We start from the raw sequence: 57671 nt of genomic DNA, 5'->3' as shown, positions 1-57671 counted from the left end.
GACGCCCCGGCGACCGAGCTCGCCGACGCCCTGGCGGCCGACGACGCCCGCCCGGTCGTGCACCTGGCTGCCCGGCCCGGCCAGATGTCCGGTGAGGAACTCGCCCTGGTCACCGGTGGTGACGAGGGCCGCTGGTCGCCCTATGCGGTCTACTTGCCCGAGGGTGATCCCGGAGACCTCGACCCGGTACGGGACGGCCTGGCCGGTGTGCAGGACGAGGGCTCCCAGCTCATCGCGCTGGCCATGCTGCGCGCCGAGGTCGCCGACGACCACGGCCGCTGGCTGGACCTGTGCTCCGGTCCCGGCGGTAAGACCGCCTTCCTCGCCTCCTGGGCGATGGGGGACCGGGCCACGGTCGATGCCGTGGAGCCCGCCGCCCACCGTGCGAAGCTGGTCCGCACCGCGACTTCGGGGCTGCCCGCCCGGGTCCATGAGGGTGACGGTCGCCGTCTCGCGGAGATCCGTGGCCTGGACATGCCGGTGAGCCCTGAGGGTGACGGCTTCGACCGTGTCCTGGTGGACGCCCCCTGCACCGGACTCGGTGCACTGCGTCGTCGCCCGGAGGCCCGCTGGCGCAAGACTCCGGCGGATGTCGCCGAACTCGTGCCGCTGCAGAAGGATCTGCTGCGCTCGGCGCTCAAGGCCACCCGCCCCGGCGGCATCGTCGTCTACTCGACCTGTTCGCCGCATCCCGCGGAGACCCGCGACGTCGTCCGGACCGTCGCCGACCAGACCGGTGCGGTGATCGAGGACGCCACCGCGCTGTTCCCGGACCTGGTGGGGTCCGGCACCCTGGATTCCGCCCCGTTCGTGCAGCTCTGGCCGCACCGGCACGGCACCGACGCGATGTTCTTCGCGGTGCTGCGGGTGACTGCCTGAGGCAGAGTCCGGTGTTCCGTGGCTACCCTTGTGACCATGGACACATCCGTAACCGGACACCCTGCTCTCCTCGACGCATTCCTCGGCGTCGCCGCTGAACTCCTGGACGGTGTCGACGCCGCCCTGGACACGCTCGATGATTCGACGGTGAACGGCTCCCCGGTACCGGGCACCGTCAACAGTCCCTTCGCCCTGGTCGCCCACATCCACGGGATGGCGCAGTTCTGGGGCGGGGCCTTCGTCGCCGGCGAGGATCTGCCGCCCCGTGACCGTGATGCCGAGTTCGAGGCCACCGGAACAGTCGACGAGGCGCACCACCTCACAGCGGAGCTGCGTGACCGGCTGCCCGGATGGGCCACCGTGGCAGTGACCGACGGCATCCGGAACCGCTCGGCGAAAGGGACCTCCCGGAAGGACGCCGCCTTCGTCACCCCGGAGTGGGTACTCGACCACATGCTCCGGGAGATGTCGCAGCACCTCGGTCACCTCGAGGTCTGCCGCGACATCCTGCTCGCCGGACGTCAGTAGCCGTCAGTAGACATCCCTGACGTACCGCTTCTCCTTCTTCAGCGTCGCAAGGTACTCCAGCGCCGCGTTCTCGGAGCCGCCCGACTGCTCGGCGATGACGTCGAGCAGCGCGGTCTCGACATCCTTGGCCATCCGGGAAGCGTCGCCGCAGACGTAGAAGTAGGCGCCGTCCTCCAGCCAGCGGTAGAGCTCCTCGGCCTCCTCACGCATCCGGGTCTGGACGTAGACCTTCTCCGCCTGGTCACGGGAGAACGCCAGCGACAGCTTCGTCAGCACACCCTTCTCCTCGAGGTCAGTGAGTTCGTCCTCGTAGATGTAGTCGGTGGCCCGGTGCTGGTCACCGAAGAAGAGCCAGTTGCCGCCGGTCGCCCCGGCCTCGGCCCGCTCGTGGAGGAAACCGCGGAACGGGGCGATACCGGTACCGGGTCCGACCATGATGACCGGCCTGTCGGCGTCCTCCGGGACGCTGAAGGCGTTATTCGGCTGCAGCCAGATACCGGTGAGGTCACCGTCGGCGATGCGGTCGGAGAGGTAGGTCGAGCACACACCGCCGTGGCTGCGGGCGCCTGGCTCCGGACTGTGACGCACCGAGGCCACCGTGAGGTGGATCCGGTCCGGGCTGGCCAGCGGGGACGAGGAGATCGAGTACTGGCGGGACTGCAGCGGGCGCAGCAGGCCGAGCAGTTCGTCGGCGGTGAACCGGGCCGACGGGTTCTCCTCGAGCAGGTCGAGGATGTCCCGGCCCCAGAGAAACGAGTCCAGGGCATCACGGTCGTCACGGCGGACGATATCGGCGAGACCACCGTCCGGGGAGGCCTCGGCGACCGCGGCGATGAGGTCCTTTCCGGGGGTGCGGATCTCGCGGGTCTTCAGGACCGTCTCGAACAGGGTCGATTCCTCGGCCGCCAGGGCACCGTCGAGGTCCAGGCAGGCGAGGATCGCACTGACCAGTTCCGGATCGTTGACCGGGAGGACGGCCAGAGCATCGCCGGCGGCGTAGGTGATGCCGGAGTCCGCCAGATCGAACTCGTAGTGGTGGATCTCCTTCGCGCTGCCCTCGGCGGAGAGCCGACGGGTCGCGGCGAGCGGGGAGGGGAAGGGGTTCTTCCGGTTCCATTTCGACTTCGCCGGCTTGTCGGCGGCAGCGGCGGTCGCACCGGCGGCGCCGGGGGCCACGCCACCGGCTGCGCCGGCGGGAGCGTCGGCGACGACCGCGGCGACTGCGGCGCTGATCCATTCGGCGGCCTCGTCCTCGAAATCGACGTCGCAGTCGACCCTGGCGGTGAGCCGTTTGGCCCCGAGCTGTTCCAGTCGGATGTCGAGGTCCTTACCGGCCTGGCAGAAATCGTCGTAGCCGGAGTCACCGAGACCGAGCACGGCGAAGGAGAGGTCCTCCAGGCGCGGCATCTCGGCGGCGTTGAGCTCCTCCCAGAACATCTCGGCGTTGTCGGGCATCTCGCCCTCACCGTAGGTGGAGGTGACGATGAGGACGTGGCTCGACCCGGAGGTCAGGGCGCCGACACCGGCGGCGTCGAGTTCGGTGACGTTGGCGCCGAGGCCGGCCGCCCGCAGCCCGGCGGCGAGCTGGTCGGCGAGTTCGGAGGAGTTGCCGGTCTGCGAGCCGAAGAGCACGTCGACGGTCAGTGTGGCGGCCGGGCCCTGGTAGCGCTCGCGGCCGAGGTCGAGGCCGGCGAAGAAGCCGTCGAGCCAGGTCTGCTGTTCGACGGAGAACGGGGCCCCGGTGGGCAGGTGGAGGGTCATGCGGAGATTCCCTTCATCTCGCGCCACCCGGCGACGAGGTCGTCGAGGGACGAGTTGGCGATGGCTTCGTCGACACGCGCGGCGTCCATCCGGGCGGAGTTCTTGAGGTCCTGGTGCAGGATCCAGCCGTAGGTCGCCGGGGCGTCGATGCCGCGGACGTTCCGACGCTCCAGGGACGCCTTGTAGTCGCCGAGCCGTTTGGTGGCGATGAGGACGGCCAGCTGCGCGTCATCGAGGGAATCCATCGAGTCGCGGAGGTAGCGGACCACCTTCTGCATGACGAAGAAGTCCTCGGTGAGGATCAGCTTTCGCGCAGCGTCGTCGATCCGCGGGTCGGTGGCGTCGAGGGCGTCCTTGACGCGGTCACGGGCGAACTCACGGGCGACGTTGAGGATCGTGTAGCTGGCGATGAGGTCGAACATCGCCGCCGGGCCGTCAGGGGCGGCCGCACCGGTGCCGGGTACCCGGCCGCCGGCGACGATCCGCTGGTCACGGTAGTCGACCTTGAAGGCGTGGAGGCGGTCGGTGGCGACCGAGGTCGCCAGCTCGTCGAGGAGTTCCTTGCGGGACGCCGCGCCGAGGATCGCGTCGGCGTCCTGGTAGAGCAGCAGCGCCCGGGGCATACCGCAGACCATGTGCCGACGGGTGTTCTCCCAGTCCGCCACGAGCCGGGTGGCGAGCTCGGAGCCGGTGGCCTCGATGTGCCAGTCCAGCAGGGTACGCACGGTGACCTCGTGGAAGGGCTCGGCATCGAGCAGCGGGAAGGTGACCAGGGAGTCGTGGCTGGCGATCTCGGAGACGAGTCCTGAGGGATCGTACTGGTAGAGGAATCCGCCGGACATGCCGTTGCCCAGGCCCTTGCCCACCGCGCCGAGGTTGAGCACGGTGCCGTTGGTCATGTACTCGGCACCGAACTCGCCGATGCCCTCGACCACGGCGGTGGCGCCGGAGTTGCGCACCGCGAAGCGGTCACCGGCCTCGCCCTCGATGAACAGGCGTCCGCCCGTGGCACCGAACAGGGCGAAGTTGCCGATGAGGACGTTGCCGCCGGTGGCGGAGGAACCGCCGCCGGGGGAGCGGACGATGACCGTACCGCCGCCCTGGGATTTACCGACACCGTCGTTGGCGGTGCCGGTGTGCTCCAGGGTCACACCGTCGTTGCAGAAGACGCCGAACGACTGGCCGGCGGAGCCGGTGGTGTGGACGGTGACGGTGCCGTCATCGAGGAAGGCACGACCACGGTCGTCACGGATCACGGAGGGCAACGCGGACACAGCGTCCACCCCGGTGTCCCGGTGGTTGAGCAGGCGCTCGATGTCCACCGAGAGCTGGCCGCCGACGGACTTGTCCCAGTTGTGCAGGACGATGCCGTCGATGTCGACGGTCTTCTCACGGCGGTCGACGAGTGCCTCGCGCACGGTGGTGAGCAGGGCGTCGTCGGTGGTGAAGTTCTTCTCCAGGTACACCGGGTCGGTGACCTTCTTCTCCGGGACGAGGGCGAGCATCTTGCGCAGATCCAGGTGGCCGACCGAGGAGGGGTGCTCCAGCAGCTGCAGCAGGTCGGAGCGGCCACGGGCCTCGCGCAGGGAATGCAGGCCGAGGCGGGAGAGGATGCCGCGGACGTCGTGGGCGATGTTGAGGAGGTACTGCGCCAGGGCTCGCGGGTCGCCGTCAAAGGCCTCGGCATTGGTCGTCAGGCCGGCGGGGCACTTGATGTTGCAGTTCTTCGCCATGACGCAGCGCAGCATCATCAGGGCGGTGGTGCCGAATTCGAAGGAGTCGCCACCGAGCAGTGCGGAGACGACGACGTCGCGGCCGGTCTGGTGCGCGCCGGAACAGCGCAGCACGACCTTGTCGCGCAGGCCGTTGACCAGGAGGGCCTGGTGGACTTCGGCGACACCGATCTCGGCGGACCGTCCGGCGTACTTCAGACTGGTCACCGCGGCGGCACCGGTACCACCGGTGTTCCCGGCGACGTTGATGACATCGGCGCCGGCCTTGGCCACACCCACCGCGATCGTGCCGATGCCCTCGGAGGACACCAGCTTGACGATGACGCGGACGCGGGCCGCCTTGCAGTCGTGGATCAGCTGGGCGAGATCCTCGATGGAGTAGGTGTCGTGGTGCGGCGGCGGGGAGACGAGCTCGATACCCGGGGTACCGCCCCGGGCGGCGGCGATATCCACGGTGACCTTCGGCGCGGGCAGCTGACCACCCTCGCCGGGCTTCGCACCCTGGCCGATCTTGATCTCCAGCTCCTCGAGCTGCGGATCAGCGAGGTAACCGGCCCAGATGCCGAAGCGACCGGAGGCGAACTGCTTGATCCGGGAGCCTCGGATCGTGCCGGCGCGCGAGAAGTGCTCGCCGCCCTCACCGCAGTTGGACATGCCGCCGGCCATGTTCGTGCCGTGGGCGACGGCCTCGTGGGCGGTGGCGACCAGGGCACCGTGGCTCATGGCGCCGGAGGCGAGGGTGCGCGTGATCTCGTGGGCGGGCTGGACCTCCGACAGCGGCAGACTCTTCGGGGCCGGCTGCAGCATACCGAGGAACCGGGCGGCGCGACCGTGGGCCTCCACCACGAGTTCGGCGGCCGAGACGCGCAGTGAGAGCACGGCGGGACCGAAGGTGTCGCGCAACCAGACGGCGAGCTCGGCGTGACCGGTGAGTCGTCCGTCCGGGTCCGCCAGCACCAGTGACCAGGTGTCGGTGCCGACGGATCCGACGTCGAGACCGCGGACACAGATCGAACCGTTGCCGTCAAGGGAGAACCGGCCGATCTGGCGTCCGAAATCCTCGTGACTACGCAGTCCGGTGACGTCGGCGGGCAGTGCGAGAATGTCGCGCAGCGCGGAAGGACGCCGGGCGCGCTCGGCCTTGGTGGTGGACACGAAGTCGCGGTAACCGGCGGTGACCTTGAAGGTGTCGATCTGCTCGTCGGAGAGCTGGCCGAAACCGGCGTGGGTGTAGGCCTCGTCGGAAATCCCGAAAGCGTCCCCGAGCTGGCCGAGGGTCAGCAGGCGGAGCTCGTCACCGGCGTCTGCGGCGTCCGTGCTGTCCTTGCTGTCCTTGCTGTCCTTGCTGTCCGTCGTCGACGCCGACGGGGTCGGCAGGGCGAGCGGCTCATCGGTCAGACCGGTGAAGCCACGCACGGCAGTGGTGCCGAAGGAGTGGCCCGCGCCCTCTGACCGCTCCTTGAACAGGCCGAGCAGCGGGATGTCGGAGTCCTCGGAGATGGTGGCGGCACGCTGGTGCCACTCGGTGTTGGCCTCGGCGATACGGCGGAAGCCGACGCCGCGGACCGGGGCGTCCATGTGCGGGAAGCAGCGGGCGAGGGCAGGGTCACGGGTGTCGAGGTAGTTCGGTTCGAAGAACTCGCCGCCGATGTAGGACTCGACGGTGCACAGCCCCACACGTCCCATGGTCTTGCCGAGCTGCTTGAGCGCGGCCTTGCGGAACTTGTCGAAGGCCTTGTCGGTGTCGGTGTAGTCGCCGGCCGGGCTGGTCGGGGCGGGGTACTTCTCCTCGGCGCGCAGTCGGGCAGAGAGGCTGTACACCGCGGCGGCCCCGAAGCCGAGCGCGGAGGCGATGTGGTGGGAGCTGGGGAGCTGGCCGGAGTCCGCGATGACGGAGACCCGCATACGCAGGCCGTCGGCGATGAGCCGCTGGTTCACCGAGGAGATGGCGAGCAGCAGCGGGATCGGAGCATGGGCGGAGTCGACGGAACGGTCGGAGAGCACGGCGATGCCGCCCTTCTCCGCGGCGAAACGTGCCACGCCGTCACAGAGCCGGTCGATCGCGTCGGTGACGGAGTCTGCGTTGGCGTCGGGATCGGTGGCATCCGGCTCGTAGAGCAGGTCGAAGCGACGGAGCGGGACGAGGTCCTGCTCGCGCAGCCGCAGCATGTCCAGGTGGGACAGGATGGGCGTTTCCACCACGATCTGGTGGGTGGGCTCGCGGGGGTCCTCGGAGTCCGTGGCGTCCGGCTTGGCGCCGAGGGCGACGCGGAAGGTCATGCCGTCCGCCTCACGGATGGAGTCCAGCGGCGGATTGGTGACCTGGGCGAAACGCTGTGAGAAGTACTTCGCCACGCCACCCTCGGTGTCGGAGAGCGCGTTGATAGCGTTGCCGTAACCCATCGCGGAGATGCGCTCGGCGCCGGTGGCGAGCATCGGGTCCATCATGAACCGGAAACTCTCCTGGTTCATGGAGTAGGCCACGAAACGACCGGCCAGCGTGAGGTCGCCCTCGTAACCCAGGGTGGTGGTACCGCGCTCCAACCCGGAGACCGGGATGTCACGGATGTCGGTGCGGGACTTCTCGAGCATTGAGGCGTAGTCGCGGCGTCCGGCGAGTTCCTCGAGGGTCTCGCGGGTGCGGCGGATCTCGCCGGTGCGGTGGTCGAGGCTGAGCATGCCGCCGGCCTCGATGCGTCCGCGGTGCAGGACCTCCCCGGGCTCGGCGTCGAGCTGGCCCGCCTCGGAGGAGACCATGAGGTAGTCGGCGGTCTCGATACTGCGCAGCGGACGCAGCCCCAGGCGGTCGAGGCGGGCGCCGACGACGTCACCGTCGTTGAAGATCAGGGCCGCGGGGCCGTCGTTCTTCTCCTCGTAGAGGGAGAAGTACTCCAGCATGTCCCGCACCGGCTGCGGCAGCGACCGGTCGTTCTCCCAGGCCGGCGGCATGAGGGAGACCACCGCTTCGACGATGTCGAGTCGGTCGTCGAAGACGCGGGACTGGAGGGTCTGGTCCAGGCGGGAGGAGTCCGACTGCCCGGGCGGACGGATGATGTGGCGCTGACGGGAGGCTGCGGCGGCCTCGTCACTGATGCGGTTCTTCCGGTCGGTGTTCAGCTCACCGTTGTGAGCCATCAACCGGAACGGCTGGGCCATCGACGGGTGCGGCTCGGTGTTGGTGGAGAACCGGGTGTGGAAGTACATGGTGCGCACACTGTGGCGACCGTCGGTGAGGTCGGCGAAGAAGGGGATGACCTCGTCCGCGTTGAGCCGACCCTTGAGAACCTGGGTTCGGGTCGACAGCGACAGCGGGTACAGGCCCGTGAGTCCGGGACGCGAATAGGCCTCCTGCTCGATACGCAGCAGCGCCGAGTTGGCGGCACGGTCCGCTTCCGCCGGGGTCATCGTCGCGGGAACGGTGAAGACCCACTGCCGGATCGGCAGCTGGTAGTCCAGCGCGACAGGACGTACGGCGGCATCGTTGACCGGCACCTCACGCTCAGCGGCAACCTCCAGTCCTTCGGCCGCCAGGGCTTCGGTGATGATCTCGCGGGCGGTCGTGGTCTGTGCGGCGTCCTCGGGCAGGAAGAAATTGCCGACACCGAAGCGTCGCTCCTCCAGGTCGAGGCCGGTGACGGCCGAGAAGAACTCGACCGACAGGTCGATGTTCACCCCGGCGCCGTCACCGACGCCCTCGGAGGACATACCGCCGCGGTGCGGGATAGCACACAGGGCACGGTGGCCTCGGTCAAGGACGTCGTGGGTGGGGACGCCGTCCTTGCGGGTGAGAAAACCCACGCCGCAGGCGCTGTGCTCTCGGGACGGGTCGTACAGGCCGAATGTCGAACTCATCGAACTCATTGGTCGGGTTGATCTTTCGCCTCGGGGGTCCCGGATGCCGGCAACCGCTTGTGGCGGATCGCTGCGCGGGCTCCGGGAGTGCCATTGCTCGGGTCAGGCAAGACTAACTGATCGAAAATCACGGGTCGAATCGCATATACGCTGGTCACACTGGTGAAATACGGGGGAAACATCGTCGAAACATGTGGCGTTGCCGGTCCCGTATACGATGAACCCATGAGCCAACAGACGCTGATCGCCCCGTCCATCCTCGCCGCCGACTTCGCCGACCTCGCCGGTGAGATCGCCAGGGTCCCCGGGGCGGACTGGCTGCACATCGACGTCATGGACAACCACTTCGTGCCCAACCTCAGCTTCGGTCTGCCGGTCGCCGAGGCCGTGCGTCGGCGTACCGACACCTTCACTGACGTCCACCTCATGATCGAGGACCCGGAACGCTGGGCCCCGGAGTACGCCGCCTTCGGCAACGTCACCTTCCACCTGGAGGCCGTCGCCGACGTGGACGCCGCGGTGGCTCTTGCTGCGACCCTGCGGGCGGCCGGTACCCGCGCCGGGATCTCGGTGAAGCCGGGTACCGCGGTGGAGCCGCTGCTCGACCATCTCGCCGACTTCGATCTCGTGCTGGTCATGAGTGTGGAGCCGGGCTTCGGTGGCCAGTCCTTCATGCCGGAGGTGCTGGAGAAGGTCCGTGCCCTGCGGACCCGTATCGACGCCGAAGGGCTGGACACCCTCATCGAGATCGACGGCGGGATCGGCGTGGAGACCGCCGCCGGGTCTGCGGCGGCCGGGGTGGACGTCTACGTCGCCGGTTCCTCGGTCTTCGGCAAGGATGATCCGGAGGCCCAGGTGACCGCGATCCGTGCCGCTGCCGTGGCCGCCGTCCAGTCCTGATGGAGCCGCAACACTCCTACCTCCGTCTCGTGGGTGACCCGGTACTGGCGTCCGCCCTCGAGGCGGCCGACGCCGCCGGCCAGGCGGTGCGCGGCACCACCAGTCCGAACCCACCGGTCGGGGCAGTGATCCTCTCGGTGGACGGTGACGTCGTCGGCACCGGCGGAACCTCGCCGGTCGGTGGGCCGCACGCCGAGGTCAACGCCCTGGCGGAGGCGGGGGAGAAGGCCCGGGGCGGCACCGCCGTGGTCACCCTGGAGCCCTGCAACCACACCGGCCGGACCGGCCCGTGTGCGCTCGCACTGCTGGAGGCAGGGATCGCTCGCGTCGTCTACGCCTTCGCCGATCCGGGGGACGCTGAAGGTGGCGGCGCGGAGTTCCTGCGTTCCCACGGGGTGCCGGTGACCGGACCACTGGTCACCGGGGACACCGGTCTCGACGGTGTGCCGCAGTTCAGTGTGGAGCCGTGGTTGGCGTCCCGACGTCTCAGACGTCCGCACGTGACCCTGAAGTACGCGGGAACCCTGGACGGTTTCGCCGCGGCGACCGACGGCACCTCCCAGTGGATCACCGGGGAATCCGCGCGTGCCCTCGTCCATCTCGACCGCTCGCGGCGGGACGCGATCATTGTCGGCACCGGCACCGTTCTCGCCGATGATCCCCGGCTGACGGCGCGGCGGCCGGAGGGTGGACTGTACGACCACCAGCCGGAGCGGGTCGTCGTCGGACGCACCGACGTTCCTGTGGACGCCGCGGTGTTCCCGGCACTGCGGTACCGGGGTGGGGCGCTGGCTGAGGTACTGGCCGACCTCGGGGCACGGGGAATCGTCGATGTCCTGATCGAGGGTGGTCCCCACATCGCCGCGTCCTTCATCGCCGACGGGCTGGTGGACGCCGTGGACGCCTACACCGCCCCGGCACTGCTGGGGGCGGGCATCCCGACCGTCGCCCCGGCGGCGTCCACCGCCACGACCATCGGCGGCATCAGCCGCTTCACCCTGCGCTCGGTCGACGTGGTCGACGGTGACATCGTCAGCGTGAGTACGGCGCACCGTGGCTGATCTGACCCCACGACCCTGCACCGTCGTCGGTATGCACAAATGCACTGTGCGCCGTGAGGACCGTGCAGCACATCTGCGTCAGGCACGGATCACGGATTCTGTGGCACAGGATGCCGGAGCTGTGCCTGACGCAAATCTGAAGCTCCGGGAAACAGGTGGGCAGGGGACCACGAGAGCGAGGAACAGCCGTACGGAACATTGTCGCCAGGATTCGGCTCAGGGCGATCTGTGCCCGGCCTGGCCGCTGCCTGACCTGTCACGGCGTCCCGCTGACGTGGCGTGGACGACGGTGGCTTAGACTGACCGACATGTTCACTGGCATTGTCGAGGAGACAGGGACCGTCGCCGCCGTCGAGCGCACGGCTGACGCCCAACGTCTCCGCATCACCTGCAGCACGGTCATCGCCGACGCCGTCCACGGCGCCTCCATCGCGGTCAACGGCGTCTGCCTCACCGTCACCGAGTTCGACACGGACGGCGGGAACCCCGGCTTCTGGGCCGACTGCATGCAGGTCACCCTCGACTACACCGCCATCGGTGATCTCGCCGTCGGCGACCGGGTGAACCTCGAGCGTGCCACCGCCACCGGCGGACGCCTCGGCGGCCACATCGTCCAGGGACACGTCGACGGCACCGCCGTCCTCGAATCCCGTACCCCGGGCAGTGAGTGGGAGGTGCTCCGGTTCCGCCTGGAGGACCCGGCGCTGGCCCGCTACGTCGCCAAGAAGGGCAGCATCGCGGTCAACGGCACCTCCTTGACTGTTGCTGAGGTTGGACCGGTCGGTGACGGCTGGTTCGAGGTCTCCCTCATCCCCGTCACCCTCGCCGAGACCGTCCTCGGTGACCTCACCGTCGGCGACCGCGTCAACATCGAGTGCGACGTCCTCGCCAAGTACACCGAACGACTGCTGGAGGCCACCGCCGAGGCAACCACGGAAGGAACTACCAAGTGAGCGAATCCGCACAGCGCACCTCGCTTCTCGACCCCATCGAGGACGCCATCGCCGACATCGCCGCCGGTAAGGCCGTGGTCGTCGTCGACGACGAGGACCGGGAGAACGAAGGCGACATCATCTTCGCCGCCGAGAAGGCGACCCCGGAGCTCATCGCCTTCACCGTGAAGCACTCCTCGGGCTACATCTGCGCCACGCTCACCAACGAGGACGCCGACCGTCTCGGCCTGCCGCCCATGGTCGCCCGCAACGAGGACGTCCGAGGCACCGCCTACACCGTCACCGTGGATGCCGCCGAGGACATCACCACCGGCATCAGCGCCGTCGACCGGTCCAACACCATCCTCAAGCTCGCTGACCCGGCCTCGGTCCGTGACACCTTCCACCGCCCCGGGCATGTCGTCCCGCTGCGCGCCAGGGACGGCGGCGTCCTTGAACGCGTCGGACACACCGAGGCATCCATCGACCTCGCACGTGCGGCGGGACTGCGTCCTTCCGGCGTGCTCTGCGAGGTCGTCTCCGAGGACGATCCGACCGGTATGGCCCGGCTTCCGGAACTCCGCCGCTTCTGCGACGAGCACGGCCTGTCCCTGGTCTCCATCGAGCAGCTCGCCGAGTGGCGTCGGGTGAACACCCCGGTCGTCACCCGCGAGGTCGAGACCCGGCTGCCCACCCGTCACGGTGAGTTCCGTGCGGTGGCCTACCGTGGCGTCGTCGACGGGGTCGAGCACATGGCCCTCGTCGTCGGTGACCCGGCGACCGATGACGGGGAGGACGTGCTCGTGCGTGTCCACTCCGAGTGCCTCACCGGTGACGTCTTCGGGTCCCGCCGCTGCGACTGCGGCGAGCAGCTGGACGCGGCCCTCGACCGCATCGCCGAATCCGGCCGCGGCGTCCTGGTGTACATGCGCGGCCAGGAGGGCCGCGGCATCGGCCTGCTTCCCAAGCTGACCGCGTACAACCTGCAGGACCGCGGGCTCGACACCGTCGACGCGAACACCGCCCAGGGCCTGCCGGTGGACTCCCGCGAGTACAGCGCCGCCGCCCAGATCCTCCGTGATCTCGGCGTTCGCTCGGTCGCCCTGCTGTCCAACAACCCGGCCAAGCGGCTCGACCTGGAGAAGCACGGTGTGGCGGTGGCCCGTCGGGTCCCGATCGACCTGCCCTCCAACCCGGAGAACGAGACCTACCTGCGCACCAAGCGTGACCGCATGGGCCACCAGCTCGACTCACTGACCGACTGATGAACGAACTGACAACGAACTGACGAGGAGAAACACCATGGCTGCCGACGGCCTCGCCACCCTCACCCTGCGTCCCGGAGCCGGTGACGGATTCCGCATCGCCGTGATCTCGGCGTCCTGGAACGCCGAGATCACCGACCGGCTCCACGATCATTCGGTCCGCACCCTCAAGGATCTCGGCGTGGCTGTCGACGACTGGCGGGTCGCCGGCTGCGTGGAACTGCCCGTGGTCGTGGCCGAGGCACTGAAGACCCATGACGCCGTCGTCGCCAACGGTTGCGTCATCCGGGGCGACACCGCCCACTTCGACTACGTCTGCCAGTCCGTCACCGACGGTCTGACCAGGGCAAGCCTGGACTCCGGCAGGCCGGTGGGCAACGGTGTGCTCACCGTCGAGAACCAGCAGCAGGCCGTCGACCGCTCCGGCGTCGAGGGCGCCGTGGAGGACAAGGGCGCGGATGCCGCCCGTGCTGCCCTGCACACCCTCCTGGTCCTCCGGGACATCCGCGCCCGCGGCTGAGCGCCCCCGCCCGGTGGGCAGTTGGGCCCCACCGACGGACCGGGGTAACGTGGGCGGACGTGAGCACGGCTGATTCCACTGCGAAGACCACGGCACCGACCCCCACGACCGACGAGGGGTGGCTGCTGACCGTCCGGTCCCCGTTCCTGAAGAAGGTCGCCTGGATCGCCGTCGTGATCATCATGGCGCTGCACATCTTCATGGGCGTCGTCTCCGCCGCAGGGGACACCGGCGCAACCGTCAGCGCCGTCGACCAGTGGGCGTTCGTGGGGATCGGGCTGCTGTTCTCCGCCGCCGCCCTGACCCTGACCCGCCCCCGGGTCCGAGTGAATCCCCGGGGTGTCGAGGTCCGCAACGTCCTCGGCACGAAGTTCTACCCCTGGCGGATGATCTACGGTCTGTCCTTCCCGCGGAACTCCCGCTGGGCCCGGCTGGAACTGCCCGACTTCGAGTTCGTGCCGATGATGGCCTTCCAGGTCAGCGACAAAGCCACCATCGCGCAGCAGGTCGAGGCCTTCCGCCGCCTCGAGGACCGTTACATGCCTGAAGAGTAGGAGGGGACGCCGATGGCTGATCCCGCCTCCTACCGCCCGGCCCCGGGGACGATCCCGACGAGTCCGGGCGTCTACACGTTCCGCGACACCGACGACCGCGTCCTCTACGTCGGCAAGGCGAAGAACCTGCGCAGCCGGCTGTCGAACTACTTCCAGGATCCGGCGCACCTCAATCCGCGGATCCGCACCATGGTCCACTCCGCCGACCATGTGCAGTGGACCGTCGTGTCCAGCGAGCTCGAGGCACTGAACCTCGAATACACGTGGATCAAGAAGTTCGCCCCGCGGTACAACGTCATGTACCGCGACGACAAGACCTACCCGATGCTCGCGGTGAGCGTGAAAGAGCAGTACCCGCGGGCCTTCCTCTACCGCGGACCACGCAAGAAGGGCGTGCGCTACTTCGGCCCGTACCCGAAGGCCTGGGCGATCCGGGAGACCCTCGAGTCACTCACCCGCGTCTTCCCGGTGCGGACCTGCACCGCAGGGGTGTACCGACGCCACGAGCAGCTGGGTCGGCCCTGTCTGCTCGGGTACATTGACCGGTGCTCCGCCCCGTGCGTGGGGCGGGTCTCGCCCTCGCAGCACATGGAACTCGTCGACGGCTTCTGCTCCTTCCTCGCCGGTGGCAACACCGAGCGGGTCATGCGCGATGTCCGTCACGAGATGGAAGGCGCCGCGGAGAATCTCGATTTTGAACGCGCAGCGTCCCTGCGAGACCAGCTCGGAGCGATGGACTCCGCCATGGAGAAGCAGTCCGTGGTCTTCTCCGACAACACCGACGCCGACGTCATCGCCACCGCCGGCGACGACCTGGAGACTGCCGTCCAGATCTTCCACGTCCGTGGCGGACGCATCCGCGGGCAACGTGGCTGGGTCGTGGAGAACGCGACCGGCGACAGCGACGTGACCGGGGAGGCCGGGACCCCGGCGCTGCTGGCGGACTTCCTCACCCAGTTCTACGGCCAGTCCGCCGAACTCTCCGACGCCACCGAGTCCGCGGTGGGGGGAAACTCCCGGGCGGCGGCGTCCCGCGAGGTGACACTGGAACCGGTGCCCCGCGAGATCCTCGTGCCGGTCGACCCGGACGAGATCGACGACATCGACGGCCTCTCTGCCTGGCTCACCGACCTTCGCGGTGCCCGGGTGACGGTGCGGTTCCCGCAGCGTGGCGACAAGAAGGCCCTGATGGACACCGCCCGGGAGAACGCGGCCCAGGCGCTGCGCCAGCACAAGCTGGCCCGCGTCGGCGACATCACCGCCAGGTCCTCGGCCCTGGAGGAACTCCGCGAGGCACTGTGGATGGATGAACCACCACTGCGCATCGAGTGCACCGACATCTCCCATATCCAGGGCACCGATGTCGTCGCCAGCCTCGTGGTGTTCGAGGACGGGCTGCCACGCAAGTCCGACTACCGCCGCTACCGCATCCGTGAGGCCGCCGGCGACGGCCACTCCGACGATGTCGCGTCCATCGCCGAGGTCGTCCGACGCCGGTTCCAGCGCTACCAGCAGGACAAGACCGCTGTTCCCGCCGGAGATGACGCCGGCGACCGGCTCGAGGGCGAGGTCAGCGCCGCTGAGGCGGAGAAGGGTGCGAAACGGTTCGCCTATCCGCCGCAGCTGTTCATCGTCGACGGTGGACGTCCCCAGGTCGAGGCTGCCCAGCAGGTGCTCGACGAGCTCGGGGTCACCGATGTGACTCTCGTGGGCATCGCCAAGCGGCTCGAGGAACTGTGGGTGCCCGGCGACGAGTACCCGGTCATCGTCGCCCGGAACTCGCCGGCCCTGTACCTCGTCCAGCAGATCCGTGACGAGGCACACCGCTTCGCCATCACCTTCCACCGGGCCAGCCGCGGTAAGCGGATGACCAGGTCGGTGCTCGACGAGGTGCCGGGTCTCGGCCCGAAGCGTCGCTCCCAGCTCGTCACCGCCTTCGGGTCCGTGGCGAAGGTCCGGGAAGCGGGGGAGGAGGCCGTCGCCGCACTGCCGGGATTCGGTCCGAAGCTCGCTGCCGCGGTGATGGCCGCCCTCGCGCCGGAGGAGCACAGCGACGGTTAGGATGGTCCTCATGGACATCCACCGCGAAGCCTCCGCCGACCCCAGACAGGAGGCGTCCCTCGTTCTCATCACCGGTATGTCCGGTGCCGGACGCAAGGAGGCAGCCACTGTTCTCGAGGAGATGGGCTGGTACGTCGCCGACAACCTCCCTCCGGAGCTCATCATGCGCATGGTGGAGCTCAGCTTCGAGTCCGATTCGCCGGTGGAGCGACTCGCCATCGTCACGGACGTCCGCTCCCGCGATTTCGTCGGTGATCTCACGGAGGTCCTCGCCGGCCTGCATGACTCCGGTCGCCGACCTGTCGTCCTCTACCTCGACGCCGACGACGCCACCCTCGTGCGTCGGTACGGTCAGGTCCGTCGCACCCACCCGCTGCAGGGAGGGGAGACCCTCCAGGCAGGCATCGACCGCGAGCGCGACATGCTGCGCGGGATCCGCCGTCGTGCCGACGTCGTCATAGACACCACCGGCACCAGCGTCCACGATCTGCGTCACGAGCTCGAGGACTACTTCACGGCCCTGACCGACCGTCGGGAGCACATCACCGTGCAGTCGTTCGGGTTCAAGAACGGGACGCCCCGCGACCTCGACCTGCTCTTCGACGCACGGTTCCTGCCGAATCCCTACTGGGTCCCGGAGCTCAAGGAACACAGTGGACTCGAGGCCCCCGTCGCCGACTACGTGCTCGGCCGACCGGAGGCGGACGCCTACCTGGACGGGCTCACCACCGTCCTGGAGACCGCCCTGCCCGGTTACCGGCGCGAGGGCAAGCGGTTCATCACGGTGGGCATCGCCTGCACCGGCGGCCAGCATCGCAGCCCCGCACTGACGGAGGCACTGGCCCGGCGGCTCCGTGAACTGCCCGACCTGGAGGTCCGGACCGTTCACCGTGACCTGGTCAGGTACGAGGACCGCCAGCCGCAGGACGGTGAGAAGAAGTGACGCTCGCTGAATCCGACGATCCCGGCCTCCCGGTCGAGGACATCTCGGCCGCCGCCGGGGAGCGCACCCTCGACCGGATCGCCAGCCTCGGCGGCGGTCACGGCCTTTTCGCCACCCTGCGCGCCGCCCGTGGTGCCGCCGACCATGTCACGGCGGTCGTCACGGTCGCCGACGACGGCGGCTCCTCGGGACGGATGCGTCGGGAACTGGGGTCACTTCCGCCCGGTGACCTCCGGATGGCATTGTCCGCGCTGGTCCGTGACACCCCCCGTGGTCATCTCTGGGAGCACACCCTCCAGCACCGCTTCGGCGGTCACGGTGCCCTGGCCGGCCACGCGGTCGGCAACCTCATCCTCGGCGGTCTCACCGAAGTGATGGGGTCGAGCATCGCCGCCCTCGACGAACTCGGTGAACTGCTGGGCATCCGGGGGCGTGTCGTCCCGATGTCCCCGGAACCGCTCGACCTCGAGGCAGAGGTCCAGGGACTGGGTGACGACCCGCGCGAGGTCACCGCGGTCCGGGGGCAGGTCGCCGTCGCGTCCACCCTGGGTACGGTGCGCCGCGTCCGACTGATCCCGCAGGACGCCCCCGCCACCGACGAGGCGGTCCAGGCGATCCTCGACGCCGACCTGGTGACCCTCGGACCGGGGTCCTGGTTCTCCTCGGTGATCCCGCACCTGCTCATCCCGGGCATCGTCGACGCCCTGACACGGACCACCGCCACCCGCGTGATCCTCATGAATCTCGTCGCCGAGTCCAGCGAGACCAACGGGTTCTCCATGGAACGTCATATCCACATGCTGCTCCAGCACTGCCCGTCGCTGCAGGTCGACTTCGTGGTCGTGGACCTGAATTCGGTGCAGTCCTCCAAGGAGCGTCGGCACCTGGAACGCGCCGCGGAACGCCTGGGCGCCCGCGTGCTCTACCGGGATGTCCGGGAGGATGATGACCGGGGCCGGTTCACCGACCGCCACTCGCCCTCCAAGCTCGCCGATGTCCTCCGTGAATTCGGGGGACCCGGTTCAGCGTCCGACACGACAACCCCCCGGGAAGGAGACGCCGGTGCCGCCGCAGACGCTCACCGCTGACGTCCGACAGGAACTGCTGCAGGTCACGGTGAGCAGCCCACAGGTGCTCACCGCCGAGGTCGCCTCGCTGCTGCGCTACACCTGCTCACTGCACCTGGTCAACGGCGAGATCGTCGTCGAGGCGGAGATCGAGGGCGCGGCCACGGCCCGACGCCTGGTGTCCGCCGTCGACGAACTCTTCGACATCACCCCGGACCCCGGTGGCGTCCCCGACGACCGGGCCGCGGACGGCGGTCACCACCACCTGAGTTGGTCCCACGGCGGCACCGAGCTGTCCCGTAGGACCGGACTCATCGACCGTGGCGGCCACCCGGTGCGCGGTCTGCCACCGTTCATCATCGGTGGTACCGCCGAGCAGTGCGCCGCCGCCTGGCGGGGTGCCTTTCTCGTCCGTGGCACGGTCGGTGACCCGGGGCGTCCTGCGGTCCTGGAAGTCACCACACCCAGTAACGAATCCGCACTGGCTCTCGTCGGTGCCGCACGCCGGATCGGCGTGACCGCGAAGTCCAAGGAGGTCCGCGGGATGCACCGCGTCCTCGTCCGCGACGCCGAATCCGTCGGGGATCTGTTGGAGAGCATGGGGGCGCCCCGTGGCCGCATCCGGTGGGAGGAGCAGTGCCGGCGACGGGAGGAACGTGCGAGCTCCCACCGTATGGCGAATTTCGATGACGCCAACCTGCGCCGTTCCGCCCGGGCCGCGGCGATGGCCGCCGCCCGGGTGAAACTCGCCCTCGAACTGCTGGGGGAGGACGTCCCCGAGCACCTGCAGCAGGCCGGCGCGCTGCGTGTGCAGCACAGTGAGGCCTCGCTGGAGGAGCTCGGTCAGCTCGCCGATCCGCCGATGACGAAGGACGCGGTAGCCGGCCGGATCCGTCGTCTGCTCACCATGGCGGACCGCCGGGCGGAGGAACTGGGGGTACCCGGTACCTCCTCGGCCGTCGTGGATGTGGATTTTCCGGAAGACGGTCCGCTCGGCACGAGGTGAACAGTCGATGACTTCTCCGGCAGACAGGTGGTCTGACATGGGTCGTCACCGCCTGGGTAGCGGGGGTGACCGTCACCCCCTGCACGAGCGGGTGGGGGTGGGTAGGGTCGAGGAGGACCGGCAAGACCAGACTCCAACACCTGAAACAGGAGACCACCGTGACGGTACGTGTAGGCATCAACGGCTTCGGCCGCATCGGCCGCAATTTCTTCCGCGCCCTGCAGGACAGCGACGCCGATCTGGAGATCGTCGCCTTCAACGATCTCACCGACAACAAGACCCTCGCCAACCTGCTGAAGTACGACTCGATCATGGGTCGTCTCGGTAAGGAGGTCACCTACGACGACGAGTCGATCACCGTCGACGGCAAGCGCATCGTCGTCACCGCCGAGCGCGACCCCAAGAACCTCAACTGGGGTGAGCTGGGCGTGGACATCGTCATCGAGTCCACCGGCTTCTTCACCGACGCCAACGCCGCGAAGGCGCACATCGACGCCGGCGCGAAGAAGGTCATCATCTCCGCTCCGGCGAAGAACGAGGACGGCAGCTTCGTCGTCGGTGTCAACCACACCGACTATGACCCGGCCACCCAGCACATCATCTCCAACGCGTCCTGTACCACCAACTGCCTCGCGCCGATGGCCAAGGTGCTGGACGAGGAGTTCGGCATCGTCCGTGGCCTGATGACCACGGTCCACGCATACACCGGTGACCAGCGTCTGCACGACGCCCCGCACAAGGACCCCCGCCGTGCCCGCGCCGCCGCGCTGAACGTCGTCCCGACGTCCACCGGTGCCGCCAAGGCAGTCTCCCTGGTTCTCCCTCAGCTCAAGGGGAAGCTCGACGGCTACGCACTGCGTGTGCCGGTGCCTACCGGCTCGGTCACCGACCTCACCTTCGAGGCGGAGAAGCCGGTCACCGCCGAGGCCGTCAACGAGGCCGTGAAGAAGGCCGCCGAGGGTGAGCTCAAGGGCATCATCTCCTACTCCGACGGCGAGCCGCTGGTCTCCACCGACATCGTCGGTGACCCGCACTCCACGATCTTCGACTCGGGCCTGACCAAGGTCATCGACAACCAGGTCAAGGTCGTCGGCTGGTACGACAACGAGTGGGGTTACTCCAACCGTCTCATCGACCTCACCGCCTACGTCGCTGAGCGCCTCTGACCCCCGCGTCACACCACCAGACGGTCCATTAGACTCGGACACCGGTACCCAACATCCCCCGGCGGGTCGGTGCCTTCACGCACCGGCCCGTCGGTCATGTCTGACACCGGCCGCCTGCCCGCGGCCTGAACACAGGAGACACCTACATGCCAGTGAAGACCATCGACGACCTCATCGCCGACGGTGTCGAGGGACGCCACGTCCTCGTCCGCGCCGACCTCAATGTCCCGCTGAAGGACGGGGAAATCACCGACCCGGGTCGCATCGACGCCTCGGTCCCGACCCTCCGCCGCCTCCTCGACGCCGGCGCCCGTGTCATCGTCGCCGCCCACCTCGGTCGACCCAAGGGCGAGGCGAACCCCGACTTCTCCCTCGCCCCGGTCGCTGAGGCTCTCTCCGAGCGCCTCGAGCAGTGGGTCCCGTTGGCTGCGGACGTCACCGGTGAGGACGCTCACGAGCGCGCCAACGGTCTCAACGACGGTGACATCCTCCTGCTGGAGAACGTCCGTTACGACGCCCGTGAGACCTCGAAGGACGCTGCCGAGCGCCAGGCTTTCGCCGCAGAGCTCGCCGCACTGACCGCCGAGAACGGAGCCTTCGTCTCCGACGGCTTCGGTGTCGTCCACCGTGCCCAGGCCTCTGTCTACGATGTCGCCACGCTGCTCCCGCACTATGCCGGTGGACTCGTGGAATCCGAGCTGGCCGTCCTGCGCCGCGTCTCCGAGACCCCTGAGAAGCCCTACGTGGTCGTCCTCGGCGGATCGAAGGTCTCCGACAAGCTCGCCGTCATCGAGGCCCTGGCGCCGAAGGTCGACCACCTCGTCATCGGCGGCGGCATGTGCTTCACCTTCCTCGCCGCGCAGGGTCGCTCCGTCGGCACCTCACTGCTGCAGGAGGACATGGTGGACACCTGCCGTGACCTGCTCGAGCGCTACGGTGACGCCATCGTCCTGCCGACCGACGTCGTCGTCGCCCCGGCCTTCGCCGCCGATGCGACGCCCACCACCGTCGCCGTCGACGCCATCCCCGACGACCAGATGGGTCTGGACGTCGGACCGGAGTCGGTCACCGCCTTCGGCGACGTGCTGCGCAGCGCGAAGACCGTCTTCTGGAACGGCCCGATGGGCGTCTTCGAGTTCCCGGCGTTCGCCGAGGGTACCCGCGGGGTCGCCCAGGCGATCATCGACGCCACCTCCGCCGGTGCCTTCTCCGTCGTCGGTGGCGGAGACTCCGCCGCCGCGGTCCGCACCCTCGGCCTCGACGAGGACGGCTTCAGCCACATCTCCACCGGTGGCGGCGCCTCGCTCGAGTTCCTGGAGGGCAAGGAACTCCCCGGTATCGCCGTCCTCGAGAAGTAGGAGAACAGACATGGCTGACAAGGTACAGAAGCGCACGCCGCTCATCGCCGGCAACTGGAAGATGAACCTCAACCATCTGGAGGCCATCCAGCTGGTGCAGAAGTTCGACTTCGCCCTGCCGCGCGACTACTACGACCATGTCGATGTGGCGGTCATCCCACCCTTCACCGACATCCGCAGCGTCCAGACCATCGTCGACGGTGACAAGCTCCTCGCCACCTACGGGGCGCAGGACGTCTCGGTCCACGAGTCGGGCGCCTACACCGGTGAGGTCTCCGCCGGCATGCTCGCCAAGCTGGGCTGCTCCTGGGTCGTCGTAGGCCACTCGGAGCGTCGCCAGTACCACGCCGAGGACGACGCCACCGTCGCGCAGAAGGCCGTGGCCACCCTCGGTGCCGGTATGCGACCGATCGTGTGCGTGGGGGAGTCCCTCGACGTCCGCGAGGCCGGCGACCACGTCTCCTTCGTCGAGGAGCAGACCCGTGCGTCGCTCGCCGGTATCCCCGCCGGAAAGCTCTCTGAGGTCGTCGTCGCATATGAGCCGGTGTGGGCCATCGGTACCGGCAAGGTCGCCTCCGCCGGTGACGCCCAGGAGGTCTGCCAGGCGGTCCGTGGCGTCCTGCGTGAGCTCGGCGGCGATGACGTCGCCGACAGCGCCCGGATCCTCTACGGCGGTTCAGTGAAGACCGGTACCGTCGCCGAGATCGTCGGTCAGCCTGATGTCGACGGTGCACTCGTCGGCGGCGCCAGCCTCGACGGTGAGGACTTCGCCCGGCTCTGCGCTGCGGCAGCCAAGGCCTGACCGGCAGGTGACCGGCAGGTGACCGGCAGATGACCGGCACTGGGGGCGTCGCGGGGTGGCGTCGGTACCCTGCAGGGGTGGGGGAACCGGGGCACAATGGCGGCATGACCGAATCCTCGCCAGAGACACCACCCCGACATTCTGTCCCGGGCACGGCTGTACCCGTCGTGCCGCCGGACGTGGATACCCCGGAGATCATCCCGGGAGTCCGCCAGGACATCCGCTATCTCGGAGCCATCCTCGGGGACATCATCAGGGAGCAGGAGGGTCAGGAAGTCTTCGACCTGGTGGAATCCGCCCGCCGTGCGGCCTTCGGGATCCGCCAGGGCGACGGCACCGTCGAGGACCTGGCCACCCGGCTGCGCGACTTGCCCGCCGACCGCGCGCTGCCGGTCATCCGGGCGTTCAGTCATTTCAGCCTGCTCGCCAACCTCGCCGAAGACCTCCATGAGGAGCGTGTCCGGGACCGGCTCGCGGACGCGGGTGACCCACCGCCGGCGTCCACGCTCGCCGCGACCTGGCCGACTCTCACCGAGGGTGGCGTCACCTCCGGGGAGGTCGCCGAAGTCATGGGGCGGGCCCATGTCGCCCCGGTCCTCACCGCCCACCCGACCGAGACCCGCCGCCGTACCGTCTTCGACGTCCAGTCGGACATCACCCGGCTGATGCGCTCTCGTGGACGTATCATCGCCGCCGGTCTCACCGCCCGTAGCGACGAGCGTCTCGCCGAGATCGACCGTGACATCCGCCGGCGCGTCACCATCCTCTGGCAGACCGCCCTGATCCGTTCGGTCCGGCCCCGGATCGAGGACGAGATCAACGTCGGTCTGCGGTACTTCACCATCAGCCTCCTCCACGAGATTCCGTTGCTCAACCTGCGGGTCAGCAACGCGTTACGGGAGCAGTTCGGACCCGGGGTGCCGGACACCCCCGTGGTGCGACCCGGTTCCTGGATAGGCGGCGACCACGACGGCAACCCCTTCGTCACCGGAGACACCGTCCGTTACGCCACCCACCGCGCCGCACAGACCGTCTTCAGCTGGTACCTGGCCGAGCTTGCCGAGCTGGAGCACGAACTCAGCCTGTCGACCCGGTTCACCGTGGTCGAGCCTGAGCTGGATGACCTGGCGGACCGGGGCCACAACGACGTCCCCTCCCGTTCTGACGAGCCCTACCGCCGGGCGGTCCACGGGATCCGGGGCAGGATCGCCGCCGCTGCGGTCGCGACCCTCGGTGCGGGGTCCGTGGTCCCCGGTGTCGCCGACGGGCACACCCCGTACCCGGACGCGGCTACCGCGCTCGAGGATCTGGCGGTCATCGACCGCTCCCTGCGCGCCTCCAACGACGGCATCATCGCCGACCACCGGTTGGCCACGGTGATCACCGCACTGCGGACGTTCGGTTTCCACCTCAGTGCACTGGACCTGCGGCAGAACTCCGAGAGTTTCGAGAATGTGCTCACCGAGATCCTCGCCCGGGCCGGCGTGGCCGACGACTACTCCTCACTGACCGAGGAGGAGAAGATCCTGCTGCTCACCAGGGAGCTCCATTCGCCGCGCCCGCTGGTGGACCCGTTGGCGGAGTGGAGTGAGGCGACCGGCCGTGAACTGGGGATCTTCCGTTCCGCCGCCGATGCCGCCCGCAGGTTCGGTCCGGAGGTCGTGCCGCACTGCATCATCTCCATGGCGTCCTCGGTCTCCGACATCCTCGAACCTGTCCTGCTGCTCAAGGAGGTCGGCCTGGTGCGGGTCGAGGACGGGGTGCTGCACGGTTCCGTCGACGTCATCCCGCTGTTCGAGACCATCGACGACCTCAAGGCCGGTGCATCGGTGATGACGGAACTGTGGTCGCACGACTTCTACCGCACCTATGTCGCCGAGGAGCGCGAGGGCATCCAGGAGGTCATGCTGGGCTATTCGGACTCCAACAAGGACGGCGGCTACTTCGCCGCGAACTGGGCCCTCTACGACGCCGAGTTGGCACTGGTGGACGCCTCACGTGCCGCCGGCCTCGGTCTGCGGCTCTTCCACGGCCGCGGCGGCACCGTCGGACGCGGTGGCGGACCGAGCCATGAAGCGATCCTCGCACAGCCGGAGGGCGCGGTGCAGGGCAGCGTCCGCATCACCGAGCAGGGCGAGATCATCTCTGCGAAGTACGGTGTGCGCTCTGTCGCCCGACGTAACCTCGAGGCCCTGGTCTCCGCCACTCTCGAGGCCAGTCTGCTGCCCGTCGACCGGGTCGAGGAACCGGAGAAGGCCTACGCCACCATGCGTGAGCTCTCGGAGCTCTCCCGGAAGACCTGCTCCGCCCTGATGCACGAGGACCCCGGATTCATCGGGTACTTCACCTCGTCGACCCCGCTGGCCGAGATCGGCAACCTCAACATCGGTTCCCGGCCGAGCTCGCGCAAGCAGACCAGCAGCATCTCCGACCTCCGGGCGATCCCGTGGGTGCTGTCCTGGTCACAGTCGAGGATCATGCTGCCGGGCTGGTACGGCGTCGGGTCTGCACTCAGCGCCTGGGTCGGGGAGGACGCCGAGCGGCTGGCATTCCTTCGGAAGCTGCACCGGGAGTGGCCGTTCTTCCGCTCGGTGATGTCGAACATGGCCCAGGTGATGGCGAAGGCCGACCTCGCGGTCGCGAAGATGTATGCGGGACTTGTCCCGGACCGCGCGGACGCTGACCGCATCTTCGAGGCGATTGTCAAGGAGTTCCACCTGACCCTGGACATGTACGTCAAGGTCACCGGCACGGAGAGTCTGCTCGACGACAATCCCGAACTGGCGGTCTCGATGCGTAACCGTTTCCCGTATCTCATCCCGCTCAACCTCATTCAGCTCGAGCTGCTGCGGCGCTACCGTGCCGGGGACGAGTCAGAGGACGTACTCGACGGAATCAGGTTGACGATGAACGGCCTCGCCACCGGCCTGCGTAACTCGGGGTAGTGCTAGGATGGGGCCGTTGTCCGTATTGTCGACCGATGTTAGGCAGACTCCGTGATTCTCACCCTCCAGATCGTCCTGGTGGTCACCAGCCTCCTCATGGGGCTTTCCGTTCTCCTGCACAAGGGGAAGGGTGGCGGCCTGTCCAGCCTCTTCGGTGGCGGTATGCAGTCCAGCCTCTCGGGATCGACCGTGGTCGAGAAGAACCTCGACCGTCTGACCATCATCACCGCGGTGATCTGGGTGCTGGCCATCGTCAGCCTCAACCTCGTCCTCAACTACGACCTGTAGGACGTCGGCAGATCACAGGACACCCCCGGGTGGTTCATCGGAACCACCCGGGGGTGTCTGCTGTGCCGGACCGGTCAGGACGGGTCGGCGGCGGCGTCCACGTGGACGACGGTCGCTTCGGAGCCCCGGGCGCCGGCGGCCGGCCACCGGGACGGATCGTCACCGGACACGGCGTGTCCCGCGGCCTCACGCTTGGCGTCCCCGCAGACCAGCAGCCAGACCTGACGTGCCGAGCGGACGGCATCAAGTGTCAGCGACACCCGCTCCGGCGGCGGCTTGGGGCAGTCACGCACCGGTACCACGGTCGCGGTGGCGTCCAGCTCGGGGGTGTGGGGGAACAGGGAATTCACGTGTCCCTCGGGACCCATGCCGAGCAGGTGGAGGTCAAAACCGGACGGTGCGAACTCGGTGAGAGTGCGAGCGTAGGCCTCGGCTGCGGCGTCCAGCCCGGGGCCGGTCGGGTCCTCGCCCTCAGCCGGCACCGCGTAGCGGTGGACGTGCTGTGGGGGAATACCGACGTGGTCGAGCAGTGCGGCGTCCGCCTGACCCTCGTTGCGCTCGGGATGGTCGGCAGGGACGTACCGCTCGTCGCCGAAGAAGACATGCACCCGGTTCCAGTCGACTGCGGCGACCGGGAAGCTGTCTGCGGTCTCCCGGGCAGCGTGGTCCAGGACGGCGAGTTCGGTGAGGACGCCGATGCCTGCACCACCGCCGGTCAGCACGATCCGGGCGAAGCCGTCGGCACCCTGGGTGCCACCGACCCCGCCGTTACGCTGGATGTCGCTGACCAGGTCCACGATGCGACGGGCGACGCCGGCGCTCAGCGCCTGCTGGTCGTCCCACACCACACACTGCGCGGCGCTCACCGACCGCTCTCCTTGACGGAGTTGTCGCGCCCGGTGACCCCGGCCCGGGCCACGGTCACCCGGGGAAGTCCGTGGAGGGCATCGCCGAAGGCCGCGTCCGGCTCGAGATGGCGGAGTTCCTCGGCAAGGCATTCGCCGAGGGTACGCCGCTGCAGGGTGACGAGATTGTCGGTGTCTCCGTCGACGATCCGGACGGAGCGGTGGTCGATGACCTCCATGACGAGGTCACCACCCTCGAGGTGCAGGACCACGCGCTCGACAGGTGCGGTCGGGATGCCTTCGCCGTCGACCGGAATGTCCACCGCCTCCCCGGCGTAGCGGGTGACGGGGACTTCGAGCCGGGTGGCGAGCCACCCGGCGGCGATGTCCACGGCAGGATCCTCCGAGGGGCCGGTGATCTCCACGCTGGTCACGGTGTCGTCGGCACGCTGGTCCAGGGCGCTGGCGAGCAGGCCACGCCACGGGGTGATGCGGCTCCACACCAGGTCGGAGTCACCGGGGGTGTACCCGATCCGACGACGGAAGATGGCCTTGGTGCCCTTGCCCGCGGCGGCGTCCGAGAACGAGTCCGTGATCCGGCGGGAGGCCAGAGCACCGAGGGAGTCCCCGGCGGGGTTGCGCGGGGAGGTGAAGGGCCACCAGACGACCACCGGGGTGTCCGGCAGCAGCAGGGGGGTCACCACAGAATCCGCGTGGTCGGCGAGTTCGCCGTGGAGCCGCATGAGGATGATCTCCGCAGCGCCTGCGTCTCCACCGACGTAGAGCTCGGCGTCGAGGTAGACCTCGTCGGTGGTGCGGTCATGCACCACGACGATGACGCGGGCCGGGTGCTCGCGGGAGGCTTCGTTGGCACCGTGGACGACCGACTCCAGGTCCTCCTCGGAACGCACCGAGACGATGAGTGTGAGGACGCGCCCGGTGGACACCTCGCCGCGCTGTTCGCGCAGGGAACGCAGCGTGGTCTCGATACGGTGGGTACTCGTCCGACCCAGGTTGACCCCGCCGTCGCGGGGGACAACTGAGGTCTGTTCTTCTGCTGTGGTCACGGTCGTCTCCAGACTCGGTTGTTGCGTCCCATCATCCGGTCGGCACCCTCCGGGCCCCAGGTCCCGGCGGGGTAATCCTCAGGACGCCCGGATTCCGCCCAGTGGTTGAGGACCGGATCGAGGATCCGCCAGGATTCCTCGACCTCCTCATTGGTGGGGAAGAGGCTGCCCTCGTCGAGCAGGGCATCGAGGATGAGCCTCTCGTAGGCTTCCGGGGACTGTTCGGTGAACGCCTCGGAGTAGGAGAAGTCCATGTTCACGTCACGGACGTCCATCGCCGAACCCGGGACCTTTGACCCGAACCTCAGCAGGACACCCTCGTCGGGCTGTACCCGGATGACCAGGGCATTGTCGCCCTGCGCCTGGGTCTGTCCATCGGTGAAGGACTCGTGCGGCGCGGACTTGAAGACCAGGGCGATTTCCGTGACGCGGCGCCCCAGACGCTTACCGGTGCGCAGATGGAAGGGCACGCCTGCCCAACGCCGGGAATTGATGCCGAAGGTGGCGGCGGCATAGGTCTCGGTGCCGGAATCCGGGTCGAAACCCTTCTCCTCACGCAGACCGGGCACGAACTTCGAGCCCTGCCAGCCGGCCGTGTACTGGCCGCGGGCGGTGGTCTGGGTGAACGGCCCGGTCGCGCTGGTGGCCTTGAGGACCTTCAGCTTCTCGGCCTTGAGCTCGTCGGGGGAGAAGGTGACCGGCTCCTCCATCGCCACGAGGGCGAGAAGCTGGAGGAGGTGGTTCTGCATGACGTCACGGGCGGCCCCGATACCGTCGTAGTAGCCGGCGCGGCCGCCCAGGCCGAGGTCCTCGGCCATGGTGATCTGGACATGGTCGATGTAGCGCGAGTTGAACAGCGGCTCGAAGATCTGGTTCGCGAAACGCAGGACCAGGATGTTCTGCACCGTCTCCTTACCGAGGTAGTGGTCGATGCGGAACACCGAGGTCTCGGGGAAGACCGCGTTGACGGTCTTGTTCAGCTCGTGGGCTGACTCCTCGTCGTGGCCGAAGGGCTTCTCGATGACGACGCGACGCCAGCCGTCGGTGCTGTCGGCCAGGCCGGAGCGTTCGAGCTGATTGCAGACGTCGGAGAAGTACTGCGGCGGGACCGAGAGGTAGTAGGCCCAGTTTCCGGAGGTGCCGCGCTCGGCGTCCATCCGACGGGTCATCGCGGCGAGGTCGTCGAAGGCCCCGTCGGTGACGAAGTCGCCCTTGACGAACTGGATACCGGCGGCGAGCTGGTCCCAGACCGAGTCACGCCACGGGGTGCGGGCGCGGTCACGGACCGAGGAAAGGACCTCTTCCTCGAACTCCTCCTTGGTCCAGTCGCGTCGGCCGTAGCCGATGAGGCTGAAACCGGCGGGGAGCAGGCCGCGGTTGGCGAGGTCGTAGACGGCCGGCAGCAGCTTCTTACGGGCGAGATCGCCGGTGACACCGAAGATCACCAGGCCACAGGGACCGGCGATCCGGGGTAGCCGACGGTCCTCGGTGTCCCGCAGCGGGTTCGCTGTCACAGCCGGGCCCCGATCACATCGAGAAGGTCGGTCCAGGAGCTGACGAACTTCTCGACGCCCTCGCGCTCCAGGACGCGGAAGACGTCGTCGAGATCGATGTCGACACCCTCCAGGGCACGGAAGACCTCGGCGGCGTCCTCTCCGGTGCCGGTGAGCGTGTCACCGGTGATCACGCCATGGTCGAGCGTGGCCTCCAGCGTGTTCTCCGGCATGGTGTTGACCGTGTGCGGGCCGGCGAGTTCGGTGACGTAGAGGGTGTCGGAGTACTCCGGGTTCTTCACCGAGGTGGACGCCCACAGCGGACGCTGGACATTGGCTCCGGCCGCGGCGAGCTCACGCCACCGCGAACCGGTGACCAGCAGGTCGTTGAAGGCCTCGTAGGCCAGGCGGGCGTTGGCGACGCCGGCCTTGCCCTTGAGGGTGAGTGCGTCGTTGCCGCCCGTCTCGTCGAGACGGCGGTCGATCTCGGTGTCCACCCGGGAGACGAAGAAGCTCGCCACCGAGTGGATGGTGGACAGGTCGTGGCCGTTGGCCTTGGCCAGCTCGATGCCGGCGAGGAAGGCGTCGATGACCTGGCGGTAGCGGGCGACCGAAAAGATGAGGGTCACGTTGACGCTGATGCCGGCGCCGAGGACCTCGGTGATCGCCGGGAGGCAGACCTCGGTGGCCGGGATCTTGATCATGACATTCTCGGCGCCGACGCGCTCGCGCAGCGACTTCGCCTGGGCGACGGTCTCCTCACGGTTCTCGGCGAGACGCGGATCGACCTCGATGGAGACGCGGCCGTCGACACCGGCGGAGTCACGGTAGACGTCGGTGAAGACACCGCAGGCGTTGCGGACGTCGTCGACGGCCATGGTGAACACCGCCTCGGTGGCGTCGGCGCCGGCGGCCTTGAGCTCGGCGATCTGCTCGTCGTAGGCAGTGCCCTTGGACATGGCGGACGCGAAGATCGCGGGGTTGGTGGTCACACCGACGACGCCGGACCCGGCGATGAGGTCGGCGAGGTTACCGGAGGTGATCCGGTCGCGGGACAGGTCGTCGAGCCAGACGGAGGTTCCGGCGGCAGCGAGGTCGGCTACAGGGGTGGTGGAGGAAGACATCGGACGAATAACCAGCTTTCAGGGAATGGAGAGTCGGGTCAGAGCAGGGAGCGGGCGGCGTCCACCACGGCGTCGGCGGTGATGCCGTACTCCCGGTAGAGGGTCTTGTAGTCGGCGGAGGCACCGAAGTGCTCCAGGGAGATGTTCGCGCCGGTGAGACCGGTGTAGGCCTTCCACGGCATGGCGATACCGGCCTCGACCGAGACGCGGGCGGTGACGGCGGCAGGGAGGACGGACTCGCGGTAGTCGGCGTCCTGCGCCTCGAACCACTCCATGCACGGCACGGAGACGACGCGGGTGCCCACGCCGTCGGCCTCGAGGGTCTCGGCGGCGGCGACGGCCAGCTCGACCTCGGAACCGGTGGCCAGCAGGATGACCTGCGGAACTTCGGTGGAGGACTCGACGAGGACATAGGCGCCGCGGGCGACACCCTCGGCTGCCTTCTCGGCGGTGCCCTCGAGCACCGGGATGTTCTGGCGGGTGAAGATCAGGGCCTTCGGCGCGGCCGGGGCCTTCAGCGCCGCGGACCATGCCTGGACGGCCTCGTTGGCGTCCGCCGGGCGGATGACCGAGAGGTTCGGGATAGCGCGCAGCGCGGCGAGGTGCTCGACCGGCTGGTGCGTCGGACCGTCCTCACCGAGGCCGATGGAGTCATGCGTCCACACGTAGTAGACGTCGGTGCTCATCAGGGCGCCGAGGCGGACCGCACCACGCATGTAGTCGGCGAACTGGAGGAAGGTTGCACCGTAGGGGCGGGTGCCGCCGTGCAGGGCGATGCCGTTGAGGATCGCGCCCATGGCGTGCTCACGGATACCGAAGTGCAGGTTGCGGCCGTAAGGCTCGGCGGACCAGGCGTCGGTCGAGATGGACTCCGGACCGAAGGAGGGCGAGCCCTTGATGATGGTGTTGGTCGAGCCGGCGAGGTCGGCGGAACCGCCCCACAGCTCGGGCAGGGTGGCGCCGAGTGCCTGCAGCGCCGCCTCGGAGGCCTTACGGGTCGCGACCGCCTGGCCGGGCTCCCAGGTCGGCAGATCGGCGTCGAAGCCCTCCGGCAGCTCGCGGGCGCTGATGCGGTCGAGGAGGACCTTGGCCTCCGGCGCGGCGGCGGCCCAGGCGTCGAAGCCCTTCTGCCACTCGGCACGGTCCGCGGCGGCACGCTCGCTGAGCTGACGGGTGTGGGCGATGACCTCGTCGGCGACGGCGAAGCTCTCTGCGGGGTCGAAGCCGAGGGCCTCCTTGACACCGGCGACCTCGTCGCCACCCAGGGCGGCACCGTGGACGCCGCCGGTGTTCATCTTGGTCGGGGCGGGGTAGCCGATGACCGATCGGATCCGGACGAAGGTCGGGCGGGAGGTGTCCGCCTTGGCCTCCTCGACGGCGGCGAGGATGCCGACGACGTCCTCGGCATTGGCCTCGAGGGTCTGCCAGCCGTAGGCGGCGTAACGGGCGACGACGTCCTCGGTGAAGGCGATGTCGGTGTTGTCCTCGATGGAGATCGAGTTGTCGTCCCAGAAGACGACGAGGTTGCCGAGCTGCTGGGTGCCCGCCAGAGAGGACGCCTCGGAGGTGACGCCCTCCTGGATGTCACCGTCGGAGGCGATGACGTAGATGTTGTGGTCGAACGGGGACTCGCCGGCCGGGGTCTCCGGGTCGAGCAGGCCGCGCTCGCGGCGGGCCGCCATCGCCATACCGACGGCGGACGCCAGGCCCTGACCCAGCGGGCCGGTGGTGATCTCGACACCGGCGGTGTGGCCGACCTCGGGGTGCCCCGGGGTGAGGGAGCCCCACGTACGCAGTGCCTTGAGGTCGTCGAGCTCCAGACCGAACCCACCGAGGTAGAGCTGGATGTACTGGGTCAGTGAGCTGTGTCCGGCAGAGAGGACGAAGCGGTCACGGCCGACCCAGGACGGATCGGTCGGATCGTGGCGCAGCACCCGCTGGTACAGGGTGTATGCCAGGGGAGCGAGGGACATTGCGGTGCCGGGGTGCCCCGAACCGCAGTTCTCGACGGCGTCCGCTGCGAGCACGCGTGCGGTGTCGACCGCCCGGGTGTCCAGCTCAGCCCAGTCCTCCGGGTAGTTCCGGACGGTACGGGATTCGAGTTCCGGGGGGAGAGTCACGCTGGTGCTGCCTTCCTGATGTTGAAGTGGGGTACCTCGACAGTGTAGTTGCCCGGCGGTGTCTGTGGGGCTGTGGTACGGCGGTTTACGGTCGCCGCGTCCACTCAGGTAACCTGACGGTCTGGCAGCGCCGCCGTAAGACGGCGACATGACGGTGGCGTACGGAGGACAGAAAACCCGTGGAGAAGATCAAGGCGTACATCTCGCTGACCAAACCACGGGTCATCGAACTGCTCCTGGTGGCCGCCATCCCCTCGATGCTTCAGGCACAGCGCGGGGAGATCGACCTCGGTCTCGTCCTGCTGACGCTCGTCGGCGGATGGATGGGGGCCGCCGCAGCGAATGCCTTCAACATGATCGCCGACTACGACATCGACCAGATGATGCGTCGTACCCACCGGCGTCCGCTGGCGAAGCACACCGTCACCAAGGGGCAGGCGACGGTATTCGCCTGGGCGCTGACGGTCCTCAGCGTCCTGTGGCTGTGGCTGCTGTGCGGTTCCTGGCTCGCTGCAGTGTTCATCCTGATCACCATCGCCTTCTACATCTTCGTCTACACGAAGTGGCTGAAGCGCCGGACCTGGCAGAACGTCATCTGGGGCGGCGCGGCCGGTTGCATGCCGGTCATGGTCGGCTGGGCGACCACCACGGACGCCACCGGTGGCGCGTTCCACGCGGGCTGGGATTCCTGGGCGCAGGCCCTGGTCCTGTTCCTCATCATCTTCTTCTGGACGCCGCCCCACACCTGGGCGCTCGGTATGCGTTACCGCGAGGACTACGAGGCCGCCGGTGTGCCGATGATGCCGGTGGTGAAGCCTCCGCTGGAGGTCACCCGGCAGATCCTCTGGTACACCTGGGCCACCGTCATCTGCTCCCTGCTGCTGGTTCCGGCGGCCGGCTGGGTCTATGCGGTGATTGCCGTGGTCAGTGGTGCCTGGTTCATCATCCGGGCGCAGGGGCTGCACAACGGCGTGAAGAAGGGTGTGAAGGTCAAGCCGATGAACCTCTTCTTCCTGTCGAACAACTACCTCTCGATCCTGTTCGTGGGCCTCTCGGTGGACGCCGTGATCGGTCTGCAGACCATCGCAGACATGCTCTGACGGGGGATCACCCCGGGCGCGGGAGGAAGGCCGTGAAGCCTTCCGCCCGCGCCTTCCGTGTATCTGCGACCTGCTGCACCGGGTCCTCTGTGATGTCCCGGAACATCGGTGACAGTTCGCCGTTGTCCTTGCCGGTAGACGAGAGTGCCTGGTGTCAGACAAGAAGGTCGGGGTCTCCCGGTCGGCGCGACATTCTTGTCTGCCACGGTGACCGCTCGTCTGCCACCGTGACCGCCTGCAGGCCCGGGCGACGGTCCCGTCAGCCCGGGGATCCTCTCCGCAGGCCCGGGCAGCTCCCTGCCAGTGACGCCGAAGGCCCCGCAGAGCACTGTCTGCGGGGCCGTGGAGGGGGAGAGGCGGAGATGCTGCCTAGCGGGTGGCGGCCTGAGCGTCCTCATGCGGAGTGTCGGACTGAGCGTCCCAGTTGTCGAAGTCACGGTCCAGGGTGTCCTCGCCGCGCCGGAAGCGCATCGACCACAGCAGGCCGGTGGCGGCGGTGAGGATCGCGGAGCCGATGACGTGCAGCGGCACAGTCCAACGGGGCACGCCCATGTTGTACTGGAGGATGCCCACGGCGGCCTGGAGCACGATGCCGACGATCAGAAGGCCCGAGGCCTTGAGGATGCGTCGGTCGGCACGTACCGCGAAGAGGCCGGCGAGTAGACCGATGGTGACACCCAGGTAGAGGTACATCGCGTGGGCGTGCAGGTTGGCCATCTCGATGAGCGAGATCTGGAGACGGTCGGACTCCTTGATGGCCTCGTCACCGGCGTGAGGCCCGGAGCTGGTGGTCATCGTGCCGGTGACCAGGACGACCATCAGGGAGATCGTGGAGATCCAGGTGGCCCAGCGCAGGGCCGTCGGCATACCGGTGCGGCGGGGCGCGCCGTCAGGTTCCCTGACCTTGACCACCATCACGGCGGCGAAGAAGGTCAGCAGCATCGACGGAAGGAAGTGCGCCATGACCATCCACCAGGCGAGATCCATATGGACGGTGATGCCGCCGAGCACCGCCTGGACGATGATGCCGATGCCCTGCAGGAAGGCGTTGTGCAGGATGCTGGACCGGCGGGCGGCACGCAGGACCGCCAGGAACGCGAGGATCGCGGCCAGCGACACCACGAAGGTGAGCATCCGGTTGCCGAACTCGATGGCCTGGTGGAGCGCGGGTGCGGAACCGGCCTCAGGGACCAGCGAACCGGGCTGACACTGCGGCCAGGTCGGGCACCCGAGGCCCGAGCCGGTGACGCGGACCATGGCGCCGGTAAAGGTGATACCACCCTGGCAGACCATGAGGATGACGGCGTAGAGCCACTGTCGCTGGACCGTCGGTACCGGAAGCCTGCGGCACAGGCCGAGGATCGCCCCGTAGAAGGCGAGAACCCCCCGGTGGAAACCGTTGCCGGCCTGCGCCGCCCGTTCCTTCATTCTCACCAATGCCTCGGCCACGTCGGCCGGCGGTGCGCTGTACGCCGGAGTCGCCGGCATGGCTTTCTGGTGTGTCTCGGGCGTCGTCGTCACGACCCCTGAGTCTAGTCCCCGTCCATCGTGAACGAGAACCAGCGCAGGGCGGCGAGGGTACCCCCTGCACCCCACACCAGCAGGATGAGGAGGGCGACGACGTTGAACGATCCGGATGCCGCGTCCACCAGCCCGTGGGTGAGCGCCACGGAGGGCAGCAGATCAAGGGCGTCTGTCGCGGCAGTCGGGAGATCAGGGTCGATGACCGTCACGACGGCCGCTCCCATCAGCAGGAACCAGAGGGTGTTGCCGAGCGCCAGGACCAGATCAGAACCCAGGGTGCCGCCGAGCAGCAACCCCAGTGAGGTGAAGGTGGCCGCGCCGACGAGGATGAACACAGCGGCGGGGATAAGTCCGACCAGGTCCGGTCGCCAGCCGAGGAACAGGGCGATCGTCGTGAGAAGGACCAGCTGGATCACCACGGCGGACAGGACGGCGGCAATCTTGCCGCCGATCAACGCCCAGGTGGGGACACCCGAGGCGCCGATGCGTTTGAGTGCGCCGTAGCGTCGGTCGAAGGCGACGGCGATCGACTGTCCGGTGAATCCGGCACCCATCAGCGCGATGCCCAGGGTCATCGGGTAGATCTCGTCGACCGGATCGTCAAGGTCGGTGACCGGCAGCAGGCTGAAGACGATGAGCATGCCGATCGGGATGACCAGGGTGAGGAGCTGCTGTTCACCGTGCCGCAGGAACAGCAGACTCTCGATTCTCGCCTGGGCGCGCAGCAGTGCCGACGCCGGTGCAGGCGTCGGTCGCGGACTGAAGGTTCCGGGCGCGAAGCGGTCGGAGGTGTGTCGGGTCGGACTCATGCGCGGATCTCCCGTCCGGTGATGTCGAGGAAGACGCTCTCGAGGCTTCGCTGCTCCACACGCAGTGAGGTGATGAGGACATTCTGTTCTGCCACCGCGGTGGTCAGAGCGGTGACGAGCTCAGGGGAGACCGGTGCCGTCACCGTGAAGCGGTCGGGGCGGACCGCACTGACGGACACCCGGGGATCATTCAGCCGGTCCTCGAGGATGTCGAGGTCGATACCGGACGCACAGCGGACCGAGATGACGGGGTCAGCGGTACTGGTGAGCTCGGAGACGGAGCCCTGGGCGACGACCGCCCCGTGGTCGATGATCACGACCTTGTCGGCCAGCGCCTCGGCCTCGTCCATGAGGTGGGTGGTCAGCACCACGGAGACGCCGTCCCGTCGCAGGGCCGCGACGAGATCCCACACCGCGAGCCGGGACTGTGCGTCCAGGCCCGCGGTGGGTTCATCGAGGAAGACCAGCTCGGGGCGTCCGACCAGGGCGAGAGCGAGCGAGAGACGCTGCTGCTGACCACCCGACAGGCGTCGGTAGTTGGACTTCTCGTGTCCGGCGAGACCGACTGTCTCCAGGAGCCAGTCCGGGTCCAGTGGATCCGCGGAGTAGGACGCCGCGAGGCGGAGCATCTCCCCGACGCGGACGCCCGGATAGGCACCGCCGCCCTGGAGCATGATGCCGATCCTGGTGCGCAGCTGGTCGGCATCGGCGACCGGGTCGATCCCGAGGACGCTGACCGTGCCGGCGTCCGGGGTGATGAACCCCTCGCACATCTCGACCGTGGTGGTCTTCCCCGCACCGTTGGGTCCGAGGAGCGCGAGCACTTCCGCGCGTCCGAGCTGCAGGTCGAGGCCGTCGACGGCGGTCACCGGGCCGAAGCGTTTGACGACACCGCGGAGCTGGAGGACGGGCCCGTCTGCCGGGGTGGATTCACTTCTCACGGCGTTCCACTGTAGTCGGCGGCGCGGACGCGGCGGTAAAAGACGGTGCCGATGATCAGGAGTACCACGAAGAAGATGATGAACATCACGTAGATGAGGGTGACGGTCGAGGCCGGAAGGTTCAGGCCGCGGGGGAGGACGAAGAAACTCAGCACGGTGGAGATCACGGCGACAGCCACGCGGAAGCCCGCGCGGTCGGCCCAGGCCGCCAGTGGCATGACGGCCCACACCAGGTACCAGGGATGGACGACGGGGAAGAAGACCACGAGGAAGAAGGTGGCGACACCGAGTCCGCCGACCGGGTGGATCCGGCCGCGGTAGGCGGCCCAGAGCATGCGTACGACCCAGAACGCGCCGATGCACAGACCGACGGTACGGGCGAGACCGAGAGCGACGTCGGAGTGGTCACCGAGACCGAGTCTCTCGCCGACGGTGCCGGACAGCACGCCGACATCCGAGATGACGGACATCCAGCTCACGACATCGGCTGCACCGCCCTGCACGCTGATCCACCTGAGGCCGAGCCCGGTACCGAGGGAGAACAGCAGGACCACGGCGACGGATCCGGCGAGGAAGACTCCGGCGGCGGTGAGAAGGTCACGGAACCGGCCACCGAGATAGCGGGCCAGGGCCACCCCGGCGAAGCCCAGCCCGAGAAAGGCGGTGACCTTGACCATCCCGGCGCAACTGATGAGCATGATGCCGACTGCACCCACCGCGATCCGGCGGCGGGGGCTCAGTGCGGTGAACCGGTCGGTGGCCGTGAGTGAGAGCTCGAGGCCTGCGAGGAGCAGCCCCATCATCAGGGCTTCGTTGTGCAGGCCACCGATGAGGTGGAGCGGCACCAGTGGATTGAGGACGCCGAGCCACAGGGTGGCCTGGGGCCGGATACCGCAGCGCCTGGCCAGCCGCACCATCGCCCACGCTGCCAGGACGATGCCGAGGACGGCGACCAGTCGGTGCAGGACCACAGCTGTGCCGACAGTGTCCCCGGTGAGCCGGTAGATCAGGGCCGCGATACCCACGGCCACCGGCCCGTAGGGAGCGGGGGAATGGGACCAGACCAGCGGGACGGAGCGGGCGAGTGGGTCGTCGACCCCGAGCAGGTCCGCGGGCCCGCCCGCGTAGGGGTCGAGTCCCTGGGCAGCGATCGACCCCTGTGCCAGGTAGGAGTAGATGTCCTGGGTGAACAGGGGTGCGGTCGCCACGAAGGGCAGGGACCAGGCGAGGATGGTCCGGTAGAGCGTCCGCAACGGGGCGACCGGGGACGGCGTCCCGTCAGCACGTACCGAGGGGATGCAGTACCGCCACATCATCAGCCAGCCGAGAACGAGGAATCCGATGCCGACGAAGACGGTCACCGTGGTGCTGTGGAGTAGCAGGGAGAGGAAACTGACGACCGGCATGGACCAGAGGCTGTTGTCCACCACGGGTACCGCGCCGGCGCCGAGCCCACCGAGAGCAGCGAGGACCGCGCCGAAGGTGCCGGCGAACGCGGCGGTGCGGAACCGGGTGCGCTCGCGTCGGGTGAAAGGAACCGGACCGGTGTCGTCACCGGTGGCCGGCGCGTCAGAGGGTCCCCGGTGCAGCAGGGCACTGCGTGAGCCTGCGGCGCCGATGTCTGGGAGCAGGGCGCGCAGCCCTGCAGCGTCGGCGTGGTCCGGTCCGCGGTCCGGTTCGTCGGGATGGGGCACACCGGCAGTCTACCGGTGCCCCTTACGCGGCCCGGGTGTTGCGTAATTCCCGGGGCTACGTTCCCTCCGAAAGTGCAGCTCAGCCTACCCTTATTAGACAACGGGAAGGAATTACGCCACACTCGTGTTGTCTAATCATGACCGGTCCGGAAACTCTCCGGGCCGGACCAGGCACAGCACCTAAGGAGGTGGGCATGATGAGCGAGGGAGACACCCGACGATCCATCCTGACCCAGATCCTGCGGAACGGCCCGGTCAGTGCGACGGACATCAGCGACACGCTGGGACTCAGCGCCGCGGGCGTCCGCCGTCACCTCGACAACATCGTCGCCGAAGGTCTCGCAGAGACCGTGGAGGCGCCCCGTTCTACAGCAGCCGGTTCCCGTGGACGCGGTCGACCGGCCCGGCTGTTCCGGCTCACTGACGCGGGCCGGGGACAGTTCGGACATGATTACGACAGTCTGGCACTGCTGGCACTCCGGGCACTGCGGGAGACCGGTGGCGATGCCGCCGTCGCCCGCTTCGCCGACCAACGCATGGAGGAACTCTTCAGCGGGGTCGACCCGGAGGCCGACGAACCCGTCGACGAACAGGCCCGCAATATCGCCGGTGCCCTGACTGCCCGCGGATACGCGGCCACCGTCGACCACGCCGGCGGCGGCGTCCAGATCTGCCGTCACCATTGTCCTGTCCAGGACGTGGCACACGAGTTCCCCGAACTGTGTGCCGCCGAACACCGGGTAGTCGCGGAACTGCTCGGCCGGCACACACAGCCGCTGGCGACCATCGCCGACGGCAACGGCATCTGCACCACCCACATTCCGCTGACCACAATCCACCCTTCCTCCCAGAAGGAGAGCTGACATGACCCAAGCAGCACAGACACCGCCGGACGCCGTCGAAGAGGCGCGCCTGGCCAAGGACCAGGACAAGCTGCGTCAGGATGACGCGATCATCGACTCCATCGGCGCCTACGAGTACGGCTGGCACGATTCCGACCTCGCCGGTGAGACGGCCGAGCGCGGGCTGTCCGAGGACGTGGTCCGCATGATCTCGGCGAAGAAGAACGAGCCCGAGTGGATGCTCGAGCGCCGGCTCAAGGCCCTCGACACCTTCGAGCGCAAGCCGATGCCGACCTGGGGCGCAGACCTCGACGACATCGACTTCGACGACTTCAAGTACTTCGTGCGTTCCACGGAGAAGCAGGCCACCTCCTGGGAGGAGCTGCCCGAGGACATCAAGAACACCTACGACAAGCTCGGTATCCCCGAGGCGGAGAAGCAGCGCCTGGTCGCCGGCGTCGCCGCCCAGTACGAGTCCGAGGTCGTCTACCACCAGATCCGTGAGGATCTGGAGGCCCAGGGTGTCATCTTCCTCGACACCGATACCGCACTGCGGGAGCACCCGGACCTGTTCAAGGAGTACTTCGGCACCGTTGTCCCGGCCGGCGACAACAAGTTCGCGGCGCTGAACACCGCGGTGTGGTCCGGCGGCTCCTTCGTCTACGTCCCCAAGGGCGTCCACGTGGAGATCCCGCTGCAGGCCTATTTCCGCATCAACACCGAGAACATGGGTCAGTTCGAGCGCACCCTGATCATCGTCGACGAGGGCGCCTTCGTGCACTACGTCGAGGGTTGTACCGCCCCGATCTACCAGTCGGACTCGCTGCACTCCGCGATCGTCGAGATCATCGTGAAGAAGGGCGGTCGGTGCCGATACACGACCATCCAGAACTGGTCCACCAACGTCTACAACCTGGTGACCCAGCGCTGCCGCGCCGAAGAGGGCGCGACCATGGAGTGGGTCGACGGCAACATCGGCTCCAAGATCACCATGAAGTACCCGGCGGTCTGGATGACCGGTCCGCACGCCAAGGGCACCGTGCTCTCCATCGGCTTCGCCGGTGAGGGCCAGACCCAGGACACCGGCGGCAAGATGGTCCACATGGCGCCGTACACCTCGAGCACCATCGTCTCGAAGTCGGTGGCCCGCAACGGTGGCCGCGCGGCCTACCGTGGCCTCGTCCAGGTCAACAAGGACGCCCACCACTCGACCTCGAGTGTGGAGTGCGACGCCCTGCTGGTGGACTCGATCTCCCGGTCGGACACCTACCCCTACAACGACATCCGCAACGACCACGTGACCCTGGGTCACGAGGCCACGGTGTCCCAGGTCTCCGAGGACCAGCTCTTCTACCTGATGAGCCGCGGTCTGGAGGAGGACGAGGCCATGGCGATGATCGTCCGCGGCTTCGTCGAGCCGGTGGCCAAGGAGCTGCCGATGGAGTACGCGCTGGAACTCAACCGCCTGATCGAACTGCAGATGGAAGGATCGGTGGGTTAAACCCATGACCACCCCGACTACCCAGTCAACCGTCACTCCGGCGAACCGGACCCCCACCAAGGGCGACCGGTTCCAGTCCACGAACCCGGAGGACTTCCCCGTCCCGTACGGCAAGGACGAGGACTGGCGCTTCACCCCGCTGCGCCGCCTGCGAGGTCTGCAGAAGAACGACGGTGCCCCCGCGGCCCGCCAGCAGATCTCCGTGGACACCGCGGGCCAGGCCGGTGTCACCTACACCGAGCTGCCCATGGACGATGAGCGCGTCGGTCGCGCCGGCCTCCCGGTCGACCGTCCCGCCGCCGAGTCCTGGACCCACTGCGAGGTCGCCGACTACATCAGCATCGACAAGGAGTCCGTCCTGACCGAGCCGGTCACCATCGTGATCACCGGCGCCGGTGACGACGTCACCACCTACGGCACCACCGTCGTGGACCTGGGCAACTTCGCCGAGGCTGTCGTCGTCATCCGTTACGAGGGCGACGGCGTCCACTCCGACAACCTCGAGTTCGTGCTCGGTGACGGTTCCCAGCTCACCGTCGTCGTCTGGGAGGACTGGGGACGCACTGCCGTGCACCTGTCCAATTCCCACGTCCTCGTCGGACGCGACGCCACCGTCCGCCACACCTCCGCCATCTTCGGCGGCGACGTGGTCCGCGCCCTGCCGCACGTGCGCTACGCGGGCCCGGGCGGCGACGCCGAGATGCTCGGCGTCTACTTCGCAGACGCCGGCCAGTACTTCGAGCAGCGTCTGCTTGTCGACCACAGCCAGCCGAACTGCCGCTCCAACGTCCTCTACAAGGGCGCGCTGCAGGGCGAGGAGGGCCGTCACGGCACCGAGGCACGCACCGTGTGGATCGGTGACTGCCTGATCCGGCCGGACGCCACGGGCACCGACACCTACGAGACGAACAAGAACCTCGTCCTCACCGGCGGTGCACGGGCGGACGCCATCCCGAACCTGGAGATCCAGACCGGCGAGATCGTCGGTGCCGGTCACGCCGCCACCGTGGGACGCTTCGACGACGAGCACATGTTCTACCTCATGTCCCGCGGCATCCCTGACGAGGTGGCCCGCCGCCTCATCATCCGCGGCTTCTTCTCGGACGTCATCCGACGGGTGCCCGTCGAACAGGTCCGTAACAGCCTCGAAGACGTTGTCGAGCAGGAGCTCGCCAACACCGTCCTGTGACACACCGCCCCGTCCCGCAGACCCACACGCAGAAGAAAGCAGCGTCAATCCGATGAGCACCCTCGAAATCAAGAACATTCACGCACAGGTCGTCCCCCAGGAGGAGGGCGAGGAACCCAAGAAGATCCTCCACGGTGTGAACCTCACCATCAACTCCGGTGAGACCCACGCCATCATGGGTCCGAACGGCTCCGGCAAGTCCACCCTGTCCTACGCCATCGCCGGCCACCCCAAGTACGAGATCACCGAGGGCGAGGTCCTCCTCGACGGTGAGAACCTGCTGGACATGGACGTGTCCGAGCGGGCCCGTGCCGGCCTCTTCCTCGCCATGCAGTACCCGGTCGAGGTGCCCGGTGTCTCCATGGCGAACTTCCTCCGGTCCGCGGCCACCGCCGTGCGCGGCGAGGCCCCGAAGCTGCGCTCCTGGGTCAAGGAGGCGCGTACCGCCATGGACGAGCTCGAGATCGACCCGAGCTTCTCCGAACGCTCCGTCAACGAGGGCTTCTCCGGTGGTGAGAAGAAGCGCCACGAGATCCTCCAGCTCGGCCTGCTCAAGCCGAAGTTCGCCGTCCTGGACGAGACGGACTCCGGCCTGGACGTCGATGCCCTGCGCATCGTCTCCCAGGGCATCAACAACTACAAGGAGCGCGAGAACGGCGGCCTGCTGCTGATCACGCACTACCAGCGCATCCTCAACTACGTGAAGCCCGACTTCGTGCACGTTTTCGCCAAGGGCCAGATCGTCGAGTCCGGCGGCCCGGAGCTCGCTGAAGAGCTCGAGGCCCACGGTTACGAGAAGTACACCCACAAGGTTTAAGAGGGACCGACTGAATGATCACGACACTGGACACCACCGCAGTACGCGCGGATTTCCCGATCCTGTCGCGGACTGTCCGTGAAGGTCGTCCACTCGTGTACCTGGACTCCGGGGCGACCTCCCAACGGCCGCTGCAGGTCCTCGATGCCGAGCGGACCTTCCTGACGGAATACAACGCCCCGGTCCACCGTGGCGCCTACCAGATCGCCGAAGAAGCGACTGACGCCTACGAGGACGCCCGCGACGCCATCGCCCGCTTCGTCGGTGCCCGCGGCCACGAGATCGCGTTCACCAAGAACGCCACCGAGGCGCTCAACGAGGTCGCCTTCATCCTCGGCGACCCGCGCTGTGGTGACCTGGCGGTCGGGGAGGGCGACGAGATCGTCATCTCCGAGGTCGAACACCACGCCAACCTCGTGCCCTGGCAGGAGCTGGCGCTGCGTACCGGTGCGACCCTGCGCTGGTACACCGCCACGGAGGACGGCCGGATCGACCTTGACAGCCTGGAGCTGTCGGAGAAGACCAAGGTCGTCGCCCTGTCCCACCAGTCGAACGTCACCGGCGCGCAACTGGATGTCGACGAGGCGGTCCGTCGGGCCCACGCCGTGGGTGCGCTGTTCGTCCTCGACGCCTGCCAGTCGGTGCCGCACATGCCGGTCGACTTCCGGGCTCTCGACGTGGACTTCGCGGCGTTCTCCGGACACAAGATGCTCGGCCCGAACGGTGTCGGCGTCCTCTACGGCAAGGCGTCCCTGTTGGACGCACTGCCGCCGTTCCTCACCGGTGGCTCGATGATCGAGCTGGTGACCATGGAGAAGACGACCTTCGCCGAGGTCCCGCAGCGGTTCGAGGCCGGCACCCAGATGACCTCCCAGGTTGTCGGGCTGGGTGCTGCGGTCGCGTACCTCGAGAACCTCGGGATGGACGCTGTCGCCGCCCACGAGCACGACCTCACCGCGTACGCCCTGGAGCAGCTGCAGGAGATCGAGGGTGTGCGGATCATCGGACCGACCACAGCGGAGCACCGCGGCTCCGCGGTGAGCTTCGTCGTCGACGGTATCCACCCGCACGACCTCGGTCAGGTGCTCGACGACCAGGGGATCTGCATCCGGGTCGGACACCACTGCGCGTGGCCGGTCCACCGCTGCCTCGGGGTCCAGGCCACCGCCCGGGCGAGCTTCTACATCTACAACACGCGCGACGAGGTGAATGCGCTGGTTGCCGGCGTCCGTCACGCCCAGGACTTCTTCGGCACCCGGTAAGTCACCGGTGACCCCGGTGGAGAAAGAGAGACACTGACCGTGAAACTCGAGCAGATGTACCAGGAAGTCATCCTGGACCACTACAAGAACCCGCAGCACGCGGGACTCCGCGAGCCCTTCGAGGCCGAGGTGCACCATGTGAACACCTCCTGCGGTGACGAGGTGACCCTGCGCGTCCACCTCAGCGACGACCAGAAGACCGTCGAGGACGTCTCCTACGACGCCCAGGGCTGCTCGATCAGCCAGGCCTCCACCTCGGTCATGGCCGAGGAGATCATCGGGCTCCCCGTCGAGCAGGCCTTCGCCAAGCTCGCCGAGTTCGAGAAGATGGTGACCAGCCGCGGTGAGGAGGAAGGCGACGAGGATCTCATCGGTGACGGCATCGCCTTCGCCGGCGTCTCCCGGTACCCGGCCCGCGTGAAGTGTGCCCTGCTGGGCTGGAAGGCCTTCGAGGCCGCCACCCTGGACGCCGGCATCCCACACCCGAGCCCCGCCCACTGAATCCGCTGTACCCACCGAACCCCGATACGACCGAACCGAAAGGACAGCCGCTGTGAGTGACGAGAACACCACCGCTGAGCCGACCGCCCCGCAGATGGATCCCAATCCACTCAATGACGTGCCGGAGCCGCCGAAGGACCAGACGCCGGAGCAGGTGCAGCTCGCCGGTCAGATCGAGGAGTACATGCTCGACGTGATCGACCCCGAGCTGGGCATCAACGTCGTCGATCTGGGCCTGGTCTACGACATCTGGGTCGAGGGCGAGGGAGACTCTGTCGCGGTCATCAACATGACCCTGACCTCTCCGGCGTGCCCGCTGACGGACATGCTCGAGGACCAGTCGCAGGCGGCCGTGGTCGGCAATATCGACCAGATCTCCGAACTGCGGATCAACTGGGTCTGGTCCCCGCCGTGGGGACCCCACATGATCAACGAGGAAGGCCGGGAGCAGCTCCGTTACCTGGGTTTCAGCGTGTAGTACAGCGCCTGCGGCAGTGGGCGGAGGAAGGGCAGGACAGCCCGCGGGAAGCGCGCCAGCGAGAACATCGCCGCCGCGACCGGCAGGGCGTCCTGCCCTTCGAGGTATCCGCGCTGCAGGCGGGCGGGCAGGCGGAAGAAGGCGTCGAAGAATCCGGGGAGGACCGCCGCACCGGCCCGGATGATCAGTTCGCCGCCGAGCAGGCGGAGTCGCCAGGCCAACGCGGCCGAGAGCCGGTCACGGCGGGGGAGAGGTCGCCCGGCAGCGTGGTCGGCGAGTTGGTCGAGGACCCTGTCGGCGGCGGCGACGGCAGCAGCGACCGAGTAACCGGTGGCCGGGTGGGTGAGTCCCCCGGCGGCGCCAAAGGTGGCGACTCCGTCCGCGTCAGGGCCCAGGTACCAGGGACGGCGTCGGCGGTCCATCGGGAAGTGGACGGTTTCCGTGCCGGTGGCGTGGACGGCGACCTCACCGAGACGGGACAGCAGCCGCAGCCTCAGTTCCGGGAGCATCTTCCGGGCCGAGGTCCTGGTCGCCAGAACAGTCTCCTCGACGAGAACCCGGTCACCGAGGTCCTGGACGTAGAGGAAGCTCGGCCCTCCTTCCCTGTGCTCTGAGGCCCGGGGAGAGGGGCGCCAGTCCATGAACTCCGAGGTGGCGAGCCCGGCGTCCTGCGCAGTCTCCGGAGGCAGGAAGATCCCGTAGGCGATCTGCCGCACCGATCCCGGACGGTCGACCACTCCGCGGCAGTCGATGACGGCGTCCACCCCCAAGGTCCGGGCGGTCGGGGCATCCACCCGGCGACGGTGCAGCCGGATGCCGGGGGCAAGTCGCTCCCGGAGAGCCGTACGGTCGACCATCCCGTAGCCGCCGTAGTCCAGGACCCGGTGTCCGGGTGTGTGCGCGCTGAGACCGGGGGAGACGGAAGAGAAAGGAATGAGGGAGTTAGCCCAGTCCGGTAATGCGGCCACGGGTAGCCCGTAGGTACTGCGCCACTCAGGCAGGGTGGGGGATCCGTCGGTGTCCCGGCATGCGGGGTCGTAACCGTCGACCGTCCATCCCCTGGCCACTGCACGGTGGGCGAGGACGGAACCGGCGGGCCCGAGGCCCAGGACAGCGATGTGCATGCAGTCATCCTACCCCCGTGACCAGGGAAGCCCGAGGACCGACGCTGCGTAACCACGGCACGCCTGACCAGGGTGAACAGAATTCATTGCAGAGTCTTTCACGGCGGTGGCACTTACCGACCACCCCCGACGTAACAGTCGCCCCACGGATAATTACCTTTTCTCTAGCGAATGACCCTGCGGTCATATATATTCATTCGTGTCCACAAGGAACGCCGGCAGGTGTCCGGAAAGGACGTCTCGGAGCTTGGGTGGAAAGCGGGACTCCGGGATCACGGAAGTGCGGGGTGGGACGCCTGCGGGTTGTCCCGTCGCGGTCTCTCTCTCCTTGGGAGGGAGGTGGAGAGCGCGGTGCCCACCCCCACGACCGTGTGTCCAGTCACACCGGACCACGGTGCGGAACCTGATCATCTGCGTGATACGCTGGACCGTTGTGATTGTTACCCAGGATCTTGAAGTGCGAGTGGGGGCCCGCACCCTCCTCAACGCCCCCGGCCAGCTGCTCCGTGTCCAGCCGGGAGACCGGATCGGACTCGTCGGCCGCAACGGTGCCGGCAAGACCACCTCCATGCGCATCCTCTCCGGGGAGACCGAACCCTACGGCGGCAAGGTCATCACCTCCGGTGAGATCGGCTACCTGCCGCAGGATTCCAAGGAGGGCGATATCGAGCAGACCGCCCAGGACCGTATCCTCTCCGCGCGCGGGCTCGACAAGCTCCGGTCATCCATGGACCGACAGCAGGAACTCATGGAATCCGGCACCGACGCCCAGCGGGACGCGGCCATCAGCAAGTACAGCCGCCTGGAGGAGCGCTACAGCGCCCTCGGCGGCTACGAGGCCGATTCTGAGGCCGCCCGTATCTGTGACGGGCTCGGCCTGCCGCAGCGCATTCTCGACCAGCAGCTGAAGACTCTCTCGGGTGGTCAGCGCCGTCGCGTGGAGCTCGCCCAGATCCTCTTCGCCGCGACCTCTGGCTCCGGCCGGTCGCAGACGACGCTGCTGCTCGACGAGCCGACCAACCACCTCGACGCGGACTCGATCAACTGGCTGCGCGGCTTCCTTCAGAAGCACGAGGGCGGCCTGGTCATGATCTCCCACGATGTCGAGCTGCTCAATGACGTGGTCAACAAGGTCTGGTTCCTCGACGCCGTGCGCGGCGAGGCCGACGTCTACAACATGACGTGGAAGAAGTACCTGGACGCCCGCGCCACCGACGAGGCCCGTCGCCGCCGCGAGAAGGCCAACGCCGAGAAGAAGGCGGACGCACTGCGTAAGCAGGCCGCGAAGCTGGGTGCGAAGGCCACCAAGGCCGCCGCCGCCAAGCAGATGCTCGCCCGTGCGGACAAGATGATCGACAGTCTCGACGATGTCCGCCAGGAGGACCACGTCGCGACGATCAAGTTCCCGGAGCCGGCCCCCTGCGGAAAGACCCCGATGTTCGCCAAGGGGCTGACCAAGATGTACGGCTCCCTCGAAGTCTTCGCCGGGGTCGACCTGGCCATCGACAAGGGTTCACGCGTGGTCGTCCTCGGCTACAACGGTGCCGGTAAGACCACGCTGCTCAAACTGCTGGCCGGTGTGGAGCGCACCGACGGCGAGGGCGGCATCGTCTCCGGCCACGGTCTCAAGATCGGCTACTTCGCCCAGGAGCACGACACCATCGACCCGGACGCCACCGTCTGGGAGAACACGATCAGTGCCTGCCCGGACGCCGACGAGCAGGACCTGCGCGGTCTACTGGGTGCGTTCATGTTCTCCGGCGAGCAGCTCAACCAGCCGGCCGGCACGCTGTCCGGCGGTGAGCAGACCCGACTCGCCCTGGCCACCCTGGTCAGCTCCCGGGCGAATGTGCTGCTGCTCGATGAGCCGACCAACAACCTCGACCCGCAGTCCCGTGAGCAGGTTCTCGATGCCCTGCGCACCTACACCGGCGCTGTCGTCCTGGTCACCCACGACCCGGGGGCGGTCAAGGCCCTGGAGCCGGAGCGCGTCATCGTCCTCCCCGACGGAGACGAGGACCTGTGGTCCGACGAGTACATGGAGATCGTCGAGCTCGCATAACGCCCGTTCCGACCCCGGAGAGGGTCGGCAGGGGTTACTGTCGGACAATGGTTTCCCGAAGTGACACACAGTCCACGTTCCTGTCTCTGGCGTCTGCTGTGGCCGGTGCCGGCCGCGCCCGCCAGGACCGTATCTACCGGGCGGGGGTGTCCGGTCTCCGACCGTCGGTTCCCACCGATGCTGCCGGACTGGAGGGTGCCGCCCGGCGGCACATGTCCCGGAAGGCCTGGGCATACGTCGCCGGCGGCGCAGGGGAGGGACGCACCATGGACGCCAACCGTGAGTCCTTCTACCGGCACAGACTCGTGCCGCGGATGGCCCACGGTGTCAAGGAACGTGACCTGACGGTCTCCCTGTTCGGGGAGGACTACGCCTCCCCGGTCCTCCTTGCGCCGATCGGCGCCTCAGCACTCGTCGACAAGGACGCCGATCTCCTCACCGCCCGTGCCGCGGCGGCGACAGGCGTCTCGATGGTCATCAGCAACCAGGGATGCTCGCCCCTGGAGGACACCGCCGCAGCGGCTGCACCGGCCGGACACTGGTTCCAGCTCTACTGGTCCACGGATGAAGAACTCGTGGACAGTCTCATCCGACGGGCTGAAGCCTCCGGGGCGGGAGCCCTGGTCGTCACCCTGGACACGACTGTGCTGGGGTGGCGCCCGCAGGACCTCACTCTCGGTTCACTGCCGTTCTCCCGTGGACAGGGCATCGCCCAGTACACCTCCGACTCCCGCTACATGGACATGGTGCGTACGAAGATCCGTGGCGCCGGATCGGACTCGTCCGGGGATGTCCGGATCACACCGGCTGCAGCGGCATCCCTGCTGTCGATCGCCCGCCATCACCCGGGAAGGACGCTGCGCAACCTGCTGTCCCCGGAACCCCGGGCCGCCGTCGAGACCTTCCTCGGCACCTACTCCAACCCCGGCCTCGACTGGGACATGCTGGCCACACTCAAGGACCGGACCTCGCTGCCGGTGGTATTCAAGGGCATCCTCGATCCGGAGGACGCCGAGCGCGCCTTTGCCGTCGGTGCGGATGCCGTGGTGGTCTCCAACCACGGTGGACGCCAGGTCGACGGTTCCGTCTCCTCCCTTGACGCACTGATCGAGATCCGACGTCACCTCGGCGATGAACCGACCCTGCTGCTGGACTCCGGCATCCGCACCGGCCGGGACGTCGCCGTGGCACTGGCCCTTGGAGCGGACGCCGTCCTCCTCGGCCGTCCGTGGATGTACGGGCTGGCTGTGGCAGGCCGGCGTGGCGCGGAGGAGGTCATACAGAACGTCCTCGCCGAGCTCGAACTCACCATGGCACTCTGCGGGGCGAAGAACGTCGCAGGGCTCCGTGGGACACGGGTAGTCGGACACGCGTGACGGGCAGGACCGTCACCGGACGCCGGCAGCCTCCAGCGCCGCGAGGATCTGTGTCTCGGTGAGCCCCGTGGTCACCGTGGCGGATTCCTCGGGGGCACCGGCGACGTAACGGACCAGCGTCCACCCGTTGGAGTATTCCGGTTCGCTGACATCGAGCGGGCCCGGAGCCGTGTGCAGACCGCGCGGGTTCCCGTCCCGGTCGGCGAGCACCTGGAACGGCGAGGTGGTGACGGTGAACGGGTCGGTTCCGTCAGTGGGGAAGACCTCGACACCTGCGCGGTACCAGTGACGCACATCCTGGTTACGACCGCGGTCATCGCGTGGCCCCATCGCCGGGCCGTGCCGGACCTCACGGTCGAGCCAGGCAGCTCCCACCCTCGCCGGGGCGAACCGAACCCACCCCTGCCTCCAAGCCGCGTCCAGCGCCAGGAGCCCTTCACGGCGCCGACCGGCAGAGAACGCGGTCAGGCCGCCGAGGAAGACCGCGAAGACAACGAAGACCAGGGCGACCACGGGAGCACCGGCAAACAGGCAGATCACCGCCAACAGTGCGAGGCCACCGGCGACGCCGACAAGAGACCACTGAGGAAGAGACAGGCCCAGAGCGTAGACCCCGGCAATCGGAACCCGGCCGGTGGAACGTAGTGCGTCGGTCACTGCCGGGTCATCGGGACTGTCCGGGCAGGCGTGGTCGAAGCGTCCGGTGTCTGCACCGTCACGCAGGAATCCGCCGGGATCGGCGACCTGGGCCGTGGCACGGGCATGCTCGAAGAGGACCGGCATATCAGTTCCGGAATCCGTGGACCGGAGCAGGGATGAAACCGCCGCGGTCGATGAAGGCCGTGTTGGGGACGGTGCGGACCGGCATGACCGGGGCGTGCCCGAGGAGCCCACCGAAGTCCACGTCGTCACCGACACCGCAGCCGATCGCCGGTATGACGCGGACTGCGGTGGTCTTGTGGTTCATCATGCCGATGGCTGCCTCATCGGCGATCATGCCGGCGATCGCGGCGGCCGTCGTGTCGCCGGGCACCGCGATCATGTCCAGACCCACCGAACAGATGGCGGTCATGGCCTCAAGCTTGTCGACGGTGAGGTTTCCGGCACGGACAGCCTCGATCATGCCGGCGTCCTCACTCACAGGAATGAAGGATCCGGACAGCCCACCGACCCGCGAACAGGCCATCATGCCGCCTTTCTTCACCGCGTCATTGAGCAGCGCCAGTGCCGCTGTGGTGCCGTGGGTACCGACCTGGTCAAGACCCATGTGCTCGAGGATGTGGGCGACCGAGTCACCCATCTCCGCGGTGGGTGCCAGTGACAGGTCGACGATCCCGAAGGGGACGCCCAACCGGTCAGCGGCCATCGTGCCGACGAGCTGGCCGGTGCGGGTGATCTTGAAGGCCGCCTTCTTGATCTCCTCGGCGATCTCGTTGAGTGTCGCGTCCTGACCCACGGCAGCGACCGCGCGGTCAACCACTCCAGGGCCCGAGACACCGACATTGATGACGCAGTCCGGCTCCTCGACCCCGTGGAACGCGCCCGCCATGAAGGGGTTGTCGCCGACGGCGTTGCAGAAGACCACGAGTTTGGCTGCGGCGATCGAACCGCGGTCAGCGGTGGCCTCGGCACAACCCCGGACGACCCCGCCCATCTCACGGACCGCGTTCATGTTGATGCCGGCGCGGGACGAGCCGATGTTCACCGAGGAGCACACCACCTCCGTCTCACTGAGGGCCTCGGGAATCGACCGGATCAGCCGCTTGTCGCCCTCGGTGCCGCCTTTCTCGACGAGAGCGGAGTAGCCCCCGATGAAGTCCACGCCGATCTCGGCGGCCGCCCGGTCGAGGGCGCGGGCGATGTCCACCGGGTCGCAGCCCGGCACCGCGGAGGCGACGATGGCGACAGGAGTGACAGAGACACGCTTGTTGGCGATGGGTATCCCGAGCTCACGTTCGATACCGCGGGCGACCGGGACGAGGTTCCGGGCCCTGGTGGTGACCATGTCGTACACCGCGTCACAGGTGGCGGCGGAGGTCGCACGGACGCAGGGGAGCAGGTTGATGCCCATCGTGACGGTGCGGATGTCCAGCCGGTAGCGCTGGATCATCGCGATGGTCTCGAGGATGGAGGACGAGGGTAGGAATGCGGCGGTCATCTGTTCGTCAGACCCCTCAGATGTGGTGCATAGCATCGAAGATGGCCTGGGACTGGATGGTGATGACGAGTTTCTGCTCGTCCTCCACCAGTGCCATGCGCTCATCGACGGCAGCGACGTCGAGATCACCGGGAAGCTCAACATGGAGGATCATGGTGAACCACTCGTCCATGATCGTCTGTGAGACGTTGCGGATGTTGATGGACAGATCGGCGCAGGCGGTGGAGACTGCGGCGATGATTCCGGTGTGGTCCCGTCCGGTGACGGTCATGATCGCGATCATTCCGCTCATTGCTACCGCCTCCGAAACAGACGAGACCCGCCGCCCCGGGGTGGGGTGGCGGGTTGTCTGTGGTTCGGCCTTGGCGAACGGGGACCGTCAGGCTCGCAGCGACTGCTCGATGAGATCCAGAGCTTCCGGGAGCCGGTCACTGACCCGGTCTGAACCGAGGTGGGACATGACCCCCTCGAGGGTCAGTTCCAGCAGCTGGATGGTTGTCTCGAGATCGATGTCCGTCCGGAGACGTCCACTGTCCCGCTGCTCGGTGAGACGGTCGGTGACCGCCGCACGCAGTGCCTTCTGGTCGGCGTCCCAGGTGTCGCGGAGTTCCTCGTCGACGCGGATGCGCCGGGTGATCTCCACGCGGAGACTCCACCAGTTGATCAGATCGGGTTCCTCCAGGATGTACCTGATGAGACCGATCATGCCTCGGGTGGACGCCAGTTCCGTCATCCGGAGCATGTCGCGGTGTGCCACTGTCCGGAACAGGGTCTCCTTGTTCTGGAAGTGGTGGAAGATGGCTCCCCGGGATTTCCCGGTGGCCTTCTCCAACCGCGACACGGTGGCGCCGTCGTACCCGTAGGTGACGAAGCACATACGGGCCGCCGCCAGGATGTCGGACCGCCGCTCGGAAAGGTCGCTGTCGCTGACCTTCGGCATGCGGTGTGCCCCTTTCGGGAGAAGAGCGCCTGTATCAGGCGTTCTTCATCATGTTGCGCAGCACGAACTGGAGGATGCCACCGTTACGGTAGTAGTCGGCCTCACCGGGGGTGTCGATGCGGGTGTCCGCGTCGAACTCGATGACAGAGCCGTCCTCCTTGGTCGCGGTGACCTTGATGGTCTCCGGGGTGGAGCCCTCGTTCAGCTTCTCGATACCGGAGATGTCGAAGGTCTCGGTACCGTCGAGGCCCAGGGACTTCCAGGACTCGCCGGCCGGGAACTGCAGCGGGACAACGCCCATACCGATGAGGTTGGAGCGGTGGATACGCTCGAAGCTCTCGGCGATGACGGCCTTGATGCCCAGCAGCAGGGTGCCCTTGGCAGCCCAGTCACGGGAGGAACCGGTGCCGTACTCCTTGCCGCCGAGGACGACCAGCGGGGTGCCCTCGTTGGCGTAGTTGACGGAGGCGTCGTAGATGAACGACTGCGGGCCACCCTCCTGGGTGAAGTCACGGGTGTATCCACCGGAGACACCGTCGAGCAGCTGGTTCTGCAGACGGATGTTCGCGAAGGTACCGCGGACCATGACTTCGTGGTTACCACGACGGGAACCCAGGGAGTTGTAGTCCTTGCGCTCCACACCGAAGGAGTCCAGGTACTGCGCGGCGGGGGTGCCGGGCTTGATAGAGGACGCCGGGGAGATGTGGTCGGTGGTGACCGAGTCGCCCAGCAGAGCGAGGACGCGGGCGCCGTGGATGTCGTTGACCGCCTCCGGCTCCTGGCTCATGCCGTCGAAGTACGGGGCACGACGGATGTAGGTGGACTGCTCGTCCCACGCGAAGGTCTTGCCCTCCGGCACGGGCAGGGACTGCCAGCGCTGGTCGCCCTTGAAGACGTCGGCGTAGTCCTCGGAGTAGAGCTCCTGGGTGATGGAAGACTTGATGACCTCTTCGATCTCCTCGGTGGAGGGCCAGATGTCCTTCAGGAAGACATCGTTGCCGTCCTGGTCCTGACCGAGGGCCTGGGTCTCGAAGTCGAAGTCCATGGTGCCGGCGATCGCGTAGGCGATGACCAGGATCGGGGACGCCAGGTAGTTCATCTTGATGTCGGGGGAGATGCGACCCTCGAAGTTACGGTTGCCGGACAGGACCGCGGTGGCGGCCAGGTCGGCGTCGTTGATGCCCTTCGAGATCGGCTCCGGCAGCGGGCCGGAGTTGCCGATGCAGGTGGTGCAGCCGTAACCCACGAGGTAGAAGCCCATGGCCTCCAGGTCCTTCCACAGATCGGCCTTCTCGAAGTAGCCGGTGACGACCTGGGAACCCGGGGCGACAGAGGTCTTGACCCACGGAGCGGACTTCAGACCCTTGGCGGCGGCCTTGCGTGCGATCAGGCCGGCGCCGACCATGACGGACGGGTTCGAGGTGTTGGTGCAGGAGGTGATGGAGGCGATGCCGACCATACCGTGGTCGAGGATCATGTCCTCACCGTTGTAGGTGACCTCGATCGGGTTGGACGGACGTCCCTCGTTCCCCGCGGCAGCGGAGGGGATGTGACCCTTGGCGTCCGCGGCGGTGGCCGGGTTACCGGTGTGGCCCCCGACGTTGCCACCCTCGGCGACGAAGTCCTGGGCGTCCTGGGAGCCCGAGGTGCTGTCGGTGTAGTTGTGCAGGTCCTTGCGGAACTGAGCCTTGGAATCGGCCAGCTCGATGCGGTCCTGCGGGCGCTTCGGGCCGGCGATGGACGGCACCACGGTGGACAGGTCCAGCTCGAGGTACTCGGAGAAGGCCGGCTCGTTCTCGTCGGCCGTCGCGGCGTCCAGCCACATGCCCTGTTCCTTGGCGTACGACTCGACGCGGGCGAGGGTCTCCTCGTCGCGGCCGGTCAGACGCAGGTAGTTGACGGTTTCCTCGTCGATCGGGAAGATCGCGGCGGTGGAACCGAACTCCGGGGACATGTTGCCGATGGTGGCGCGGTTCGCGAGCGGCAGCTTGGAGACACCCTTGCCGTAGAACTCGACGAACTTGCCGACCACGCCGTGCTGGCGAAGCATGTCGGTGATGGTCAGCACCACGTCGGTGGCGGTGACGCCCACCGGGATGTCGCCGGTCAGCTTGAAGCCGACGACGCGCGGGATCAGCATGGAAATCGGCTGGCCGAGCATGGCAGCCTCGGCCTCGATGCCGCCGACGCCCCAGCCCAGGATGCCCAGGCCGTTCTCCATGGTGGTGTGGGAGTCGGTACCGACGCAGGTGTCCGGGTAGGCCAGGCCGTTGTTGTCGAAGACGGAACGGGCCAGGTACTCGATGTTGACCTGGTGGACAATGCCGGTTCCCGGGGGGACGACGCGCAGGTTGTCGAAGGCGCCGGTGGCCCAGCGGAGGAGCTTGTAGCGCTCCTCGTTGCGCTGGTACTCGATGTCGACGTTCTTCTCGAGAGCCGAAGAGTCACCGAAGTTCTCGATGATGACGGAGTGGTCGATGACCATCTCTGCCGGGTTCAGCGGGTTGACGTCGTCAGCGTTACCGCCGAGGGCCACGACCGCGTCACGGATGGTGGCGAGGTCGACCACGCAGGCGACACCGGTGAAGTCCTGCATGACCACACGTGCCGGGGTGAACTGGATCTCGATGCTGGGCTCCGCGGAGGGATCCCAGTTCGCGATGGCCTCGATGTGCTCCTTGGTGATGTTCGCGCCGTCCTCGTTACGGAGGAGGTTCTCGGCGAGCACCTTCAGGGAGTAGGGCAGCTTTTCCGTGCCCGGGACCGCGCTGAGGCGGAAAATGTCGTACGTGCGGTCGCCAACCTCGAGTGTCCCCTTGGCACCGAACGAGTTCTTGCTTTCAGTCACGTGAGTGCTCCTGAATCTCTTCTCGTTATATTTCGTCGTTGTGTGACGTTCGTCTGGACGTCTCACCTCAAGCACAACCGTGGACCTGGTCTGCAGCGTCCGTAAAGACACCGCGGGCGTGAGGCGTGCCACCATTGTGCAACAGTGACGTGTGATCCGTCTCATCCACCATAACAGTACGACTGTATTGCTACATAATCGCAGGTGGGAATCGCCGGTTCGGGGGCATTTCCAGTGCCGGACGGTAAGGCAGACGACCGGACTCGACACACTGTCATACCCGTTCTGTAATCGCCACCTTCAGGAAACGACTGAATTCGACGTCCCTCACACACAGGCTGGACCTCAAGTCGGCACAGTCGCGGGGTCACTGGATCCACAGAGGGGAGCCGCACGGGGGACACCGCACAAGTAAAGCCGGACAGGGGCCCCGTAGAGAACGTCCCGGGAGCCCCGGCGGCAGGCATCCCGCCCCGTTCGGTGAACCCGAGGAAACCCACGCCGCTCCGGACCACACGGAGGTCGAGACGAACACCCAGGTCAGGCCCAGACCCTTGACGAGCCTGTTGTCCACATTCCGCCCCGATCACGGCACGGTCGCTCCGGACTGCCGCGGTGTCGAATCGTCAAGTGTAGGGACCTGACAGATGTCAACACAATGTCGAGACTTTGAGTTGACCTCGCCGGGAGATCTCAAGGCGACACGCCGGTTCGTTACATTGTGTGATACAGATCACATTCACTATTTCACGCAGGATCCCTGCAGGTCACAGACGAAGAGTGGCCGGTGTTGCTCATGGTGACAGATGTGAATGATGTTATTCAGGTTCCTTACGGGGTGGGTGTGGCCTACGGTGCACCTGTCGTCGTTTGGTAACGATTCGTGATCTAAGTGAAGCGAGAGGTTGACCGCTCGGTTCCGAAGGTCACGAAACATCAACGACGCAGGCGGGCCACCACCCCGGGCCCCGACCTCCTCCCGTGGGGAAGCGGGAGGAACGGGTGCCGAACCGGTGGACTGCCGGAACTGACTTTTTCCGCCCACTCGCACGAGGAGACCATCACCGTGGCACTTCGACTGACAACCCGTGGCCGTGCCCGCGGGGCAACTGCACGAGGTACAGGAGCCCTGCTGGCTGTCGCCGTGACCGCCGGCCTCACCACCCAGGTAAGCCCGGCTGTGGCCGACGAAGCCTCCGACACCGGCGCCGAGGCTTACCTGGCCGACCTGGTCTCCCGCGTCTCCGCGGCCGAGGACGAGGTCAACTCACTGGAACTCGAGCTGGGCGGACTCCGTGAGTCCGTCAACAAGTCCCAGGTCGACTTCGACCGGAGCACCCACGACGCACAGGATGCACAGGACCAGGTCACCGATGCGCGCTCCCGCCTCGGCGGAAGTGAGGACGAACTCGGCACTGCGCAGTCCGATCTCGGCGAGATCGCCCGTTCCGCCTACACCCAGGGTGGCGACGCCTCCGCCGTGCCGCTGGCCGCCGGGTCAAGCGCCGACGACGCCATCGACCGTGCCACCTACATCAGGATGGCCTCCGAGCGTCAGCAGGCCGAGGTTGACCGTCTGGATCTGGCGCGTACCCAGGCCGCGAACGAGGAAGCCTCGCTCCGTGAGGCCCGTGACAAAGCGGATGACCTCGTTGCAGCGGCCCAGCAGGCGCAGGACGATGCCCGGGCCCGGTTCGAGAGGATTCAGCAGGATCTCGCCTCCCGGGCCGACGAGCACAGCAAGCTCCTTGCTGACGCAGACACCGCCCGTGAGCAGCTTTCCGCCGCCCGCGCCGCAGTCGACCGTGCCGGCAGGGAAGAGGGTGCCACCTCCTTCGACAAGCGTCGTGCGGCGGAGACCGCGGTGTCCAAGATCGACACCGCTCCGGCCACGGAAGCCACGGAAGCCACCGAGGTCGTTGACACCACGGAGACCGCAGGGGCCACCGAGACGCCTCAGGTCACCTCACCCGGGACGGTCGACACCGCCGAAGCAACCGCGGACACCACCGGCGCCCAGGATCTCACCGGGACCGTTGCGGAGAACGCGGACGGTGCCACCACGGAGGATACCTCCGAGGTCAATGGAGATGACCTGACGAAGGCCCAGGAAGAGGCTCCCGCAGAGGATGAGGCAGCCGGCTCGACCTTCAGCTCGGACACCGCCGGAGATGACCGTCGTCAGGCTGCCATCGACGGACTTCTGGGTGCCGCCGGTGCTGCCGCCGTCGCAGG

The 57671-nt window shown here is 67.7% G+C and carries 44 protein-coding genes and 1 pseudogene (2 of these 45 running past the window's edge); 28 read left to right on the top strand and 17 right to left on the bottom strand.

The window, feature by feature from the left end:
- On the top strand, positions 1-879 hold the 3' portion of the coding sequence (locus tag CVA01_RS06800; protein WP_141329561.1) for an RsmB/NOP family class I SAM-dependent RNA methyltransferase. Its footprint begins 699 nt before the window's first position; the window shows 879 of its 1578 coding nt (coding positions 700-1578); its start codon lies beyond the left edge, outside the window; its stop codon occupies positions 877-879.
- Positions 880-915: 36 nt separating this feature from the next.
- A complete protein-coding gene (locus tag CVA01_RS06795) occupies positions 916-1407 on the top strand; it encodes a mycothiol transferase (protein WP_141329559.1) in 492 nt (163 codons plus the stop codon).
- Between the two features lie 3 nt (positions 1408-1410).
- Here the strand turns inward: CVA01_RS06795 and CVA01_RS06790 are convergent, their stop codons facing one another.
- Both CVA01_RS06790 and CVA01_RS06785 read right to left on the bottom strand, forming a co-directional pair.
- A complete protein-coding gene (locus tag CVA01_RS06790) occupies positions 1411-3168 on the bottom strand; it encodes a diflavin oxidoreductase (protein WP_141329557.1) in 1758 nt (585 codons plus the stop codon).
- Positions 3165-8762 carry a glutamate synthase-related protein gene (locus tag CVA01_RS06785; protein ID WP_244938185.1) on the bottom strand — a complete coding sequence of 1866 codons (5598 nt, stop codon included), beginning with the start codon at positions 8760-8762 and terminating at the stop codon, positions 3165-3167. The genes CVA01_RS06790 and CVA01_RS06785 overlap by 4 nt, the downstream gene beginning before the upstream one ends.
- A 216-nt stretch (positions 8763-8978) precedes the next feature.
- Here CVA01_RS06785 and rpe point away from each other — a divergent pair, with 216 nt between their 5' ends.
- The 15 genes from rpe to secG all read left to right on the top strand — a co-directional run bounded on the left by rpe (position 8979) and on the right by secG (position 25621).
- Positions 8979-9653: a ribulose-phosphate 3-epimerase gene (rpe, locus tag CVA01_RS06780; RefSeq protein WP_073884270.1), complete on the top strand. Its 675-nt coding sequence runs from the start codon at positions 8979-8981 to the stop codon at positions 9651-9653.
- Positions 9653-10714: a bifunctional diaminohydroxyphosphoribosylaminopyrimidine deaminase/5-amino-6-(5-phosphoribosylamino)uracil reductase RibD gene (gene ribD / locus CVA01_RS06775; protein ID WP_141329553.1), complete on the top strand. Its 1062-nt coding sequence runs from the start codon at positions 9653-9655 to the stop codon at positions 10712-10714. The genes rpe and ribD overlap by 1 nt, the downstream gene beginning before the upstream one ends.
- Positions 10715-11022: 308 nt before the next feature.
- A complete protein-coding gene (locus CVA01_RS06770) occupies positions 11023-11667 on the top strand; it encodes a riboflavin synthase (protein ID WP_141329551.1) in 645 nt (214 codons plus the stop codon).
- Complete coding sequence (locus CVA01_RS06765; RefSeq protein ID WP_141329549.1) at positions 11664-12911, top strand: bifunctional 3,4-dihydroxy-2-butanone-4-phosphate synthase/GTP cyclohydrolase II; 1248 nt, start codon at positions 11664-11666, stop codon at positions 12909-12911. Before CVA01_RS06770 ends, CVA01_RS06765 begins: the two co-directional genes overlap by 4 nt.
- Positions 12912-12948: 37 nt before the next feature.
- Positions 12949-13431 carry a 6,7-dimethyl-8-ribityllumazine synthase gene (ribH, locus tag CVA01_RS06760; protein ID WP_014010006.1) on the top strand — a complete coding sequence of 161 codons (483 nt, stop codon included), beginning with the start codon at positions 12949-12951 and terminating at the stop codon, positions 13429-13431.
- A 59-nt stretch (positions 13432-13490) separates the two neighbouring features.
- On the top strand, positions 13491-13985 hold the full coding sequence (locus CVA01_RS06755; protein ID WP_174775613.1) for a PH domain-containing protein: 495 nt from the start codon (positions 13491-13493) through the stop codon (positions 13983-13985).
- Between the two features lie 12 nt (positions 13986-13997).
- A complete protein-coding gene (uvrC, locus tag CVA01_RS06750; RefSeq protein WP_073884272.1) occupies positions 13998-16046 on the top strand; it encodes an excinuclease ABC subunit UvrC in 2049 nt (682 codons plus the stop codon).
- Between the two features lie 10 nt (positions 16047-16056).
- Positions 16057-16989: an RNase adapter RapZ gene (gene rapZ / locus CVA01_RS06745; protein WP_141329547.1), complete on the top strand. Its 933-nt coding sequence runs from the start codon at positions 16057-16059 to the stop codon at positions 16987-16989.
- A gap of 41 nt (positions 16990-17030) precedes the next feature.
- Entirely contained in the window at positions 17031-18077 is a 1047-nt protein-coding gene (locus tag CVA01_RS06740) for a gluconeogenesis factor YvcK family protein (RefSeq protein ID WP_073884286.1), read from the top strand.
- On the top strand, positions 18052-19062 hold the full coding sequence (whiA, locus tag CVA01_RS06735) for a DNA-binding protein WhiA (RefSeq protein WP_141329545.1): 1011 nt from the start codon (positions 18052-18054) through the stop codon (positions 19060-19062). Before CVA01_RS06740 ends, whiA begins: the two co-directional genes overlap by 26 nt.
- Positions 19063-19220: 158 nt before the next feature.
- Positions 19221-20228 carry a type I glyceraldehyde-3-phosphate dehydrogenase gene (gene gap / locus CVA01_RS06730; RefSeq protein ID WP_041630013.1) on the top strand — a complete coding sequence of 336 codons (1008 nt, stop codon included), beginning with the start codon at positions 19221-19223 and terminating at the stop codon, positions 20226-20228.
- 146 nt (positions 20229-20374) lie between these two features.
- Positions 20375-21586: a phosphoglycerate kinase gene (locus CVA01_RS06725; protein ID WP_141329543.1), complete on the top strand. Its 1212-nt coding sequence runs from the start codon at positions 20375-20377 to the stop codon at positions 21584-21586.
- 10 nt (positions 21587-21596) lie between these two features.
- Positions 21597-22388 carry a triose-phosphate isomerase gene (gene tpiA / locus CVA01_RS06720; protein WP_014009998.1) on the top strand — a complete coding sequence of 264 codons (792 nt, stop codon included), beginning with the start codon at positions 21597-21599 and terminating at the stop codon, positions 22386-22388.
- A gap of 194 nt (positions 22389-22582) precedes the next feature.
- The gene (gene ppc, locus CVA01_RS06715; RefSeq protein ID WP_170209721.1) at positions 22583-25333 is read left to right on the top strand and encodes a phosphoenolpyruvate carboxylase; all 2751 of its coding nucleotides are present in this window, start codon (positions 22583-22585) and stop codon (positions 25331-25333) included.
- A gap of 51 nt (positions 25334-25384) precedes the next feature.
- Positions 25385-25621, top strand: a complete 237-nt coding sequence (secG, locus tag CVA01_RS06710; RefSeq protein WP_014009996.1) for a preprotein translocase subunit SecG — start codon at positions 25385-25387, stop codon at positions 25619-25621.
- 74 nt (positions 25622-25695) lie between these two features.
- On the opposite strand, the gene pgl is transcribed toward secG, so the two are convergent.
- The 5 genes from pgl to tkt are packed head-to-tail and all read right to left on the bottom strand — an operon-like array spanning position 25696 to position 32270.
- Positions 25696-26487, bottom strand: a complete 792-nt coding sequence (pgl, locus tag CVA01_RS06705; RefSeq protein WP_170209718.1) for a 6-phosphogluconolactonase — start codon at positions 26485-26487, stop codon at positions 25696-25698.
- A complete protein-coding gene (locus CVA01_RS06700; protein ID WP_014009994.1) occupies positions 26484-27533 on the bottom strand; it encodes a glucose-6-phosphate dehydrogenase assembly protein OpcA in 1050 nt (349 codons plus the stop codon). The genes pgl and CVA01_RS06700 overlap by 4 nt, the downstream gene beginning before the upstream one ends.
- Positions 27530-29047, bottom strand: coding sequence for a glucose-6-phosphate dehydrogenase (zwf, locus tag CVA01_RS06695; protein ID WP_141329539.1), 1518 nt, complete (start codon positions 29045-29047; stop codon positions 27530-27532). The genes CVA01_RS06700 and zwf overlap by 4 nt, the downstream gene beginning before the upstream one ends.
- Positions 29044-30150, bottom strand: coding sequence for a transaldolase (gene tal, locus CVA01_RS06690; protein WP_073884277.1), 1107 nt, complete (start codon positions 30148-30150; stop codon positions 29044-29046). Before tal ends, zwf begins: the two co-directional genes overlap by 4 nt.
- Before the next feature lie 38 nt (positions 30151-30188).
- Positions 30189-32270: a transketolase gene (gene tkt / locus CVA01_RS06685; RefSeq protein WP_141329537.1), complete on the bottom strand. Its 2082-nt coding sequence runs from the start codon at positions 32268-32270 to the stop codon at positions 30189-30191.
- 176 nt (positions 32271-32446) lie between these two features.
- Here tkt and CVA01_RS06680 point away from each other — a divergent pair.
- A pseudogene (locus CVA01_RS06680) lies at positions 32447-33370 on the top strand (heme o synthase); the annotation flags it as partial.
- Positions 33371-33739: 369 nt separating this feature from the next.
- On the opposite strand, the gene CVA01_RS06675 reads toward CVA01_RS06680, so the two are convergent.
- From CVA01_RS06675 to mptB, 4 genes are all read right to left on the bottom strand, one after another.
- Positions 33740-34798, bottom strand: coding sequence for a COX15/CtaA family protein (locus CVA01_RS06675; protein ID WP_141329622.1), 1059 nt, complete (start codon positions 34796-34798; stop codon positions 33740-33742).
- Positions 34799-34902: 104 nt separating this feature from the next.
- Positions 34903-35703, bottom strand: coding sequence for an ABC transporter permease (locus tag CVA01_RS06670; protein WP_041630009.1), 801 nt, complete (start codon positions 35701-35703; stop codon positions 34903-34905).
- A complete protein-coding gene (locus tag CVA01_RS06665; protein WP_041630008.1) occupies positions 35700-36644 on the bottom strand; it encodes an ABC transporter ATP-binding protein in 945 nt (314 codons plus the stop codon). The genes CVA01_RS06670 and CVA01_RS06665 overlap by 4 nt, the downstream gene beginning before the upstream one ends.
- A complete protein-coding gene (gene mptB / locus CVA01_RS06660; RefSeq protein WP_141329535.1) occupies positions 36641-38338 on the bottom strand; it encodes a polyprenol phosphomannose-dependent alpha 1,6 mannosyltransferase MptB in 1698 nt (565 codons plus the stop codon). Before mptB ends, CVA01_RS06665 begins: the two co-directional genes overlap by 4 nt.
- 197 nt (positions 38339-38535) lie before the next feature.
- On the opposite strand from mptB, the gene CVA01_RS06655 reads away from it, so the two are divergent.
- From CVA01_RS06655 to CVA01_RS06625, 7 genes are read left to right on the top strand one after another with little or no spacing between them, the layout of a single operon-like run.
- Complete coding sequence (locus CVA01_RS06655) at positions 38536-39201, top strand: helix-turn-helix transcriptional regulator (protein ID WP_014009985.1); 666 nt, start codon at positions 38536-38538, stop codon at positions 39199-39201.
- A 1-nt stretch (position 39202) separates the two neighbouring features.
- Positions 39203-40681 carry a Fe-S cluster assembly protein SufB gene (gene sufB / locus CVA01_RS06650; RefSeq protein ID WP_014009984.1) on the top strand — a complete coding sequence of 493 codons (1479 nt, stop codon included), beginning with the start codon at positions 39203-39205 and terminating at the stop codon, positions 40679-40681.
- Between the two features lie 4 nt (positions 40682-40685).
- A complete protein-coding gene (gene sufD, locus CVA01_RS06645; protein ID WP_014009983.1) occupies positions 40686-41870 on the top strand; it encodes a Fe-S cluster assembly protein SufD in 1185 nt (394 codons plus the stop codon).
- Positions 41871-41922: 52 nt separating this feature from the next.
- Positions 41923-42687, top strand: coding sequence for a Fe-S cluster assembly ATPase SufC (gene sufC, locus CVA01_RS06640; protein ID WP_014009982.1), 765 nt, complete (start codon positions 41923-41925; stop codon positions 42685-42687).
- Positions 42688-42701: 14 nt separating this feature from the next.
- Entirely contained in the window at positions 42702-43949 is a 1248-nt protein-coding gene (locus tag CVA01_RS06635) for a cysteine desulfurase (protein WP_141329533.1), read from the top strand.
- Between the two features lie 39 nt (positions 43950-43988).
- On the top strand, positions 43989-44450 hold the full coding sequence (gene sufU, locus CVA01_RS06630) for a Fe-S cluster assembly sulfur transfer protein SufU (protein WP_041630007.1): 462 nt from the start codon (positions 43989-43991) through the stop codon (positions 44448-44450).
- A gap of 52 nt (positions 44451-44502) precedes the next feature.
- Entirely contained in the window at positions 44503-44928 is a 426-nt protein-coding gene (locus CVA01_RS06625; RefSeq protein WP_014009979.1) for a metal-sulfur cluster assembly factor, read from the top strand.
- On the opposite strand, the gene CVA01_RS06620 is transcribed toward CVA01_RS06625, so the two are convergent.
- Complete coding sequence (locus CVA01_RS06620) at positions 44907-46052, bottom strand: lycopene cyclase family protein (RefSeq protein WP_014009978.1); 1146 nt, start codon at positions 46050-46052, stop codon at positions 44907-44909. The genes CVA01_RS06625 and CVA01_RS06620 overlap by 22 nt on opposite strands.
- Positions 46053-46485: 433 nt before the next feature.
- Between CVA01_RS06620 and CVA01_RS06615 the strand changes: the two genes are divergently transcribed.
- Together CVA01_RS06615 and CVA01_RS06610 are read left to right on the top strand one after the other, a co-directional pair.
- Positions 46486-48114 (top strand): ABC-F family ATP-binding cassette domain-containing protein, encoded by a 1629-nt coding sequence (locus CVA01_RS06615; protein WP_141329531.1) that lies wholly within the window; start codon positions 46486-46488, stop codon positions 48112-48114.
- Between the two features lie 47 nt (positions 48115-48161).
- A complete protein-coding gene (locus CVA01_RS06610) occupies positions 48162-49490 on the top strand; it encodes an alpha-hydroxy-acid oxidizing protein (RefSeq protein WP_141329529.1) in 1329 nt (442 codons plus the stop codon).
- Positions 49491-49502: 12 nt separating this feature from the next.
- On the opposite strand, the gene CVA01_RS06605 is transcribed toward CVA01_RS06610, so the two are convergent.
- The 5 genes from CVA01_RS06605 to acnA form a co-directional block, all read right to left on the bottom strand.
- Positions 49503-50273, bottom strand: a complete 771-nt coding sequence (locus tag CVA01_RS06605) for a hypothetical protein (RefSeq protein ID WP_141329527.1) — start codon at positions 50271-50273, stop codon at positions 49503-49505.
- 1 nt (position 50274) lies between these two features.
- Positions 50275-51648, bottom strand: a complete 1374-nt coding sequence (locus tag CVA01_RS06600) for a PFL family protein (RefSeq protein WP_014009975.1) — start codon at positions 51646-51648, stop codon at positions 50275-50277.
- A 16-nt stretch (positions 51649-51664) separates the two neighbouring features.
- Positions 51665-51931 (bottom strand): ACT domain-containing protein, encoded by a 267-nt coding sequence (locus tag CVA01_RS06595; protein WP_041630006.1) that lies wholly within the window; start codon positions 51929-51931, stop codon positions 51665-51667.
- 96 nt (positions 51932-52027) lie between these two features.
- Complete coding sequence (locus CVA01_RS06590) at positions 52028-52588, bottom strand: TetR/AcrR family transcriptional regulator (RefSeq protein ID WP_014009973.1); 561 nt, start codon at positions 52586-52588, stop codon at positions 52028-52030.
- A 34-nt stretch (positions 52589-52622) separates the two neighbouring features.
- Positions 52623-55436, bottom strand: coding sequence for an aconitate hydratase AcnA (acnA, locus tag CVA01_RS06585; protein ID WP_141329525.1), 2814 nt, complete (start codon positions 55434-55436; stop codon positions 52623-52625).
- Positions 55437-56502: 1066 nt separating this feature from the next.
- Between acnA and CVA01_RS06580 the strand changes: the two genes are divergently transcribed.
- Positions 56503-57671, top strand: partial view of a DIP1281 family NlpC/P60 protein gene (locus CVA01_RS06580; protein WP_244938184.1) — the 5' portion only. Its footprint extends 619 nt past the window's final position; only the first 1169 of its 1788 coding nucleotides appear in the window; it begins with the start codon at positions 56503-56505; its stop codon lies beyond the right edge, outside the window.

This window comes from Corynebacterium variabile (assembly GCF_006539825.1).
In the GTDB taxonomy this organism is placed as follows: Bacteria; Actinomycetota; Actinomycetes; order Mycobacteriales; family Mycobacteriaceae; genus Corynebacterium; species Corynebacterium variabile.
This window is presented reverse-complemented; position numbering and strand designations above follow the sequence as displayed.

What these genes read in the sequence shown, in the direction of transcription:
- ribD (WP_141329553.1), top strand. Translation starts at nt 9,653, where the DNA reads ATGGAGCCGCAACACTCCTACCTCCGTCTCGTGGGTGACCCGGTACTG.
- rpe (WP_073884270.1), top strand. Translation starts at nt 8,979, where the DNA reads ATGAGCCAACAGACGCTGATCGCCCCGTCCATCCTCGCCGCCGACTTC.
- CVA01_RS06590 (WP_014009973.1), bottom strand. Translation starts at nt 52,588, where the DNA reads ATGCCGAAGGTCAGCGACAGCGACCTTTCCGAGCGGCGGTCCGACATC.
- CVA01_RS06605 (WP_141329527.1), bottom strand. Translation starts at nt 50,273, where the DNA reads ATGCCGGTCCTCTTCGAGCATGCCCGTGCCACGGCCCAGGTCGCCGAT.
- tal (WP_073884277.1), bottom strand. Translation starts at nt 30,150, where the DNA reads ATGTCTTCCTCCACCACCCCTGTAGCCGACCTCGCTGCCGCCGGAACC.
- CVA01_RS06785 (WP_244938185.1), bottom strand. Translation starts at nt 8,762, where the DNA reads ATGAGTTCGATGAGTTCGACATTCGGCCTGTACGACCCGTCCCGAGAG.
- tpiA (WP_014009998.1), top strand. Translation starts at nt 21,597, where the DNA reads ATGGCTGACAAGGTACAGAAGCGCACGCCGCTCATCGCCGGCAACTGG.
- sufD (WP_014009983.1), top strand. Translation starts at nt 40,686, where the DNA reads ATGACCACCCCGACTACCCAGTCAACCGTCACTCCGGCGAACCGGACC.
- CVA01_RS06795 (WP_141329559.1), top strand. Translation starts at nt 916, where the DNA reads ATGGACACATCCGTAACCGGACACCCTGCTCTCCTCGACGCATTCCTC.
- CVA01_RS06790 (WP_141329557.1), bottom strand. Translation starts at nt 3,168, where the DNA reads ATGACCCTCCACCTGCCCACCGGGGCCCCGTTCTCCGTCGAACAGCAG.
- ribH (WP_014010006.1), top strand. Translation starts at nt 12,949, where the DNA reads ATGGCTGCCGACGGCCTCGCCACCCTCACCCTGCGTCCCGGAGCCGGT.
- uvrC (WP_073884272.1), top strand. Translation starts at nt 13,998, where the DNA reads ATGGCTGATCCCGCCTCCTACCGCCCGGCCCCGGGGACGATCCCGACG.
- rapZ (WP_141329547.1), top strand. Translation starts at nt 16,057, where the DNA reads ATGGACATCCACCGCGAAGCCTCCGCCGACCCCAGACAGGAGGCGTCC.
- sufB (WP_014009984.1), top strand. Translation starts at nt 39,203, where the DNA reads ATGACCCAAGCAGCACAGACACCGCCGGACGCCGTCGAAGAGGCGCGC.
- CVA01_RS06670 (WP_041630009.1), bottom strand. Translation starts at nt 35,703, where the DNA reads ATGAGTCCGACCCGACACACCTCCGACCGCTTCGCGCCCGGAACCTTC.
- CVA01_RS06600 (WP_014009975.1), bottom strand. Translation starts at nt 51,648, where the DNA reads ATGACCGCCGCATTCCTACCCTCGTCCTCCATCCTCGAGACCATCGCG.
- CVA01_RS06635 (WP_141329533.1), top strand. Translation starts at nt 42,702, where the DNA reads ATGATCACGACACTGGACACCACCGCAGTACGCGCGGATTTCCCGATC.
- CVA01_RS06675 (WP_141329622.1), bottom strand. Translation starts at nt 34,798, where the DNA reads ATGAAGGAACGGGCGGCGCAGGCCGGCAACGGTTTCCACCGGGGGGTT.
- CVA01_RS06655 (WP_014009985.1), top strand. Translation starts at nt 38,536, where the DNA reads ATGAGCGAGGGAGACACCCGACGATCCATCCTGACCCAGATCCTGCGG.
- CVA01_RS06595 (WP_041630006.1), bottom strand. Translation starts at nt 51,931, where the DNA reads ATGATCGCGATCATGACCGTCACCGGACGGGACCACACCGGAATCATC.
- sufC (WP_014009982.1), top strand. Translation starts at nt 41,923, where the DNA reads ATGAGCACCCTCGAAATCAAGAACATTCACGCACAGGTCGTCCCCCAG.
- CVA01_RS06770 (WP_141329551.1), top strand. Translation starts at nt 11,023, where the DNA reads ATGTTCACTGGCATTGTCGAGGAGACAGGGACCGTCGCCGCCGTCGAG.
- CVA01_RS06610 (WP_141329529.1), top strand. Translation starts at nt 48,162, where the DNA reads ATGGTTTCCCGAAGTGACACACAGTCCACGTTCCTGTCTCTGGCGTCT.
- CVA01_RS06725 (WP_141329543.1), top strand. Translation starts at nt 20,375, where the DNA reads ATGCCAGTGAAGACCATCGACGACCTCATCGCCGACGGTGTCGAGGGA.
- CVA01_RS06620 (WP_014009978.1), bottom strand. Translation starts at nt 46,052, where the DNA reads ATGCACATCGCTGTCCTGGGCCTCGGGCCCGCCGGTTCCGTCCTCGCC.